We start from the raw sequence: 57,355 nt of genomic DNA, 5'->3' as shown, positions 1-57,355 counted from the left end.
CTGCATTCCACAGCAAAAGTGCCGCTTATACCTTATTTTGCACAGAGTTATCCACAACTCAGGCATTTTTTGAAATTTGGCGAGCATCACGCAAACGTTTTCGCTACAATTCCCCCCCTGATGAATGACGCGTATCCGTGAGCGCGTTAGCTGAATATCGGTGATTCAATCCGTATTTTTCTTTATGTGACCGCCACTATTCACGTAACGCTCTTTAAAGTAAGAACCTAAGTCAGGGGATCAAACCATCATGCAACAACGTCGTCCTATCCGTCGTGCTTTGCTCAGCGTGTCTGACAAAGCCGGTATCGTCGAATTCGCCCAGGCGCTGTCACAACGAGGCATTGAGCTGCTCTCCACTGGCGGCACTGCACGCCTGCTGGCCGACGCCGGCCTGCCGGTGACAGAAGTCTCGGATTACACCGGTTTTCCGGAAATGATGGATGGACGCGTCAAAACCCTGCATCCCAAAGTGCATGGCGGTATTCTGGGTCGCCGCGGTCAGGATGACGCCATCATGACTCAACACCATATCCAGCCGATCGACATGGTGGTCGTTAATCTCTATCCGTTCGCCCAGACCGTCGCCAAAGCCGACTGCACGCTGGAAGACGCGGTAGAAAATATCGATATCGGCGGCCCGACCATGGTGCGCTCCGCGGCCAAGAACCACAACGACGTGGCTATCGTGGTTAAAAGCAGCGACTACACAGCCATCATCACCGAGATGGACGCCAACGAAGGTTCTCTGACTTACGAAACCCGTTTTGATCTGGCAATCAAGGCATTCGAACACACCGCCGCTTACGACAGCATGATCGCCAACTACTTTGGCAGTAAGGTTCCGGCCTATCACGGCGATACCACTCAGCCTTCCGGCCGTTTCCCGCGCACGCTGAACCTGAACTTCATCAAAAAACAGGATATGCGTTATGGCGAGAACAGCCACCAGCAGGCCGCCTTCTATATAGAAGAGAAAGTCGCTGAAGCATCGGTGGCCACCGCTCAGCAGTTGCAGGGCAAAGCGCTTTCCTACAACAACATCGCCGATACTGACGCCGCGCTGGAGTGCGTGAAAGAATTTGCCGAGCCGGCCTGCGTAATCGTCAAACACGCCAACCCCTGCGGCGTGGCAATTGGCGGTTCGATTCTGGACGCCTATGAGCGCGCCTACAAAACCGACCCGACATCGGCGTTCGGCGGCATCATCGCCTTTAACCGCGAACTGGACGAAGCCACCGCGCAAGCCATTATCAGCCGCCAGTTTGTTGAAGTGATCATTGCTCCTTCCGCCAGCGAAGCCGCGCTGAAAGTCACCGCCGCCAAGCAGAACGTACGCGTGCTGACCTGCGGTCAGTGGCAACAGCGTACGCCGGGGCTGGATTTCAAACGCGTCAACGGCGGCCTGCTGGTGCAGGATCGCGATCTCGGCATGGTAGAAGCCGCCCAGTTGCGCGTGGTCACCGAGCGCCAGCCGACTGAAGCCGAACTGCGCGATGCGTTGTTCTGCTGGAAAGTGGCGAAATTCGTTAAATCCAACGCCATTGTTTACGCACGCGACAATATGACCATCGGCATCGGCGCCGGTCAGATGAGCCGTGTTTACTCGGCCAAAATCGCCGGTATCAAGGCTGGTGACGAAGGTCTGGAAGTCAAAGGTTCCGTCATGGCGTCCGACGCATTCTTCCCGTTCCGTGATGGTATCGATGCAGCGGCGGCCGTAGGCATCACCTGCGTGATTCAGCCGGGCGGCTCCATTCGCGATGATGAAGTCATCGCGGCAGCCAACGAACACGGCATCGCGATGCTGTTTACCGACATGCGCCACTTCCGTCACTAATCCGGAGTTATGACGATGAATATCTTGATTATTGGTAATGGCGGCCGCGAGCACGCGCTGGCCTGGAAAGCAGCCCAGTCTCCACTGGCTGACAAGGTTTACGTTGCGCCGGGTAATGCCGGCACTGCGCTGGAACCGACGCTGGAGAACGTGAATATCGCCGCGACCGACATTCCGGCGCTGCTGGATTTCGCTCGCCAGAACGCCATCGGCCTGACCATCGTCGGCCCGGAAGCGCCGCTGGTGATTGGCGTGGTTGACGCCTTCCGCGCCGCCGGTCTGAAGATTTTCGGCCCGACGCAGGCGGCCGCTCAGTTGGAAGGTTCCAAAGCCTTTACCAAGGACTTCCTGGCTCGCCAGCACATCCCAACGGCGGAATACCAGAATTTCACCGACATCGAACCGGCGCTGGCTTATATCCGCCGCAAGGGCGCGCCTATCGTCATCAAGGCGGACGGTCTGGCCGCCGGTAAGGGTGTGATTGTCGCCATGAAGCTGGAAGAAGCGGAAAATGCGGCCACCGACATGCTGGCAGGCAATGCGTTTGGCGATGCCGGTCACCGTATCGTGGTCGAAGATTTTCTGGACGGCGAAGAGGCCAGCTTTATCGTGATGGTGGATGGCGAGCACGTGCTGCCGATGGCAACCAGCCAGGATCACAAACGCGTTGGCGACAAAGATACCGGCCCGAACACCGGCGGCATGGGCGCTTACTCACCCGCGCCGGTAGTGACGGATGAGGTTCACCAGCGGGTAATGGACCAGATTATTTGGCCAACCGTGCGCGGCATGGCGGCCGAAGGTAATGTCTACACCGGCTTCCTGTACGCGGGCCTGATGATTTCCCCGGACGGTCAGCCGAAGGTGATCGAATTCAACTGCCGCTTCGGCGATCCGGAAACTCAGCCGATAATGCTGCGCCTGAAATCCGATCTGGTGGAGCTGTGTCTGGCGGCTTGCGACGGCAAACTGGATGAGAAGACCTCTGACTGGGATGCTCGCCCGTCATTGGGCGTGGTGCTGGCGGCAGGCGGCTATCCGGCCGATTACCGTAACGGCGACGTGATTTCGGGCCTGCCGACGCAAGATGCGGCCGATGGCAAGGTGTTCCATGCCGGCACCAAACTGAATGGCGACGACGTGGTGACCAACGGCGGGCGCGTATTGTGCGTGACGGCGCTGGGCCACAGCGTAGCCGAAGCGCAGCAACGCGCCTACGAGCTGGCTAAGCCGATCAGTTGGGAAGGCTGCTTCTGTCGCAGCGACATCGGCTATCGCGCCATCGCACGCGAGCAGCAAGCCTGACGATAGCGCGCAGATCTCAACAAGGGGTCATGCCTGACGGGCTGGCCCCTCCTTTCTTGTTTTACCGCTTCTCTTCCCTGACTACCACGCCTCGGCTGTGGGTTCCCAACGACAGAAATCCGTCTCTGCCGCCTGCAACAACTGCGTGCCTTCCGGTGACGTCAGCCAGGCAATGCTAAGCGGTGCGGCGGCGCGTTCGGCTTGCTGTGCGATCCAGGCCAGCGAAGAGCGGTCCAGCTCCGGGCGTACCGTTTTTCCGTCGCACGTGGTTACCTGCCCTGCATTCCAGCGCCCCTGCATCAGCGATACCTTGCCGGCGCGCAGAGAATCGCTCAGTTCCAGCAAGCGCCGGGCATCGAACTGGAACAGCGCAATCTCGTCTTCCGACAACGACTCACGCCGGTCCGGCAACTGGCGCTGCATGTAACTGACGGTTCCCGCCTGATCAAAACGCAGCCTGACCTCTTCCCGCGCCGACGCAGAATTGGTCTGCTGGACCTCACGCAAAGCGCCCTGCTGGAAGCGGTAACGGGTAATCCGGACTTCTTTTCCTGATAGCGGACTGAGCGCTGTCACCAGTGTGGTGAGATGCTGCTGCGCGTCGTCTTTACGCCACAACCGCACCACGCCGCTATCGGCCAGGTAGCCGCTGGCATACACGGCGGGCGGCGGCGTCGAGGAACTACAGGCGCTCAGCCAACACACCAGCGCCGGCGCGGCAAAACGGATGTGCCGTCTGCAAAAAAGCAAAAGGGGCGAAATCGCCCCTCTGCTTAAACCTTGTATCAGCATGCGCTTATTTGACAGCGTCTTTCAATGCCTTACCGGACACAAACGCAGGCACGTTAGCGGCAGCAATTTTGATTTCTTTACCAGTCTGCGGGTTGCGGCCAGTGCGCTCGTTACGATGATTGACTTTGAAAGTGCCAAAACCAACTAATTGTACTGCATCACCTTCTTTCAGAGACTCCGTGATCGCTGCCAGAGTAGCTTCCAGGGCAGCTTTAGCCTGGGTCTTGGAAAGGTCAGCTTTGTCAGCAATTACATCAATCAGTTGAGTCTTATTCATAAGTTATCCTTACAGTGTGTTTATCGCTTGCTAAGCATCGAGTGCGACGGATATGCCATCTCCCGTCATACTTCGAGCCACAGGTGCGTTGGCTTTCCTCGCTCACCCCATTCACTTACTCAAGTAAGCTCACGGGGATTCGCTGCGTCGCCGCCTTCCTGCAACTCGAATTATTTAGGGGGTAGTAGCACTCTCCTGCATACACGCACCGACAGCCACTTTTATTACGCCCCCCAAATGTAGACCAGACAGGGTGCGGATGTGAAGCCTAAAGACAGGCCATTTCAGGCCTTAAATCACGTTTTATCGCGTTATTGATACAAATTTATCCCAATGTTACTAATTCCTGCCTCGCGCAGGTCGGCGCGCAGGCCTTTTATCAGCTCGACGTCGCGTTCTTCGCAGTCGGCCAGCAGGCGGAAAATCTCCCACTGGATGTCCCATTCTTCTTCGACGGCAGGCACAACCTTCAGTTCTTCATCGGTCATTTCCCGCCCCGCCTGAGTCATCTCCAGCATCGCTACGGTACGGATCGAAGTTTCGCTGATAGCGACCGCGTGTTCCAGCGTTTCGCCGCTCAAACGCGAATGCAACAGCTCGCTCAGAGCAACGCAAGCGTCAATGGCCGGGTATACGCCATAAATGTCGTAATCGTCTGCGGCAGGAATCGCATCTTCCAGCTTTTCCAACTGACTGTCGAAATTGACCTTGGCATCTTTGACCACCAGCGTTTCCCACACCAGATCCAGCATGCGCCGGTAAAGCTGCGCATCCCCAAAACCCGTTTGCTGACAAAACTCATGATAGTTGGGGTACATACGTTCACAAAGACAGGCCATAAAGGTGACATGCTGCCAACTTGCCAGCTTTTCCAGACGCAAATGAATGGGGTTACGTAACATTGTTCATCTCAATAATAATGGGCGGCAGTGTAACGAAAATCGCCGCACCGCCATATACCTGAATTCCTAAAGTTTCCTGCCCGGCATTATCCTACAGGCCGGCCTGACGTTGCCAGCGTTGAAACGCCGGACGGTTGGACGCCACCGCATCCGCCCAGCGGGTAGGTTCCGGCAGGCGATAGCCGTTCATGCAACGCATCACCCACTGCAGCGCGCTGTCCATACCGACACGGTGACCGGTGGAGACAAACAGCGGATTGCAACGGGCCTTGCTGCGCCATACCCAGCCGAGCTGCTCATCCCGGTCCAGCAACGGCTGACGACTGCCCACCGCGTCCGCCAGCGGCGCAAACTGCCCGCACAGGCGCCGTTTGGCGACGCCGATGGTCGGCACGTTGACCAGCAAGCCGAAATGGCTGGCGACGCCCAGACGACGGGGATGAGACACGCCGTGCCCGTCGACAAACAGCAAATCCGGCCGGTGCTGCAACTGTTCCCACGCCGCCAGCAGAGCCGGGTACTCGCGGAACGACAGGAAACCGGGGATATAAGGCATGATAGTCGGAATACGCGCAATCTGGTATTCCACCAGTTGCAGCGACGGATAGGTCAGCACGGCCAGCGCAGCGCGGGTTACCGCGCCGTCCTGCTCGAAACCGACATCGGCGCCGGCGATCAGCGTCGGCTGCTCAAAAGGCACATCGTCATGACGAATCACCTGAACCGCTTTGTCACGTTGTTCTTCGCGCAGCGCCTGCATATCCATCAGGCGAGGTCCTGATGATACGGCGCGGATAAGCGATGTACCGCCTCGACGAAAGCGCCGGCATGCTCTGGCGGTACGTCCTGATGAATGCCGTGCCCCAGGTTAAACACATGGCCATTACCGGTGCCGAATCCGGCCAGAATGGTAGCGACTTCCTGCTCGATGCGGGCAGGCGGCGCATACAGCATCGACGGGTCCATATTGCCCTGCAACGCCACCCGATCGCCGACGCGACGGCGCGCGTCGGCAATATCGGTGGTCCAATCCAGCCCCAGCGCGTCGCAGCCGGTATCCGCCATCGCCTCCAGCCACTGACCGCCGCCTTTGGTGAACAGCGTCACCGGCACCCGGCGGCCGTCGTTTTCACGCAGCAGGCCGTCGACAATCTTGTGCATATAATGCAGCGAGAATTCACGGTAATCAGCCCCGCTCAGCGCCCCGCCCCAGGTGTCGAAAATCATCACCGCCTGCGCGCCGGCCCGAATCTGGGCATTAAGGTAGAGCGTCACGCTGTCCGCCAGCTTGTCCAGCAACAGATGCAGCGTGCGCGGCTCGGTAAACATCATCTTCTTGATTACGGTGAAGGCTTTGCTGCTGCCGCCTTCCACCATATAGGTCGCCAGCGTCCACGGGCTGCCGGAAAAACCGATCAACGGCACCGCGCCCGCCAGATTGCGGCGAATCGTCCGCACCGCGTTCATTACGTAGCCGAGTTCCAGCTCCGGGTCCGGCACCGGTAGTTTTTCCACGTCGGCATGACAGGTGACCGGCGAGGTAAAGCGCGGCCCTTCGCCGGCTTCAAAATACAGCCCCAGCCCCATAGCGTCGGGTATGGTGAGAATATCGGAAAACAGAATGGCCGCATCAAGGTTGTAGCGTCGCAGCGGCTGTAACGTCACTTCACAGGCCAGCTCGGCATTCTTGCACAGCGACATGAAATCACCAGCTTGCGAGCGAGTCGCGCGGTATTCCGGCAGGTAACGCCCCGCCTGACGCATCATCCATACCGGGGTCACATCCACAGGCTGACGCAACAGCGCACGCAAATAGCGATCGTTTTTCAGATCAGTCATGGTCTTTTCCTTGTAACGCCTGCTTGCAGGCATGATTGTCGCTGGCGATGACCGATCAACGATCGGCCTCGCGGCACAGCACTACCGTGTCTTCAATCAGACGCCGGGCTACCGTACCCGGCGGCGGCAATTCCGGCAAGCGATCATAACGGAACCAGTCGGCATCCCGCAGTTCGGACGGGTCAGCTTTCACCTCGCCCCCGTCGTAGTCGGCCATGAACGCCATCATCAGCGAATGCGGGAACGGCCAGGGCTGGGAACTGACGTAACGCAGGTTCCTGACGCGGATATTGCTCTCTTCCATCACTTCCCGCGCTACCGCCTGCTCCAGGGTTTCCCCCACTTCCACAAAGCCGGCCAGCGTTGTGTACATGTTGCCTTTGTGGCGCAGGTGCTGCGCCAGCAGAATCTTGTCGTCGCGGCGAATCGCCACAATCACGCAGGGGGCAATCTGCGGGTAGTAACGCTCTTTGCAGTGCGCGCACAGGCAGGCCAATTCGGTGGTGCTGACCGACATCTCATGGCCGCAGTAACCGCAAAACCGGTGCGAACGATAGAATTCCGCCAGCTGCACCGCGCGGCCCGCCAGTTGGAACAACCCGGCATCCTGATCCAGCAGTTGGCGCACCGAACCCATGTCGCTGGTCTTATCCTGCAGCACCAGCCATACCGGTTCCCCCTGCCACTCGCCAACCTGGCGGGCGGGCTGCTGCTGCAACTGCCACTGCGCCGCCGTTCCCTGCGGCAATTCGCCCTGAGGCAGCCAGATCTGATGGCGGTGATACACCACCCACCATCCGCGTTCGTCACCCTTCAGCGTCACTTCCATCTCTTTTATTGCCCCGCTTATTACCAGATTGGCGTTTTACGACTATGGTTATAAATAATGACACGACTAACTGTCATCATCCTATCGATACCCGGAGTCAACCATGCTGAAACAGTTACAACGTCTAACGGAGAACGTTGGTGGCAATTACGCCTTGATCGATCAGTGGTTGCAGGCCCGCAAACATCTTTTGTTGGCCTATTACCACCTGCTCAGCATTCAGACAGGGAAAATACCGGAAGCACGGACGCTGGATGAATTTTGCCATCATCTGGTCGACTATCTGTCTGTCGGTCATTTCCATGTCTACGAACGCATGTTGCAGGAAAACATCATGCGCAACGACCGAAAGCTGACGCAGGCGTCGCACTTTGATGTCGCGCTGCGCAGCAACACCCAGCAAATCATGGATATTTACGACAGCCATCTGGCGTTTTTCATCGAGCCCGTCGACAGTCAGGAATTTCGCCAGACATTATCCGGCGTGGGTGAAGCATTGGCAATGCGCTTCACCCTGGAAGACAGCCTGATCCGACTGATGTTCGATCATTGACGGCACACCGTCACAGCGCATAGAGTGTCAGAGTTTTAGTTCGCCCCGTGAAGGGGCGATATCTTGTCGGAGTGCCCAACACGCCGTATGGCGCGTGGGCTGAGACCGTTAATTCGGGATCCGCGGAACCTGATCAGGTTAATACCTGCGAAGGGAACAAGAGTAATCACACTGCCAGCCCCAGGCGCAACGTTCACGTTGCCGCCGCAGCCGCAAGACCCGGCATCACATGATTGCCGTTGCCAGCGGGCCAGCATCCGGCCATTACTCCCTCCGAGCTCCAGACAAGCAATTTTTCCTTTTAATGAACAGGAACTTGCTATGTCTACAGAACCAACCCAGTCTACAGAACAGAATGTTTCCGGAGAAAAGAAATCCTCCGGTCGTCGCGAACAACGCGCCGCCGCCCAGCAGTTTATCGACACGCTGCGCGGGTCGACCTTTCCCAACTCACAGCGCATTTATCTGACCGGCTCACAGCCGGACATCCGCGTGCCGATGCGGGAAATCCAGCTTAGCCCGACGCTGGTGGGCGGCAGCCGCGACAATCCGCGCTATGAAGCCAACGAAGCGGTGCCGGTGTATGACACCGCCGGTCCGTATGGCGACCCGGCCACTACCCCGGACGTACACCGCGGGCTTGGCAAACTGCGCGCCGACTGGATTGCCGGGCGCGACGACACCGAAGCCTTACCGAAAGCCAGCTCCGGCTTTACCCAACAACGGCTGGCGGACATCGGCCTCGACCATCTGCGTTTTGAACATCTGCCGCAGCCTAAGCGCGCCAAAGCCGGTCGCCGCGTTACCCAGTTGCACTACGCCCGTCAGGGCATCATCACGCCGGAGATGGAATTCATCGCCATCCGTGAAAACATGGGGCGCGAGCGCGTGCGCGGCGAGGTGCTGCGCCAGCAGCATCCGGGCCACAGTTTCGGCGCACTGCTGCCGGACAACATCACGCCGGAATTCGTGCGTCAGGAAGTGGCCGCCGGGCGCGCCATCATCCCCGCCAACATCAACCACCCCGAATCGGAACCGATGATCATCGGCCGCAATTTTCTGGTGAAGGTGAATGCCAATATCGGCAACTCCGCCGTGACCTCGTCTATCGAAGAAGAAGTGGAAAAACTGGTGTGGGCCACCCGCTGGGGCGCGGACACGGTGATGGACCTGTCCACCGGGCGCTACATCCATGAAACCCGCGAGTGGATCCTGCGCAACAGCCCGGTGCCGATCGGCACGGTGCCGATCTATCAGGCGCTGGAAAAGGTCAACGGCATCGCGGAAAACCTGACCTGGGAACTGTTCCGCGACACCTTGCTGGAACAGGCGGAACAAGGGGTGGATTACTTCACCATCCACGCCGGCGTGTTGCTGCGCTATGTACCGATGACCGCCAAACGCCTGACCGGCATTGTGTCGCGCGGCGGCTCGATTATGGCCAAGTGGTGCCTGTCGCACCATCAGGAGAACTTCCTGTACCAGCATTTCCGTGAAATCTGCGAAATCTGTGCCGCCTATGACGTCGCGCTGTCGCTCGGCGACGGCCTGCGCCCCGGTTCCATTCAGGATGCCAACGACGAAGCGCAGTTCGCCGAACTGCACACGCTGGGCGAACTGACCAAAATCGCCTGGGAATACGACGTGCAGGTGATGATCGAAGGCCCCGGCCATGTGCCGATGCAGATGATCCGCCGCAACATGACCGAAGAGCTGGAACACTGCCACGAGGCGCCGTTCTATACTTTAGGCCCGCTCACCACCGATATCGCGCCCGGTTACGACCACTTCACCTCCGGTATCGGCGCGGCGATGATCGGCTGGTTCGGCTGCGCCATGCTGTGCTACGTCACCCCGAAAGAGCATCTGGGGCTGCCGAACAAAAACGACGTCAAACAAGGGTTGATCGCCTATAAAATTGCCGCCCACGCCGCCGACCTGGCGAAAGGCCACCCCGGCGCGCAGATCCGCGACAACGCCATGTCCAAAGCGCGTTTTGAATTCCGCTGGGAGGACCAGTTCAATCTGGCTTTGGACCCGGAAACCGCCCGCGCCTACCACGACGAAACCCTGCCGCAGGAATCCGGCAAGGTGGCGCATTTCTGCTCGATGTGCGGACCGAAATTCTGTTCGATGAAGATAACCCAGGAAGTGCGCGACTACGCCGCCCGTCAGGAGGCGCAGGTGCAAGCGCAACCGCTGGATGTCGGCATGGCTCAGATGTCCGCCGAATTCCGCGCCCGCGGCAGCGAGCTGTACCACACCGCCACCAGCCTGCCGCAGGAAGAACGCTGATGAACGGCATTTTTCCCGCTACTGACGCCCGGCTGGGGCTGTATCCGGTGGTTGACAGCGTAGAATGGATCGAACGTCTGCTGGCAGCCGGCGTCCGCACCATCCAGCTACGCATCAAGGACCAGCCGGCGGATCGGGCCGAACCCGACATCATCCGGGCGATCGCGCTCGGCCGTCGCCATCAGGCCCGGCTGTTCATCAACGACTACTGGCAACTGGCGGTGAAGCATCAGGCCTACGGCGTACACCTTGGGCAGGAAGATCTCGACACCGCCGATCTAAACGCGATCCGCGCCGCCGGGCTGCGGCTGGGCGTTTCCACCCATGACGCCGCCGAACTGGCGCGCGCCGTCGCTATCTCGCCGTCTTATATCGCGCTGGGCCATATCTTCCCCACCCAAACCAAAGCGATGCCGTCTGCGCCGCAAGGGCTGGCCGAACTGGCCCGCCATATCCACGCGCTGGACGGGCGCTTTCCCACCGTCGCCATCGGCGGCATCAGCATTGACCGGGCGCCGGCGGTGCTGGAAACCGGGGTCGGCAGCATTGCCGTGGTCAGCGCCATCACGCAAGCGGCGGACTGGCGCGCCGCCACTGCGACGCTGCTGCGACTGATTGAAGGACGGGAGGCGTAACATGCTCGACGATCAGGCCTTTATGCGTTACAGCCGCCAGTTGCTGCTGGAAGACATCGGTCAGGAAGGGCAGCAGAAGCTGGCGGAAGCCCGGGTGCTGCTGGTGGGTCTGGGCGGGCTCGGCTCGCCGGCGGCGCTCTATCTGGCGGCGGCCGGCGTCGGCACGCTGCTGCTGGCGGACCACGACACCCTGCACATCTCCAATCTGCAACGTCAGATTCTCTACCGCAACGCCGACCTTTCACGCCCCAAAGCGGTGCTGGCCCGTCACGCGCTGGAAGCCGTCAATCCGCTGGTGAAAACCGTGGCCCTGACCACCCGGCTGGAAGGCGAACCACTTGAGAAAGCGGTGGCGCAAGCCGATCTGGTGCTGGACTGCTGCGACAACATGGCGACCCGCCACGCGGTCAACGCCGCCTGCGTCGCGGCGCAAAAACCGCTGATCAGCGCCAGCGCCGTCGGTTTTAGCGGCCAGTTGCTGGTGCTGACGCCGCCTTATCGGCACGGCTGTTATGCCTGCCTCTACCCGGACGCCAGCGAACCGCAGCGCAACTGCCGCACCGCCGGCGTGCTCGGTCCGGTGGTCGGCGTGATGGGTACGTTGCAGGCGCTGGAAGCGATCAAGCTGCTGTGCGGTTTGTCCTCGCCGCTGGACGGCAAACTGCGGCTGTTCGATGCGCGCCAACAGCAGTGGACCACGCTGCAACTGACGCGCTCGTCTACCTGCCCGGTATGCGGAGAGCAGGCATGAAGATCCGGCTTAACGACGATGTTATCGAACTGCAGGACGAGCTGACCGTGGCGCAGTTGCTCAGCCAGTTGAACCGGCTGCAGCCCGGCACGGCGCTGGCTATCAATCAAACCATCATCCCGCGTGATGCCTGGACGCAACACCCGCTGCGCGACGGTGATGACATTTTGCTGTTTCAGGCAATCGCAGGAGGTTGAAATGCTGAAGATTGCGGATACCACTTTTACTTCCCGGTTATTAACCGGGACCGGAAAATTCGCCAGCGCGCGACTGATGCAGGACGCCCTGCGCGCTTCGGGTTCACAACTGATCACGCTGGCGATGAAACGCGTGGATTTGAAAGGCGGCAGCGACGCCATTCTGGCGCCGTTGCGCGAGCTGGGCGTACACCTGCTGCCGAATACCTCCGGCGCCAAAACCGCCGAGGAGGCGGTGTTCGCCGCCCGGCTGGCGCGCGAAGCGCTGGGCACGCACTGGGTGAAGCTGGAAATCCACCCGGACATGAAATACCTGCTGCCCGACCCGGTGGAAACCCTGAAAGCCGCCGAACAGCTGGTGAAAGACGGCTTTGTGGTATTGCCTTACTGCGGTGCCGACCCGGTACTGTGCAAGCGTCTGGAAGACGTCGGCTGCGCCGCGGTGATGCCGCTGGGCGCGCCGATCGGTTCCAATCAGGGGCTGCAAACGCGCGATTTCCTGCGCATCATCATCGAACAGGCACGGGTGCCGGTGGTGGTGGACGCCGGCATCGGCGCGCCCAGCCACGCGGCGGAAGCGATTGAACTGGGTGCGGATGCGGTACTGGTCAACACCGCTATCGCCGTGGCGCGCGACCCGGTGCAGATGGCGCAAGCCTTCCGGCTGGCGGTAGACGCCGGCGCTATCGCTCATCAGGCCGGGCTGGGCAACCGCCAGCGCATCGCCAGCGCCACCAGCCCGCTCACCGGCTTTCTGCAGCATACGGAGGCCGCCAACTGATGGACACCCACGATCAATCGCCGTCGTTTGAACAGCGCTGTCAACAGTTGGAGTGGCATGACCTGACACTGCGCATCAACAGCAAGACCGACGCCGACGTAGAACGGGCGTTATGCGCCGATCGGCCGACGCGCGAGGACATGATGGCGCTGCTGTCTCCCGCCGCCGGCCGCTGGCTGGAACCGCTGGCGCAGCGGGCGCAACAGCTGACGCGCCAGCGCTTCGGCAACACCGTCAGCTTCTATGTACCGCTGTACCTCTCCAACCTGTGCGCTAACGACTGCACCTACTGCGGTTTTTCCATGAGCAATCACCTCAAGCGCAAGACGCTTGATGAGCAGGAAATCCTGCGCGAGTGCGAGGCAATTAAAGCGCTGGGGTTCGATCACCTGCTGCTGGTAACCGGCGAACACCAGCGTAAGGTGGGGATGGACTATTTTCGCCAGATGCTGCCGCTGATTCGCCCGCAGTTCAGTTCGCTGATGATGGAAGTGCAGCCGCTGGCGCAGGCGGAGTACGCCGAGTTGAAAACCCTCGGGCTGGATGGCGTGATGGTGTATCAGGAAACCTACCACCCGGCGACCTACGCCCGCCATCACCTGCGCGGTCACAAGCAGGATTTCGCCTGGCGGCTGGCGACGCCGGACAGGCTGGGGCGCGCCGGGATCGACAAGATCGGGCTGGGGGCGTTGATTGGGCTGTCCGACAGCTGGCGCGCTGATTGCTACATGGTGGCCGAGCATCTGCTGTATTTACAGCAGACTTACTGGCAGAGCCGCTATTCGGTATCGTTCCCACGTCTGCGCCCCTGCGCCGGCGGCATCGAACCCGCTTCGCTGATGGATGAAGCGCAACTGATGCAGGTGATCTGCGCCTTCCGGCTGCTGGCGCCCGATGTGGAACTGTCGCTGTCGACGCGCGAATCGCCCCACTTCCGCGACCACATGATCCCAATCGCCATCAACAACGTCAGCGCATTTTCCAAAACCCAGCCGGGCGGCTACGCCGACGACCACCCGGAACTGGAGCAGTTCACCCCGCACGACGACCGTCGTCCGGAAGCGGTGGCCGCTGCCCTGACCCGTGCCGGGCTGCAACCGGTGTGGAAAGACTGGGACGGCTATCTGGGGCGACCGGGCGCAGGTTGAGTTTTGCGCCAGCCTATCGCGATGCAGAGGATCCTGTCCTCACGGTACGATCGTCATCATCTGCCGTCATCACCTGCCGTCATGACTGACAGGAAAGATCAGGCTGAAAGTAATCCGCCCGATCGTTTCATCGCGCGGATCGCAACGGGCAATGACCTCGCCGCCGTGCAATGTCATGATCGCCCGTACGATCGACAACCCCAGCCCGCTGGAATCGCTGCTGGCGCTGCGGGTGGCGTCGGCGCGGTAAAACCGGTCGAACAAGCGTTCCAGTTGCGCGGGCGGCAGCACCGGACCGAGGTTAGTCACCTCGACCACCACTCGCTCAGAGGATGCGGCTACGCTCAGCCGCACCGGGCTGTCGGCTTTGGCGTAACGCACCGCGTTGGCGACCAGATTGCCCAGCGCACGCTGGAACAGTAACGCATCCACCGCCAGCCGGGCATTGCCTTCGCACAACAGTTCGATACCGCGTTCTTCCGCCAGCATCTCAAAGTAATCCGCTACCCGACGCAGTTCAGTCGCCACCTCGACCGGCACGCGATTGAGCACCGGCTGCTCGTGACTGGCGCGGGCCAGAAACAGAATGTTTTCCACCATGCGCGACATTCGCTCCAGCTCAGCGATGTTGTCGGACAGCAGCGTCTCATACTCTTCCACACTACGCGGCTGATACAGCGCCACCTGACAATGCCCCATCAGCGCGCCAATCGGCGTGCGGATTTCGTGCGCCAGATCGGCGGAAAACTGGGTCAGCCGCAGATAACCGTCGTTCAGTCGGTCCAGCATGGCGTTGAACGCGCGAATCAACTGTCGCATTTCCTGCGGCGCATCCGCATCGCTGATCCGGGTGGACAGCGTATTCGGCGCAATCGCCGACGCCTGCGCCGTCATCCGCCACAACGGCAATAAACCGCGGCGCAGCGCCAGATAGCCCAGCCCGCCAATCAGCACAAAGGCGATCGCCACCGCCCCCACCACGCGCCACAGATAGTGCTCCAGCATCTTTTGTTCGCTGAACATCACGTGAGCCGCCGTGACCTGCAACATCTGACCGTCATGCAGCCGCACCTGTGCGGCAATCACCCGCAGCGGTACGCCCTGCTCCGTCAGGCTGCCGCGTACCGCATCGGTTTGCAGCGGCGCGTCCACCGCGATCGGGGGAATGTCCGGCAGAGCAATATGCGCCGGGTTGACGTTAATCAGCGGCTTTTGCCCCGGCAGGGAAAACAGCAGCACGTCCTGCTCGTTCCCCAGCATATTTTCGAACATGCCGGTGTTGGCGGTCAGCATCGGCAAGGTGAAATTCCTGCCCAACAGATGGCGGTAGTACTCCACCCGCCCGGTAACCTGCACGTCGCTGCGCCGATACATTTCCTGACGCAGAACGCCGTACAGATAGCCGCCGACGCTGCTGACCACCAGCGCGGTCGTCAGCGCGAACAACAGGCTGCAACGCAACGTCAGCGAGCTGGCGCGCCAGCGCTGAAAAAACACGTTCATGAGCGCGGCTCGCACACATAGCCGATACCGCGCACGGTATGGATCAACTTGACGTCAAACGGCTTGTCGATTTTGGCGCGCAGGCGTTTCACCGCCACATCCACCACGTTGGTGTCGCTGTCGAAGTTCATATCCCACACCTGCGAAGCGATCAGGGTACGGGACAGCACCTCGCCTTCGCGCCGCACCAGCAAATGCAGCAACATGAACTCCTTGTTGGTCAGTGGAATCACCGTATCCTGACGCGTAGCTTTACGCCGCAGCACATCCAGTTGCAGATCCGCCACCAAGTAGTGATCCGCCTCGCGCACCACGCCGCGACGCAACAGGGTGCGAACGCGCAGCACCAGTTCAGTAAAGGAAAACGGTTTGATGAGGTAATCGTCCGCGCCCAGCTCCAGCCCGTGAATGCGGTCGTGCAACTGGTCGCGCGCCGTCAGAAACAGTACCGGCACATCGCTCTTCTTGCGCAGCATCTCAATAATCTGCCAGCCATTGAGCCCCGGCAGCATCACATCCAGAATGACAGCGTCGTAGCCGTGTTCCAGCGCATTGAACAATCCGTCGGTGCCGTTGCGCGCCAGGTCGACCGCATATCCCGCCTCGGTCAGCCCTTTTTTCAGGTAATCCCCGGTGCCGGCGTCATCTTCAATCACCAGAATACGCATCGTTATCACTCCCGCTGTACTGGCGGCATCGCTGCCGAAACATCGCCTCATCATAGCAACTCCGCCCGGCCGACTTGATGACATTAATGTCATCATACGGTCATCCTGACGACCTGATGGCCTCACCATGATGGGGGAAAACGCCAACCCAGGAGCCTGTCATCATGATACGTCATCGTTTTACCGGACTGCTGTTTTCCTCATTGCTGCTATGCAGCCAATGGTCTTTCGCCGCCGATGCTCCCGCCAAACCGCAACCGCCGGTGCGCGGCACCATCAGCGCAATATCGGACAACCAGTTACAACTGACCGACCGTAAAGGGCAAAAAATTGATGTCAAACTGACCGACCGGACCCGGGTGACGAGCGTGACCAAAGCCAGCCCGGACACCATCAAACCGGACAGTTACATCGGCACCGCCGCCATTCCCCAGCCTGACGGCACGCTGAAAGCGCTGGAAGTGCATGTGTTCGACGCCAGCCTGCGCGGCGCCGGCGAAGGTCACCGGCCGTGGGAATCCGCCGACGGTAAAAGCGGCACCATGACCAACGGCACCGTCGGCAAGCTGGTAAACAGCAACGGCCGCACCCTGACCATCACTTACAACGGCGAACAGAAAACCGTGGTGGTGCCGGATGACGTGCCTATCGTCAGCATCGCACCCGGCGATCGCAGCCTGCTGCAACCGGGCACGCATATCGTACTGTTCTCCAACGTCGACGAGCAGGGCAACCGGGTCGCCATCGCCATTTCGGCCGGGAAAGACGGCACCGTGCCGCCGATGTAATCAAGGCACAGCTATGCAAACATCACCTCCCGTACACGCCTGGCCGGTCAGGCTCACCCACTGGGTCAACCTGCTGGCGATGACCGCTATGTTCATGAGCGGCTGGGAAATCTACAACGCCTCGCCGCTGTTTGATTTCCACTTTCCCCAAGCCATCACGTTAGGCGGCTGGCTGGGCGGCGCTATCGGCTGGCATCTGGCGGTGATGTGGTTGCTGGTGAGCAACGGCTTGCTGTATGTGTTGTGGAGCCTGTGCAGCGGGCACTGGCGGCGACGCTGGTTGCCGCTCACGCCGACGTCGCTCCGGCGCGATATCCGGCTGGCGCTGACCTTCCGCCTGCGGCACGAATCCTTCCAGTACAACGCCATTCAGAAGCTGATGTATTTCGGCGTTATCGCGCTGGGCATATTGCTGGTGCTGTCCGGGCTGGCTCTCTGGAAACCGGTGCAGTTGCAGGGGCTGACCAATCTGTTGGGCGGTTTCGCCGCCGCTCGCTACGTGCATTTCTTTGCTATGAGCGGTATCGGCCTGTTTGTGGTGATCCACGTGGTGATGGTGCTGGTAGTCCCGCGTACGCTGTGGGCGATGCTGACCGGAGGCAAACATGAGTGATAAATCGCCGCGCCGCACGCCGCTGATACTGGAGCCGGACCAGAAAAAACAGCTGGTGAATCTGGAACGCCGCCTGATGTTGCGCTCCGGGCTGACGCTCGGCGCCGTGGCGATGCTTACCGGCTGCAATATGCAGGACGGCGACAGCGTCGACAAGGTGCTGTGGGCGATGTCGCGCTGGAACGACCGGGTACAGGCGTGGCTATTCAGCGGACAGCGGCTGGCTCCCAGCTATCGCCCGGATCAGATAACCCAGCCATTTCCGTTTAACGCCTTTTATCCAGAATACAATGTGCCGGAGATCGATCTGGACAGTTATCGTCTGGAGGTTTCAGGCAAGGTGGAGAAAAAGGGAATCTGGACACTGGAGCAACTGCGCCAGCTACCGCAGGAAACACAGATTACCCGGTTGATCTGCATCGAAGGCTGGAGCGCTATCGGCCAGTGGCGCGGCATTCCGCTGCGCCTCTTCCTGCAGCATATCGGCGCTGACCTCACCGCCCGTTATGTCGGCTTCAAATGCGCCGACCGCTATTACTCCAGCATCGATATGGCGACCGCCCTGCACCCGCAAACCATTCTGGCGCTGGAATTCGGCGATCAGGCATTACCCGCCGACTACGGCTACCCGCTACGGCTGCGCGTCCCTACCAAACTCGGCTTCAAAAACGCCAAACATATCGCAGCACTGTTCGTCAGCGACACCAACCCCGGCGGCTACTGGGAAGATCAGGGGTATAACTGGTTTAGTGGTATTTGAACGTCTACCCCGCCACCGGATTGCTGGCAAGCTCCCCGACAATCACATTCCCTAATGTGATAATGGCCGCCTCCCTCTCCGGTGTTAATGGCAAGGCATAACTCAATCGCAGGCAATGACGGTATTTCCCGCCTACAGAAAACAGCTCCCCTTCATAAATCCTGATTTTTTTGTTAGCCAGACTGTGGTTCAACCGTACGCCATCAAACTCTTCAGGCAACTCAACCCACAGTACAAACCCGCCTTGCGGGCGGCTGAGACAAATCGTATCCGGAAACACACGACGCACCAGGTTGACTAACGCTTCCAGATTGCGCTGATAGAACGAACGCATTCGGCGTACATGCGGCATGTAATATCCCTGCTGGATAAATTCGGCCACCGCCTGTTGGAAATATATGGATATCGCTCCGGTGCTGGTGTACTTCATATACAGCGCCCGATCCAGATAACGCCCCGGCGCCACCCAGCCGATTCGCAGGCCGGGGGCCAGCGTTTTGGAAAAAGAGCTGCATGTCAGAACCCGCCCATCATAATCGAGGGATTTCAGGGTAATCGGCCGCGGATAGTCATACGTTAGATCCCCATACACATCATCTTCAATAATGGCGATGTCATAACGTTGCGCCAGCGTCATCAATGCGCGTTTGCGATGTTCCGGCATAACGAACCCCAGCGGATTGTTGCAACTCGGCACCGTCAGCACCGCCTTCACCGGCCATTGCTCCAGCGCCAGCTCCAGCGCTTCAAGGCTTATCCCGCTGGCAAAGTCAGTAGGAATTTCAATCACCTTGATGCCATGACCGCACAGTATCTGCATGATGCAATGAAACACCGGCGACTCAATGGCAACGATATCGCCGGGATCACACACCGCCCGTATCGCAATCGACAGCGCTTGCGTGCAACCATGAGTAACGATGATATCCTGCGCCGATAGCTGGCAGCCGCTATCAATCATTAGTCGGGCAATTTGTTCACGCAACAGCGGCAGACCATCCGGACAGTCATAACCCATAGTGGCGATATCCTGTTTTTGCCCGATACGATTAATGTTCTTCCACAATGGTTTCAGCGTGCTTTGCGCCAGATCGGGAAGACTCCCCCCCAACTGCAGAATTTCCGGATCGGCGCGGGAACGGAGCAGATTCAGTACCGAGTCCCACCGGTTAATCTCCACCGGGCGCTGTACCGGGCGAGTCATTGCCGGAATCGGCGCGGCCGCCATACGGGGTTTAACGAAATATCCCGAACGAGGCAACGGTACGATCAGCCTCTTCTCTTCCAGCAAATGATATGCCTGCTGAACCGTGCTGATACTGACGCCATGCTCCTGACTTAACGCACGTACCGATGGCAAACGCTCGCCGCTCTGATACAGCCCTTGTTCAATTCGCTGCGCCAATAAAGTGGCCAGAAGCTGATATCGCGTCATTGATGTATTTTCCTTCTGGTTTCCATACAGAATGTGGCGTAAACGACCATTCAGATCGTCATATCGCTCATCTGTATCAAAAATAAAATCCAAGACTGCCTCTAAAACCAGACAGATGGGTTTGCCATGATAATAAGGGTCATCACCTGCGGAGAATCGCCATGACGATACTATTCCCTCCCCATCGCCTTGAGTCATCCCCCCACATGCCCATTCAACTGCGCCTGCTACGGCGATTATGGATCTGGTACCAGCACCACCAGACCCGCAAAATCCTGAATGAACTGAACGATGAACGTCTCAAAGATATCGGCCTGAAACGGGAAGACATACAGCGCCTTTACCGGAACTGGCCGGACAGGATTTAGCAAGCAGCACCACGATTATAGGCGGCCACGGCCGCCTGTCTGGAAAGCCGCGGCGTTTGGCAACGCCTTATCGCGATAATTGCTTGTTTTCTTTAAACCATGAATTGAGCGCCAAAAACAGGTACAGATCACACAAAAAATCGCAATTCAGATCGCCTAACCGTTCCTCTGTATGATCAGAATAGCCATTTTCTGCATCTGTATCCTAAAACTCACCGGTTGCACACTATTTCCAGCACAGTTCACCGGGGATACCACCATGACACAGCCACACCGCCCTTCAAATACCGCCGTCGGCCCGCGTTTCTTCCTTCATCATTTCCGCCAACGCTGGCACGCCTGGCGACAGCGAGTACAGGCACGAAAGGCGCTACGTCGACTGGACAACAACCGGTTGGAGGACATGGGGCTGACGCGCCGGGATGTGGACAATTTATGGTAGCAACGAACAAACGATAACGAGTCGAATAACACGGAGGCAGGGCAGAATATGCGAGACACTGCGCAGAAAAAAGCAATCAATACCGAGAGAAGGCGATGGTCTGCGTACCGCTGCGCACATCGCCGAATTGCCCGTCGCTGTGCCGCCGGGCGGTTGTTACAGTGCGTGGGCTGATACAGCCGGAGCAGAAACCTACCGCCTGCTCCGCCTCATCCTCGGCCAGCGCGGGCGGAGAGACACAACCCGCGCCGGTCCTGTCAACATCGTGTCGGGCTACTCGGTCGGGTAGCCCGGCATCGCCCATACTGACGGCCAGTCGCCCGGCTGCCCGCCGTTGCATTCCGGCTGATAGTTGTAGGCCACAAGCTGAAAAGTCTTGCCGTCAAACACCCACTGCGCGCTTTCGCCGCAGTCGGCGATGCCGCGCCCTTTCGCCGAGTGATACAACATGCCGCTTTCCGGGTCATAGTCCGCTTCGGTAAACCAACGGATTTTTTCCTCACGGCTGTCCGCCGGGCGAATCGGCCTTGGCAATTCCAGCAACTGCGCGGCCTGCGGGTTATTGCGTGGAGTGACAAACAGCATGCTGGAGGACTGATAGGCTCCCATGCCGCAGTTGAGCATCACCAGCGCCAGCTCGTTGGTCAGCGGTTCGGCCTCACTCAACTGGCGGGCTTCTTTGCTCAACCCGCAGTCTTCCTCTTCCAGCAAGGTTTTTTTAGCGCCGATCACGCCGTTAATCAGCGTTTTCGCATTGGTCAGCGGCGGCGGCTGGGTATAAGCCGGGTTGATTTCCTGTCCCACCGGTACCGGCGGCACCTGCGCCACCTCACCATTGCCGACCTGCAATAATGCGCTGAGGTTATTCAGGCGCCCCTGCCGTTCATCCGCCAGCAATAACGCTGCATTCAGGCCGTTAAGCGAGATGGATTCTTCCTGATTATTACTCTGACTACCACTGTGCTCCGACAGCGACAGCCGTTTGGCGTTTTTGGCCGCCAGCACAAACTGCTGGATCACATCCAGTTGATCGGTATGGACGTAAAACGCGCCTTCTTCCTCATCCGTCTGCCAGGCTGGCTGGGTCAGTTGAAAGCGGACGCCATCCAGATACAGCGCCTGACGCTTATCGGCCAGATCGAAGTCCAATGAGATTTTGCCCTGAGCGCCCGCTTCACGCTTTAGCGTCACACGCAGGTACGGGTCATTGTTCCTGATGTCGCAGTCATTCAGGTTGTTGCAGGTAATCTGCCAGTGCCTGAATACCTTCTGCACCGGAGTCGGATAACCGGAAGGCATCTCGCCGGCGCTGAACGCGCTGCCGGACAGCAAAACCAGAATGATGCCTGAAAGCGTTGTCGTGAATCGCATCGGACATTCCTTATGAAACTTCCATGCTGATGTTATAGCGCAATTATGTCTTTTCCCCGCCACTAAAAAAACGCTGAAAGCGTTTTTTAACGTCGCTTGCGACGGCCCATCGGGTGAGTTCCGCCATTAGGGTGGAACGAATCATAAAACGCTGAAAGCGTTTTTTAACGTCGCCTGCGACGGCCCATTGGGTGAGTTCCGCCATTAGGGCGGAACGAATCATAAAACGCTGAAAGCGTTTTTTAACGTCGCTTGCGACGGCCCATCGGGTGAGTTCCGCCATTAGGGCGGAACGAATCATAAAACGCTGAAAGCGTTTTTTAACGTCGCTTGCGACGGCCATCGGGTGAGTTCCACAATCGACCATTTTTAAACAGTCACGGTCGTCAATAAAAGATCTTCATGTGAAATAAGAATATAAAAAAAACCGCACCTTATCGCTAAGGTACGGTTTTTTATTATCGGTGAAACTGACGGTTATTCGTCGTCGCTGCTGCCAAAGCCCGCGTTCAACAGTTCAGCCAGGTTGGCAGATGCTTCATCCGCGCTCACCTGAGCCACTGCCGGGACTTCGCCAGCCTGACGGCGGCGCATGCGATCCTGATGGTACGCATAGCCGGTACCGGCCGGGATCAGACGACCCACGATGACGTTCTCTTTCAGGCCACGCAGCTCATCGCGTTTGCCGGCAACCGCCGCTTCCGTCAGCACGCGGGTCGTTTCCTGGAACGACGCAGCGGAGATGAAGGACTCGGTAGCCAGAGACGCTTTGGTGATACCCAGCAGGTCGCGGCTGTAAGTTGCCGAAATCTTGCCGTCCGTTTCCAACTGACGATTGGCGATCTTGATGCGCGACATTTCCACCTGCTCGCCTTCCAGGAACTCAGAGCTGCCCGGATTGACGATGGTGCCTTTACGCAGCATCTGACGAACGATAACTTCGATGTGTTTATCGTTAATCTTCACGCCCTGCAGTCGGTAAACTTCCTGCACTTCGTTCACGATGTAACGGGTTACCGCGTGTACGCCGCGCAAGCGCAGGATGTCATGCGGAGATTCCGGACCGTCGGAAATCACGTCGCCGCGTTCCACACGTTCGCCTTCGAACACGTTGAGCTGACGCCACTTCGGAATCATCTCTTCGTACGGTTCGCTGCCGTCAACCGGCGTGATCACCAGACGACGTTTGCCTTTGGTTTCTTTACCGAAGGACACCACGCCGCTGATTTCCGCCAGAATCGCCGGCTCTTTCGGACGACGGGCTTCGAACAGGTCGGCAACGCGCGGCAGACCACCGGTAATATCCTTGGTACCGCCGGATTCCTGCGGAATACGCGCCAGGGTGTCACCCGCGCCGATCTGAGAACCGTCTTCCAGCTGGACAATCGCTTTACCCGGCAGGAAGTACTGCGCCGGCATGTCGGTGCCCGGAATCAGTACGTCGTCGCCGTTAGCGTCAACGATTTTCAGCGCCGGACGCAGGTCTTTACCGCCACCGGTACGTTCCGCACTGTCCAGTACCACGATGGAGGACAGGCCGGTCAGTTCGTCGGTCTGACGAGTAATCGTCTGGCCATCGATCATATCGGTAAAGCGAATGCTACCGCCCACTTCGGTGATAACCGGCATGGTATGCGGATCCCAGTTCGCTACGGTATCGCCACCGTTAACTTCTGAGCCATCGCCTTTGCCCATAACCGCGCCGTAAGGCACTTTATAGCTTTCTTTGGTACGACCGAATTCGTCGATCAGTTTCAGCTCGGTGTTACGCGAGGTGATAACCAGCTTGCCGGCGCTGTTCTTAACGAACTTGGCGTTGGTCAGTTTCAGGCTACCTTTGTTTTTCACCTGAATGCTGGATTCGGCTGCCGCACGGGATGCCGCACCACCGATGTGGAACGTACGCATCGTCAGCTGAGTACCCGGTTCACCGATGGACTGTGCCGCGATAACCCCGATGGCCTCACCTTTGTTGATGATGTGACCACGCGCCAGGTCGCGACCGTAGCACTTGGCGCACACGCCGAAGTCGGTTTCACAACCTACTACGGAGCGTACTTTCACCGCGTCGACCGAGTTTTCTTCCAACAGGTCACACCATTTCTCGTTCAGCAGCGTGTTGCGCGGAACCAGAATGTCTGCGGTGCCCGGTTTCAGCACGTCTTCCGCCGTTACACGGCCCAGTACGCGCTCACGCAGCGGCTCTTTCACGTCGCCGCCTTCGATAACCGGCGTCATCATGATGCCTTCGTGGGTACCGCAATCGTCCTCGGTCACCACCAGGTCCTGCGCCACGTCAACCAGACGACGAGTCAGGTAACCGGAGTTCGCTGTCTTCAACGCGGTATCCGCCAGACCTTTACGCGCACCGTGGGTGGAGATGAAGTACTGGAGTACGTTCAGACCTTCACGGAAGTTCGCAGTGATCGGCGTTTCGATGATGGAGCCGTCCGGCTTCGCCATCAGACCACGCATCCCCGCCAGCTGACGAATCTGTGCCGCAGAACCACGCGCACCGGAGTCGGCCATCATAAAGATGCTGTTAAAGGAAACCTGTTTCTCTTCTTCGCCGTTACGGTTGATCACCGTTTCGGTAGAGAGGTTTTCCATCATCGCCTTGGCCACACGCTCGTTCGCCGCGGCCCAGATGTCGATGACTTTGTTGTAACGTTCGCCCGCGGTTACCAGACCAGACTGGAACTGCTCCTGAATCTCGGCAACTTCGGCTTCCGCTTCGCTGATGATTTCCACTTTCTTCGCCGGAATGACCATATCGTCGATACCAACGGAAGAACCGGAACGCGCCGCGTAAGCAAAACCGGTGTACATGATCTGGTCGGCAAAAATAACCGTCGGCTTCAGACCCAGCACGCGATAGCAGGTGTTCAGCATCTTGGAGATCGCTTTCTTACCCAGCGCCTGGTTGACGATGGAGTAAGGCAGACCTTTCGGCACGATCATCCACAGGATAGAACGACCCACGGTAGTGTCGATCAGGCTGGTTTTCTGCGTCCACTCGCCCTGCGCGTTCTTCTGGTGCTCGGTAATACGCACCTTCACGCGAGCGTGCAGCGAAGCCAGGCCAGCGCGATAGATACGCTCAGCTTCTTTCGGACCGGTCAGCACCATGCCTTCGCCTTTGGCGTTAACACAGTCACGGGTCATGTAGTACAGACCCAACACCACGTCCTGAGACGGAACGATGATCGGCTCACCGTTCGCCGGCGACAGAATGTTGTTGGTGGACATCATCAGCGCACGCGCTTCCAACTGGGCTTCCAGCGTCAGCGGTACGTGAACAGCCATCTGGTCGCCGTCGAAGTCGGCGTTATACGCCGCACACACCAGCGGGTGCAGCTGAATGGCTTTACCTTCGATCAGTACCGGTTCGAACGCCTGAATACCCAGACGGTGCAGGGTCGGCGCACGGTTCAGCAGTACCGGGTGCTCGCGGATGACTTCATCCAGGATATCCCATACCACGGCTTCTTCGCGTTCCACCATCTTCTTGGCGGCTTTGATGGTGGTAGCGAGACCACGCAGTTCCAGCTTGCCGTAGATGAACGGTTTGAACAGTTCCAGCGCCATTTTCTTCGGCAGACCGCACTGGTGCAGACGCAGGTACGGACCAACGGTAATTACGGAACGACCGGAGTAGTCCACGCGCTTACCCAGCAGGTTCTGACGGAAACGACCCTGCTTACCTTTGATCATGTCAGCCAGCGATTTCAGCGGACGCTTGTTGGAACCGGTGATCGCACGACCGCGACGGCCGTTATCCAGCAGCGCATCCACCGCTTCCTGCAGCATACGTTTTTCGTTACGTACGATGATGTCCGGCGCAGCCAGATCCAGCAGGCGTTTCAAACGGTTGTTACGGTTGATCACGCGACGATACAGATCGTTCAGATCGGAGGTCGCGAAACGACCGCCGTCCAGCGGAACCAGCGGACGCAAATCCGGCGGCAGCACCGGCAGCACGGTCAGGATCATCCACTCCGGCTTGTTGCCGGACTGCACGAACGCTTCCAGCAGCTTGATGCGCTTGGTCAGCTTCTTACGCTTGGTCTCGGAGTTGGTTTCGTTCAGCTCTTCGCGCAGCTGTTCGCATTCCTGCTCCAGATCCATGTTCTTCAGCAGAGCCTGGATCGCCTCGGCGCCCATCTTGGCGTCGAATTCGTCACCGAACTCTTCCAGCGCGTCCAGATACTGCTCTTCAGTCAGGATCTGACGGCGCTCCAGATTGGTCATGCCGCCTTCGACCACCACATAGGATTCGAAGTACAGTACGCGTTCGATATCGCGCAGCGGCATATCCAGCAGCAGGCCGATACGGGACGGCAGGGATTTCAGGAACCAGATGTGAGCGGTCGGAGACGCCAGCTCGATGTGGCCCATGCGCTCACGGCGCACTTTGGTCTGGGTCACTTCAACGCCGCACTTCTCACAAATCACGCCACGGTGTTTCAGGCGCTTGTACTTACCGCACAAGCACTCGTAGTCTTTTACCGGCCCAAAAATACGGGCGCAGAACAAGCCGTCACGTTCCGGTTTGAACGTACGGTAGTTGATGGTTTCTGGCTTTTTCACTTCACCAAAAGACCAGGAACGGATCATGTCTGGCGAGGCCAGAGCAATTTTGATCGCATCAAACTCTTCGGTTTTAGTTTGCGCTTTCAGAAACTTTAATAAGTCTTTCACGGATTGGCTCCTGTCGGAGTTAGACCTGTCAGACACCTGAACCATGCCGTTAAAAACACGGTTCAGGTGCCCCTGTAACGAATGCTCGCAGCGCTATCAGGCTGGGATTACTCTTCTTCCAGCTCGATGTTGATACCCAGGGAGCGGATTTCTTTCAACAGTACGTTGAAGGATTCCGGCATGCCCGGTTCCATCCGGTGATCGCCATCCACGATGTTTTTGTACATCTTGGTACGGCCGTTCACGTCATCGGATTTCACCGTCAGCATTTCCTGCAGGGTATAGGCTGCGCCGTAAGCTTCCAGCGCCCACACTTCCATCTCACCGAAGCGCTGACCACCGAACTGCGCCTTACCACCCAGCGGCTGCTGGGTAACCAGGCTGTAAGAGCCGGTAGAACGGGCATGCATCTTGTCATCCACCAGGTGGTTCAGTTTCAGCATGTACATGTAGCCCACGGTAACCGGACGCTCGAACTGCTCGCCGGTACGGCCGTCGAACAGACGGATCTGACCAGAAGTCGGCAGATCGCCGAGTTTCAGCAACTCTTTGATCTCGTTTTCCTTGGCACCGTCGAACACCGGCGTGGCGATCGGCATACCTTTCTTCAGATTTTCCGCCAGACGCAGCACTTCTTCATCGCTGAAGGTGTTCAGGTCGACTTTCTGGCGCACGTCGTTACCCAAGTCATAAGCTCTCTGGATAAACTCGCGCAGCTTGGCCACTTCCTGCTGCTGCTTGAGCATGGCGTTGATCTTGTCGCCGATGCCTTTGGCAGCCATACCCAGGTGGGTTTCCAGAATCTGACCGATGTTCATACGTGACGGTACGCCCAGCGGGTTCAGTACGATATCGACCGGCGTACCGTTCTCGTCGTAAGGCATATCCTCGATCGGGTTGATCTTGGAGATAACACCCTTGTTACCGTGGCGGCCTGCCATCTTGTCACCCGGCTGGATCTGACGCTTAACAGCCAGATACACTTTGACGATCTTCAGCACGCCCGGCGCCAGGTCATCACCCTGGGTGATTTTGCGGCGTTTGGCTTCGAGTTTCTTCTCGAATTCGTGTTTCAGTTCATCATACTGCTCGGCCAACTGCTCCAGCTGGTTCTGCTTCTCTTCGTCGGTCAGACCCAGTTCCAGCCAACGCTCGCGCGGCAGCTTGTCCAGTTTGTCCGCTTCGATGCCGCCGGCAACCAGCACGTCATGGATACGGGCAAACAGGCCGGCTTCCAGAATCTGCAGTTCTTCAGTCAGGTCTTTCTTCGCCTGCTTGAGCTGCATTTCTTCGATTTCCAGCGCACGTTTGTCTTTTTCCACGCCATCGCGGGTAAAGACCTGCACGTCGATAACCGTACCGGAAACGCCGTTCGGCACACGCAGAGAAGAGTCTTTCACGTCAGACGCTTTCTCACCGAAGATGGCGCGCAGCAGTTTCTCTTCCGGCGTCAGCTGGGTTTCGCCTTTCGGCGTCACTTTACCGACCAGAATATCGCCGCCGGTCACTTCCGCACCGATGTAAACGATGCCGGATTCATCCAGCTTGGAGAGCGCTGCTTCACCCACGTTCGGGATATCGGCAGTAATCTCTTCAGGCCCCAGCTTGGTGTCACGGGACACGCACGCCAGTTCCTGAATGTGGATGGTGGTAAAACGGTCTTCCTGCACCACACGCTCGGAAACGAGGATGGAGTCTTCGAAGTTGTAACCGTTCCAGGGCATGAACGCGACGCGCATGTTCTGACCCAGCGCCAGTTCACCCAGATCGGTGGACGGGCCGTCGGCCAGCACATCGCCGCGCTCAACCGGTTCGCCCAGCGACACGCACGGCATCTGGTTGATGCAGGTGTTCTGGTTGGAACGGGTGTATTTGGTCAGGTTGTAGATGTCGATGCCGGCTTCGCCCGGGTACATTTCATCTTCGTTAACCTTGATCACGATACGGGACGCATCCACGTACTGGACCAGACCGCCGCGTTTGGCAACGGCGGTTACACCGGAGTCCATCGCGACCGCACGTTCCATACCGGTGCCCACCAGCGGCTTGTCAGCGCGCAGAGTCGGTACCGCCTGACGTTGCATGTTCGCACCCATCAGGGCGCGGTTGGCGTCATCGTGTTCCAGGAACGGAATCAGGGACGCACCGACGGAAACCACCTGCTGGGTGGAAACGTCCATGTAGTCAACCTGATCGCGGCTGAACAAGCTGGATTCGCCTTTGCTACGGCAAGTAACCAGTTCCTCGATGAAGTGACCTTCGTCATCCAGGTTGGTGTTCGCCTGAGCAATAACGTAGTTGCCTTCTTCAATCGCCGACAGGTAATGGATTTCGTCGGTCACCACGCCATCGCGTACACGGCGATACGGGGTTTCCAGGAAGCCGTATTCGTTAGTCTGCGCGTACACAGACAGCGAGTTGATCAGACCGATGTTCGGACCTTCCGGCGTTTCGATAGGACATACGCGGCCGTAATGGGTCGGGTGTACGTCTCGAACTTCAAAGCCGGCGCGCTCACGGGTCAGACCGCCTGGGCCCAATGCGGAAATACGGCGTTTATGCGTAATTTCGGACAGCGGGTTGTTCTGGTCCATAAACTGGGACAGCTGGCTGGAACCGAAGAACTCTTTCACCGCTGCGGAAATCGGCTTGGCGTTGATCATGTCCTGCGGCATCAGCGTATCCAGATCGCCCAGAGACAGACGCTCTTTCACCGCACGTTCAACACGCACCAGACCGACGCGGAACTGGTTTTCCGCCATTTCGCCCACGGAACGGATACGACGGTTGCCCAGATGGTCGATATCGTCGACTTCGCCCTTACCGTTACGGATATCGATGAGTTTTTTCATCACATCGATAATGTCCGCTTTGCTCAGAATCCCGGAACCTTCGATTTCTTCGCGCAGCAGGGAACGGTTGAACTTCATACGACCAACCGCGGACAGATCGTAACGATCTTCGGAGAAGAACAGATTTTCGAACAGCGTCTCGGCCGCTTCACGTGTCGGCGGCTCGCCCGGACGCATCATGCGGTAGATTTCGACCAGCGCGCTCAGGCGATCGTTGGTCGGGTCGACACGCAGGGTCTCGGACATGTACGGACCGTGGTCCAGATCATTGGTGAACAGCGTGTCGAGACGCTTATGACCCGCCTGGCTCAGTTTAGCCAGCAGATCCAGCGACAGTTCCATGTTCGCCATCGCGATCACTTCACCGGTGCTTTCATCCACGTAATCTTTAGCCAGCACTTTACCGGCGATGTATTCGACCGGTACTTCAATGCGCTCGATGCCGTCTTTTTCCAGCTGACGAATATGGCGCGCGGTGATGCGGCGGCCTTTCTCAACGTAGACTTTACCGTCAGCTTCGATGTCGAACGACGCGGTTTCGCCACGCAGACGTTCCGGCACCAGCTCCATCTGCAGCTTGTTGTTGTGGATTTCGTACACCACTTTATCGAAGAACAGATCCAGAATTTCTTCGGTGGAGTAACTCAGCGCACGCAGAATGATGGTAGCAGGCAGTTTACGGCGACGGTCGATACGGACAAACAGGTTGTCTTTCGGGTCGAATTCAAAATCCAGCCAGGAACCACGGTAAGGAATAATACGTGCGTTATACAGCACCTTACCGGAAGAGTGGGTTTTACCCTTGTCGCTGTCAAAGAAGACGCCCGGGCTACGATGCAACTGAGAAACGATAACACGCTCAGTACCATTGATGACAAAGGTACCGTTGTCGGTCATGAGCGGAATCTCGCCCATGTACACTTCTTGTTCTTTGATGTCTTTAACGGTGCCTTCCGGCGCTTCGCGCTCGTAGATCACCAGACGCAGTTTCACGCGCAGCGGCGCGGAGAAGGTAACACCGCGGATTTGACACTCTTGAACGTCAAATACCGGCTCACCCAGACGATAACTCACGTACTGCAGCTCGGAATTACCGCTGTAACTTGCGATAGGAAATACGGAACGGAATGCCGCTTCCAGACCGTACTGGCCTTCCGGATCTTGCTCGATAAACTTCTGGAACGAGTCAAGCTGGATAGAAAGGAGATATGGGATATCCAGAACTTGTGGACGTTTCCCAAAATCCTTACGAATGCGTTTTTTCTCGGTATAGGAGTAAACCATAGGGTTCCTCAGCTCGCTGACAAGTCGACCCACTTTGTCCACCCTGAAAAGGGCGGTTCATGCGACACCATTTATGTCGATCGGAAAGTGGAACACTTTCCGCAATACCTGTTTCTATCACTCTTAAATCATTTCATTACGCTTTACACAGAACGAACGCCCTGACGCAATATATTAAGTCGTCGATAGAAACAAGCATTGACGGGAAATCGGTAGTCAAACAGTGTGAAACGCTACCGACACCCTACAGCGCAAAAAGGCTGGTGACCAAAAAGTCACCAGCCATCAGCCTGATAACTCAGGCTGCAACCGGAAGGGTTGGCTTATTTAACTTCAACTTCAGCGCCAGCTTCTTCCAGAGATTTTTTCAGAGCTTCAGCGTCATCTTTGCTCACGGCTTCTTTCAGAGCGGCCGGAGCAGACTCAACCAGGTCTTTCGCTTCTTTCAGACCCAGGCCAGTTGCGCCACGAACTGCTTTGATAACGGCAACTTTGTTAGCGCCAACAGCTTTCAGGATAACGTCGAACTCGGTTTTCTCTTCAGCAGCTTCAGCCGGGCCAGCAGCAGCTACAGCAACAGCGGCAGCAGCAGAAACGCCGAATTTTTCTTCCATTGCAGAGATCAGCTCAACAACGTCCATTACAGACATAGCCGCTACTGCTTCAATGATTTGATCTTTAGTGATAGACATGACAATTGTTCCTAACAATCAGAAAAAGTTTATACGTTAGCAAATGCGATAACAGGAAAAGTGCGATTAAGCAGCTTCTTTCTGATCGCGAACAGCAGCCAGAGTGCGGACCAGTTTGCCAGCAGAGGCTTCTTTCATGGTCGCCATCAGGCGTGCAATTGCTTCTTCGTAAGTCGGCAGCGTTGCCAGACGGTCAATTTGAGCCGCCGGAATCAACTCACCTTCAAAGGCCGCAGCTTTAACCTCAAATTTTGCATTCGCTTTCGCGAACTCTTTGAACAGACGAGCGGCAGCGCCCGGGTGCTCCATAGAGTATGCAATCAGGGTCGGACCAACAAACGTGTCTTTCAGGCATTCGAACTGAGTGCCTTCAACGACGCGGCGCAGCAGGGTGTTACGAACAACACGCATGTATACGCCAGCTTCACGACCTGCTTTACGCAGTTCAGTCATTTTATCTACGGTAACGCCGCGGGAATCCGCAACTACCGCAGACAGCGCGCCTTTGGCCACTTCGCTGACTTCAGCAACAATCGCTTGTTTGTCTTGAAGATTTAATGCCATTAGCTTTTGCTCCTGGATTTAGCCGGAGAAAATCTCCGGAACTCACTTCACCTGCCGCCAAAACGGAGACAGGCGCTGAAACACGGTGAGCAGAATCCAGCAGGACTATTCTTTAAAAAAGAATAAAAATGTTCTTTAGGCTCTGTCACCGTCTACGCAGGAAAATTAAGTTTCTGACGAAACACCTGCGGTCTTGGACGGAGGCCTGGATTAGGCCAGGCTCCAACCGAAAAATCGTCTCTTGTTCATTTACAGAACAACGGGCGTAAGATTATAAAGAAATCTCTCGCCCGGGTAAAGAGGAACAAAAGCTATCAGTTTGCGACTGCGTTCAGGCCGCTCTGATCGATGGCAACGCCAGCACCCATGGTGGTGGACAGGCTGATTTTCTTGATATAAACGCCTTTCGCCTGAGCCGGTTTGGCTTTTTTCAGCGCAACCAGCAGAGCTTCCAGGTTTTCTTTCAGTTTATCAGCGTCGAAATCAACCTTACCGATAGTGGTATGGATGATACCGTTCTTGTCGTTACGGTAACGCACCTGACCAGCTTTAGCGTTTTTCACAGCTTCAGCAACGTTCGGGGTTACAGTGCCCACTTTCGGGTTCGGCATCAGGCCGCGCGGGCCCAGGATCTGGCCCAGTTGACCAACAACGCGCATTGCATCCGGAGAAGCAATAACTACGTCGAAGTTCATCTCGCCTTTCTTGATCTGCTCAGCCAGGTCATCCATACCTACCAGGTCAGCGCCGGCGGCTTTAGCAGCTTCAGCGTTGGCACCCTGAGTAAATACAGCGACGCGAACAGTACGGCCAGTACCGTGCGGCAGTACAGTCGCGCCACGAACGTTCTGGTCGGATTTACGTGCGTCGATGCCCAGGTTTACGGCAACGTCAACACTTTCAACAAATTTAGCAGTGGCCAGCTCTTTCAGCAGGGCAACGGCTTCGTTGATGTCATATTGTTTGGTTACATCAACTTTGTCACGGATCACGCGCATGCGCTTGGTCAGCTTAGCCATTTCTTAGTCCTCCACTACCAGGCCCATGGAACGAGCAGTACCTTCAATGGAACGCGCCATGGCTTCCACGTCAGCACCAGTCATGTCCGCCGCTTTGGTCTGGGCAATTTCCAGAACCTGAGCACGGGTCACTTTACCCACTTTGTCTTTGTTCGGCTTACCGGAACCAGACTTGATACCAGCCGCTTTTTTCAGCAGTACGGATGCCGGCGGAGTTTTGGTAACGAAGGTGAAGGAACGGTCGGAGTAAACAGTGATAACAACCGGAATCGGCAGACCTTTTTCCAGGCTTTCTGTTTTGGCGTTGAATGCCTTACAGAATTCCATGATGTTAACACCCTGCTGACCCAGAGCCGGACCAACTGGCGGACTCGGGTTAGCCATACCAGCTGCAACCTGCAGCTTGACATAGGCTTGTACTTTCTTGGCCATTTAGCTTTCCTCTAATGGGTAATAACGCTTCACGAAGAAGCTCCCCCGCGATTTATAAACATGTTATGCGTCTTAGTGGCACATAAAACAAAGGCGCGAAATTGTAGGTCAATTTCGCGCCGGATACAAGTATCGAATTTAGGCAGTGATTAGCCTTTTTCAACCTGGCTGAAATCCAGCTCGACAGGGGTCGCTCGACCAAAGATGGAGACGGAAACCTTCAGGCGGCTTTTCTCGTAATCGACTTCTTCCACCACACCGTTGAAATCGGCAAACGGGCCGTCGTTGACGCGCACCATTTCGCCCGGTTCGAACAGCGTTTTCGGCCGCGGCTTGTCGCCCACCTGCTGCAGACGGTTCATGATAGCGTCCACTTCTTTATCGCTGATCGGCGCAGGGCGATCGGACGTCCCGCCGATGAACCCCATGACGCGCGGTACGCTACGGACCAAATGCCAGCTGGCATCATCCATCACCATCTGTACCAGCACGTAGCCCGGGAAGAATTTGCGCTCGCTCTTGCGACGCTGGCCGCCACGAATTTCAACCACTTCTTCGGTCGGTACCATCACCTCACCAAAGTGGTCTTCCATGTTATGGAGCTTGATATGTTCACGCAGAGACTGTGCTACGCGACCTTCAAAGCCAGAAAACGCCTGAACGACGTACCAACGTTTCTTTGGAGCTTCAGACATCTTAGAACCTCAGGCCAGTAATAAACGATACCAGACGCACCAGAATGCCATCCAGTCCCCACAGAATCAGCGACATAACGGCAGTTACAGCAGCAACGATCAGAGTGGTGTGCAATGTTTCCTGCCGGGTCGGCCAGATCACCTTGCGAACTTCGGTCCGGGCTTCACGCGCAAACAAAACAGTTGCTTTGCCTTTCGTCGTCAGCAATGCCACGCCGCCCGCAGCAGCAATTAAAATAACCACAGCCAATGCACGCAGCGGCAAGCTGAATTCACGGTAGTAGTAATTACCTACAATTGCCGCGATCAGCAATACTGCAACGACCAGCCATTTCAGCGCCTCAAGACCACGCCCGCTCTCCTGAGCTTCGGTATTCGCACTCATAAACCAACCTGTCACTAGATTCAGACAAATAATTTTGCCCTGCCGTAAGGGCAAACCAGACCGGAAAGTATTCTAAAATCAAGCAATCCGGGACTCACACCGCTTACACAGAGCCTATCTCACCAATGATTATACTGCACAATCGCTGATGAGATAGGTTCTACGACAACAGCGTAGAAAAAGGGCATCAAATGATGCCCTTTTACCGCATGTTGCGTCAAATTTTATCAGCAATTAAGCGATAACTTTGGCAACCACGCCGGCGCCTACAGTACGGCCGCCTTCACGGATAGCGAAACGCAGACCGTCGTCCATCGCGATCGGCGCGATCAGGTTTACGACCATCTTGATGTTGTCGCCTGGCATTACCATTTCTACGCCTTCCGGCAGTTCGATGGTGCCTGTCACGTCAGTTGTACGGAAGTAGAACTGCGGACGGTAGCCTTTGAAGAACGGCGTGTGACGGCCACCTTCGTCTTTGCTCAGGATATACACTTCAGATTCGAACTGAGTGTGCGGCTTGATTGAGCCCGGCTTGGCCAGAACCTGACCACGCTCAACTTCATCACGCTTGGTACCACGCAGCAGAACACCCACGTTCTCGCCCGCACGGCCTTCGTCCAGCAGTTTGCGGAACATTTCAACACCAGTACAGGTGGTTTTCGTGGTGTCTTTGATACCCACGATTTCAACTTCTTCACCCACTTTGATGATGCCGCGCTCTACACGACCGGTTACTACGGTACCACGGCCGGAGATGGAGAATACGTCTTCGATCGGCAGCAGGAACGGCTTGTCAATCGCACGCTCCGGTTCCGGAATGTAGCTGTCCAGCGCTTCGGCCAGTTCGATGATTTTCGCTTCCCACTCGGCATCGCCTTCCAGCGCTTTCAGCGCGGAACCGCGGATAACCGGCGTGTCGTCGCCCGGGAAGTCGTACTGAGACAGCAGCTCGCGCACTTCCATCTCAACCAGTTCCAGCAGCTCTTCGTCATCAACCATGTCGCATTTGTTCAGGAACACGATGATGTACGGAACGCCTACCTGACGACCCAGCAGGATGTGCTCACGAGTCTGCGGCATCGGGCCGTCAGTCGCAGCAACTACCAGGATCGCGCCGTCCATCTGGGCAGCACCGGTGATCATGTTTTTCACGTAGTCGGCGTGTCCCGGGCAGTCAACGTGCGCGTAGTGACGAGTCGGGGTATCGTATTCAACGTGAGAGGTGTTGATGGTGATACCACGCGCTTTTTCTTCCGGCGCGTTGTCGATCTGGTCGAATGCACGAGCCTGGCCACCGTAGGTTTTCGCCAGAACGGTAGTGATGGCTGCGGTCAGCGTTGTTTTACCATGGTCAACGTGGCCGATAGTACCGACGTTAACGTGCGGTTTTGTACGTTCAAATTTTTCTTTAGACATCGATTGTCCCTCTAAGACACGGATAAATCGGTGGTATCACCACATCAACCAAGCAATTACTTGCTGAGCTTTTAACAGAAAGAAAATCAGGAGGAAAATAAAGAAGTGGTGCTGATAGGCAGATTCGAACTGCCGACCTCACCCTTACCAAGGGTGCGCTCTACCAACTGAGCTATATCAGCACATCTAATTGGAGCGGGCAGTGGGAATCGAACCCACATCATCAGCTTGGAAGGCTGAGGTAATAGCCATTATACGATGCCCGCATCCTGGAACTCGGCTACCTGATTTCTCTGTAGAACATTAAAGCAAGGCACAATTTACATTGATACCTTGCTTTTTTTTCGATTCGGCTTTGATATTTCGTACCGCATCGATTGCATCCTGTCGCCAGGATTGAATTTGGTGGTGGGGGAAGGATTCGAACCTTCGAAGTCTGTGACGGCAGATTTACAGTCTGCTCCCTTTGGCCGCTCGGGAACCCCACCTTATTGTATGTACTTGATGGTGCCGGCTGCCGGAATCGAACTGGCGACCTACTGATTACAAGTCAGTTGCTCTACCTACTGAGCTAAGCCGGCATCAAGTGCTGCGCATTCTAGGCAGAGGGGCCGGTCTATGCAACAAAAAAATTGCTCAAAATGCGCTATCGCTTAGATTTTGCACAAATTCGGATGCTGTTTCACATTACTGTCAATCATTCGTGCAAATAAGCATCAGGAAACATGTTAAAAGCGCTCTGCGCGTACGGTTCTCAGGCATTCAGGCATCAATGATATGTCACCGCCATCACCGAATATCTGCACCAAAAAAGTGATAATGCCCCCCTTTGTGGCAGTCCTGAGCATGAGATGCGGCATTTAGCCACTTTTAGCCGCCATCGATGAATGGAACATTCCTTGCATGAAAAATCAGACGAGACACGTTTTAGCCCAACCCAGCAGGAGAGACAGCATGAAGATCGTATTACTGAATGTCGCCACTCTTCCCGTCTATCGTTACGAGTTAGCCGGCTTACTGGTAAATGCTGTGGCAAAGGGAGCGTCTGTCGGTTACCAGTCACCGCTAACGCACGAGGAAGCCGAGAGCTATTTCCACAGCCTGCGTCCTTCTGTCGCCGAAGGAGAGCGCCTGTTATGGATTGCGCGCGATGATAATGGCGTGATAGGCAGTATCCAGCTTGAACTGTGCCAAAAATCAAACGGACAAAACCGGGCTGAAATACAAAAACTGCTGGTTCATAGCAGCATGCGACGCCAGGGGATTGGAAAACGTTTACTCTCCACGCTGGAGCAGGCGGCATTACAGCATCGACGCGGCTTGATCTATCTCGATACGCAAGCCGGTTCGCCTGCCGAGCACTTTTATCGTGCTCAGGGTTACCGCTATCTGGGAGAACTTCCCGACTATGCCAGTTCTCCCGATGGTTATTACTATCCGACAGCAATTTACTACAAGCGCCTGTTCGCCGTGAATCGCGTAGAGCGCGCCCTCGCCAGCTAATCCCTACCTGATGCCTGTATCACAGGTATCAGGGTTGATACAGATTTTTGCTTCTTTTCCTGACCCTCATGGTGGTAACCTGCCCGCTGGACGATAATTTTATCAGGAAAGGATGCTGCGGCTGTTGCCTGTCCAGCCTCCCGGTGTCTCAGTTTCATGCACTGAAACCTGGCTGTTTCCCTTCCTTACCGGTAGCGTCAAGCAGAAATACATTTATGACTAATAACGCGCAATCTTTCGCAACGCCTTATCTTCAGTTCAATCGCCAGCAATGGGCCAACTTGCGTGACTCTGTGCCATTGACTCTGACTGAAGATGAAATCATTAAACTCAAAGGCATTAACGAAGATCTATCTTTGGATGAGGTCGCGGAAATTTATCTGCCATTATCTCGACTGCTCAATTTTTATATCAGTTCCAATTTACGGCGTCAGGCCGTGCTTGAGCAGTTTCTGGGAACCGATGGACAGAAAATCCCTTATATTATCGGTATTGCTGGTAGTGTTGCCGTAGGGAAAAGCACGACAGCGCGTGTACTGCAGGCATTGCTCAGCCGCTGGCCGGAACATCGGAAAGTTGAACTGATTACCACCGACGGTTTTCTTCATCCCAATAAGGTATTACAGCAAAAAAATCTGATGAAGAAGAAAGGATTCCCCCAGTCCTATGATATGCATAGCCTGGTAAAATTCGTTTCTGAGATAAAATCCGGTGTCCCTTGGGTAACGGCCCCCACCTATTCTCACCTGACCTATGATATTGTGCCCGATTGCAATAAAGTCATAGAACAGCCGGATATTCTGATTCTTGAAGGACTGAATGTTCTGCAAAGCGGGATGGATTATCCCCACGACCCTCATCGTGTTTTTGTATCTGATTTCGTGGATTTTTCCATCTATGTCGATGCGCCCGAGGAACTACTGAAGAGCTGGTATATCAATCGATTTCTGAAATTCAGGCAGGGTGCATTTACCAATCCCGACTCCTATTTCCACAATTATGCAAAATTGGCGGAAACAGAAGCCGTTAATATCGCATCACAATTATGGAATGAGATTAATGGTTTGAATCTCAAGCAGAACATACTGCCGACGCGTGGACGAGCCAGCCTTATCATGACCAAAAGCGCAAATCACGCAGTCGAGTGTGTACGCTTAAGAAAATAAAAATAGAGGGGATGACAATCCCCTATTACCATCCACGCAGAGAAATCTCACCGCCAATATAAGACTGAATTACCCCATCCTGCTCCAGCAATAACGCCCCCTGGCTATCAATGCCTTTATCAATACCTTTTATTTCCCGATTACCGACAATCAGCTTCACTGCGCGATTATAAAAATTATCCAGATTGTTCCATCGGGAAATAAAGGGAGCTAAACCTTGTTGTTCATAAATAGCCAATGCGGCACGCAGTTCAGTAACGAGCTTCACAGCCAGCATATTACGATCAATATCAATCCCTGCTTCCTGCAGGTTGATCCATCCCTGATCGATCACAGTCGAGCCTGATGAATTCATGCGCAAATTAATACCTGCGCCGATAACCAGATGCGCAGCATCCCCCGTCCGTCCATTTAATTCAACGAGAATACCAGCCAGTTTTTTATCGTTCAGGTACAAGTCATTCGGCCATTTTACCCGCACCCCTTCAGCTCCCAGATGATGCAAGACTTCCGCCATAATGATGCCAATCACCAGACTCACGCCAACCGCTGCGGCAGGTCCTTGTTCCAGACGCCAATACAGTGACAAGTAGAGGTTACTGCCAAAGGGGGAAAACCATTTTCGACCACGACGCCCCCGCCCAGCCTGTTGGTATTCGGCAATGCAAGCATCACCCGACGATACCGAATCAAGGCGATCCAACAGATATTGATTGGTAGAATCAATCACGGGTAAAACCGCTATATTGCCGCTTTGTATTTGCGAGCGAATCTTCTCTGCATCAAGCAATTGAATTGGGGCTGAAAGTGCATAACCTTTTCCAGTTACAGTAAAGACATCCAACCCCCACTCTCTGATGGTCTGAATATGTTTGTTGATGGCTGCCCGGCTCATCCCCATTAGCTCACCGAGATATTCCCCCGAATAAAACTCACCATCGGACAGAATAGAGATTAGCTTCAACGGGACGGTATAATCTTTCATGCCAAAACCTCCACTGCATTAACCTCTCCCTGAGCGGAAATAAACCGTACCTCAGGCTCCAGCCACACATCGAATTGCTCTGCAACTTTGTTTCTTACATAACGAGCCAGATTAACCAGATCACGACTGGTTGCTTCGCCTTTATTCACCAGAACCAGAGCCTGCTTATCATGAACTGCAGCCTGACCAATTTGATGCCCTTTTAAACCGCATTGTTCGATCAACCAGCCGGCAGCCAGCTTTACCTCACCATTCGGTTGAGGATAATGAGGGGCATTGGGATAATTCGCCAGAATGTGTTCAGCTATAGCGGCAGGAATTACCGGGTTTTTGAAAAAACTACCTGCATTACCCATTACCGCAGGATCGGGTAATTTGCTCCGCCTCATCTGACAAACGGCGTCAAAGACTTGTTTTGCTGTCACTGCCGAAGGGTCAAGGCGAGTAAGATCGCCATATTCCAGGACCGGCTTCCACTCTTTCGATAAACGAAATCCTACTGCGATAATGGCAAATCCATCCTGGTATTCATGCTTGAAAACGCTATCCCGATAACCGAACTGGCACTCTTCAGCGCTCAGGCGCGCTGTCTCGCCCGTTCTCAGATTTAGCATATCGACATAAGCACAGACCTTTTTCAGCTCTACACCATAAGCGCCGATATTCTGAATAGGCGCGGATCCAACACATCCTGGGATCAAGGCCAGATTCTCGAGACCGGAAATCTGGCGTTCCAGCGTATATTCCACAAGGTGATGCCAGTTTTCTCCAGCCCCAACATGGAGCATCCATTCAGATGCAGTCTCTTTGATCTCAATCCCTTTGAGCCGATTAATGAGTACTATGCCGTGAAAATCGTCCAGAAAGAGTACATTACTCCCTTCCCCCAATATCAGGATTGGTAACCCGCTCTGATTAGCACGCTGCCATGCAGATAACAACTCACTTGAATTTTCGATAATCGCGACCTCTGTCGCAAATACCGGTAAGGAGAAGGAATTAAACGATTTTAGAGATGTGACAGAATTCGTCATGGTAGCCAATACTCAGTAAACATTTAGGCATAGTCTAACTGATTCTGAGGGATTATTGAGGGATGTTTTATCTGCCGGCAGGCACAAAAAGGGACAGGGTGCGCAGAGGGAGAATCACACAACACCGGAAGACCGAACAGGACCGCAACCCCCACCGCCGGGCCGCCGGTCATCTCCGCCCTGGCACTCGGTTCTGCCACCGCACCCCCAAAGCAAAAAACCCCCGGCATAACCGGGGGTTCCTTATGTGATGCCTGGCAGTTCCCTACTCTCGCATGGGGAGACCCCACACTACCATCGGCGCTACGGCGTTTCACTTCTGAGTTCGGCATGGGGTCAGGTGGGACCACCGCGCTCTCGCCGCCAGGCAAATTCTTTTCATTCCAACCGTCATGCCCACGCTACCGCGCCGCACAACCATCAGAATCCATCCGTCGAACAAGCCAAATTCTTTCTCGTCTCTCTCACCAAAACACCTTCGGTGTTGTAAGGTTAAGCCTCCCGGGTCATTAGTACTGGTTAGCTCAACGTATCGCTACGCTTACACACCCAGCCTATCAACGTCCTCGTCTCGAACGTCCCTTCAGGGGAATCAAGTTCCCAGGGAAGACTCATCTCGGGGCAAGTTTCCCGCTTAGATGCTTTCAGCGGTTATCTCTTCCGCACTTAGCTACCGGGCAATGCAATTGGCATCACAACCCGAACACCAGTGGTGCGTTCACTCCGGTCCTCTCGTACTAGGAGCAACCCCCCTCAATCTTCCAGCGCCCACGGCAGATAGGGACCGAACTGTCTCACGACGTTCTAAACCCAGCTCGCGTACCACTTTAAATGGCGAACAGCCATACCCTTGGGACCTACTTCAGCCCCAGGATGTGATGAGCCGACATCGAGGTGCCAAACACCGCCGTCGATATGAACTCTTGGGCGGTATCAGCCTGTTATCCCCGGAGTACCTTTTATCCGTTGAGCGATGGCCCTTCCATTCAGAACCACCGGATCACTAAGACCTGCTTTCGCACCTGCTCGAGCCGTCACTCTCGCAGTCAAGCTAGCTTATGCCTTTGCACTAACCTCCTGATGTCCGACCAGGATTAGCTAACCTTCGTGCTCCTCCGTTACTCTTTGGGAGGAGACCGCCCCAGTCAAACTACCCACCAGACACTGTCCGCAACCCGGTTCACGGGTCCACGTTAGAACATCAAACATTAAAGGGTGGTATTTCAAGGTTGGCTCCATGCAGACTGGCGTCCACACTTCAAAGCCTCCCACCTATCCTACACATCAAGGCTCAAGGTTCAGTGTCAAGCTATAGTAAAGGTTCACGGGGTCTTTCCGTCTTGCCGCGGGTACACTGCATCTTCACAGCGAGTTCAATTTCACTGAGTCTCGGGTGGAGACAGCCTGGCCATCATTACGCCATTCGTGCAGGTCGGAACTTACCCGACAAGGAATTTCGCTACCTTAGGACCGTTATAGTTACGGCCGCCGTTTACCGGGGCTTCGATCAAGAGCTTCTCCTTACGGATAACCCCATCAATTAACCTTCCGGCACCGGGCAGGCGTCACACCGTATACGTCCACTTTCGTGTTTGCACAGTGCTGTGTTTTTATTAAACAGTTGCAGCCAGCTGGTATCTGCGACTGGGCTCAGCTCCATCCGCAAGGGACTTCACCATGCCCAGCGTGCCTTCTCCCGAAGTTACGGCACCATTTTGCCTAGTTCCTTCACCCGAGTTCTCTCAAGCGCCTGAGTATTCTCTACCTGACCACCTGTGTCGGTTTGGGGTACGATTCAATGTTACCTGATGCTTAGAGGCTTTTCCTGGAAGCAGGGCATCTGTCACTTCAGTACCGTAGTACCTCGTCATCACGCCTCAGTGTTACGGCAGACCGGATTTGCCTGGTCCACCCACCTGCACGCTTAAACCGGGACAACCGTCGCCCGGATGACATAGCCTTCTCCGTCCCCCCTTCGCAGTAACACCAAGTACAGGAATATTAACCTGTTTCCCATCGACTACGCTTTTCAGCCTCGCCTTAGGGGTCGACTCACCCTGCCCCGATTAACGTTGGACAGGAACCCTTGGTCTTCCGGCGTGCGGGTTTTTCACCCGCATTATCGTTACTTATGTCAGCATTCGCACTTCTGATACCTCCAGCAGACCTCACAGTCCACCTTCAACGGCTTACAGAACGCTCCCCTACCCAACAACGCCTAAGCGTCGCTGCCGCAGCTTCGGTGCATGGTTTTAGCCCCGTTACATCTTCCGCGCAGGCCGACTCGACCAGTGAGCTATTACGCTTTCTTTAAATGATGGCTGCTTCTAAGCCAACATCCTGGCTGTCTGGGCCTTCCCACATCGTTTCCCACTTAACCATGACTTTGGGACCTTAGCTGGCGGTCTGGGTTGTTTCCCTCTTCACGACGGACGTTAGCACCCGCCGTGTGTCTCCCGTGATAACATTCTCCGGTATTCGCAGTTTGCATCGGGTTGGTAAGCCGGGATGGCCCCCTAGCCGAAACAGTGCTCTACCCCCGGAGATGAATTCACGAGGCGCTACCTAAATAGCTTTCGGGGAGAACCAGCTATCTCCCGGTTTGATTGGCCTTTCACCCCCAGCCACAAGTCATCCGCTAATTTTTCAACATTAGTCGGTTCGGTCCTCCAGTTAGTGTTACCCAACCTTCAACCTGCCCATGGCTAGATCACCGGGTTTCGGGTCTATACCCTGCAACTTAACGCCCAGTTAAGACTCGGTTTCCCTGCGGCTCCCCTATACGGTTAACCTTGCTACAGAATATAAGTCGCTGACCCATTATACAAAAGGTACGCAGTCACACCCAAAAGGTGCTCCCACTGCTTGTACGTACACGGTTTCAGGTTCTATTTCACTCCCCTCGCCGGGGTTCTTTTCGCCTTTCCCTCACGGTACTGGTTCACTATCGGTCAGTCAGGAGTATTTAGCCTTGGAGGATGGTCCCCCCATGTTCAGACAGGATACCACGTGTCCCGCCCTACTCATCGAACTCACGGCCTGTGCATCTTCGTGTACGGGACTTTCACCCTGTATCGTGCGACTTTCCAGACGCTTCCACTGACACACAAGCCGATTCAGGTTCTGGGCTGCTCCCCGTTCGCTCGCCGCTACTGGGGGAATCTCGGTTGATTTCTTTTCCTCGGGGTACTGAGATGTTTCAGTTCCCCCGGTTCGCCTCATTAACCTATGGATTCAGTTAATGATAGTGTGACGAGTCACACTGGGTTTCCCCATTCGGGTATCGTCGGGTATAACGGTTCATATCACCTTGCCGACGCTTTTCGCAGATTAGCACGCCCTTCATCGCCTCTGACTGCCTAGGCATCCACCGTGTACGCTTAGTCGCTTAACCTCACAACCCGAAAGTGTCTCGGGATGCGGGTATATTGAGAGACTCGAACAACACATGAATTCACACTCATATGCCGTCGTTTCAAATTTTCAGCTTGTTCCGGATTGTTAAAGAGCAGATAACATAAACCTGACTATCACTAATCAGTTTTAGGTTAGCGTTGACCGTGCCTTTCACCCACTGTCAGTCATATTGGCGTCCCCTAGGGGATTCGAACCCCTGTTACCGCCGTGAAAGGGCGGTGTCCTGGGCCTCTAGACGAAGGGGACATCACTTGTCAGCTTCGCAAGACGCTTTTGACTCTTTCTTATCATCAGACAATCTGTGTGGACACCACGCAGGCACTTCAACTCGGTAAGGAGGTGATCCAACCGCAGGTTCCCCTACGGTTACCTTGTTACGACTTCACCCCAGTCATGAATCACAAAGTGGTAAGCGCCCTCCCGAAGGTTAAGCTACCTACTTCTTTTGCAACCCACTCCCATGGTGTGACGGGCGGTGTGTACAAGGCCCGGGAACGTATTCACCGTAGCATTCTGATCTACGATTACTAGCGATTCCGACTTCATGGAGTCGAGTTGCAGACTCCAATCCGGACTACGACGTACTTTATGAGGTCCGCTTGCTCTCGCGAGGTCGCTTCTCTTTGTATACGCCATTGTAGCACGTGTGTAGCCCTACTCGTAAGGGCCATGATGACTTGACGTCATCCCCACCTTCCTCCGGTTTATCACCGGCAGTCTCCCCTGAGTTCCCACCCGTAGTGCTGGCAACAGAGGATAAGGGTTGCGCTCGTTGCGGGACTTAACCCAACATTTCACAACACGAGCTGACGACAGCCATGCAGCACCTGTCTCAGCGTTCCCGAAGGCACGACCGCATCTCTGCAGTCTTCGCTGGATGTCAAGAGTAGGTAAGGTTCTTCGCGTTGCATCGAATTAAACCACATGCTCCACCGCTTGTGCGGGCCCCCGTCAATTCATTTGAGTTTTAACCTTGCGGCCGTACTCCCCAGGCGGTCGATTTAACGCGTTAGCTCCGGAAGCCACGCCTCAAGGGCACAACCTCCAAATCGACATCGTTTACAGCGTGGACTACCAGGGTATCTAATCCTGTTTGCTCCCCACGCTTTCGCACCTGAGCGTCAGTCTTCGTCCAGGGGGCCGCCTTCGCCACCGGTATTCCTCCAGATCTCTACGCATTTCACCGCTACACCTGGAATTCTACCCCCCTCTACGAGACTCTAGCCTGTCAGTTTTGAATGCAGTTCCCAGGTTAAGCCCGGGGATTTCACATCCAACTTAACAGACCGCCTGCGTGCGCTTTACGCCCAGTCATTCCGATTAACGCTTGCACCCTCCGTATTACCGCGGCTGCTGGCACGGAGTTAGCCGGTGCTTCTTCTGCGGGTAACGTCAATCGACAAGGTTATTAACCTTGCCGCCTTCCTCCCCGCTGAAAGTGCTTTACAACCCGAAGGCCTTCTTCACACACGCGGCATGGCTGCATCAGGGTTTCCCCCATTGTGCAATATTCCCCACTGCTGCCTCCCGTAGGAGTCTGGACCGTGTCTCAGTTCCAGTGTGGCTGGTCATCCTCTCAGACCAGCTAGGGATCGTCGCCTAGGTGAGCCGTTACCCCACCTACTAGCTAATCCCATCTGGGTTCATCCGATGGCGTGAGGCCCGAAGGTCCCCCACTTTGGTCTTGCGACGTTATGCGGTATTAGCTACCGTTTCCAGTAGTTATCCCCCTCCATCAGGCAGATCCCCAGACATTACTCACCCGTCCGCCGCTCGCCGGCGGGGAAGCAAGCTTCCCCCCGCTGCCGCTCGACTTGCATGTGTTAGGCCTGCCGCCAGCGTTCAATCTGAGCCATGATCAAACTCTTCAATTTAAAGTTTGATGTGTTTTCCGAAGAAAACGTGCTCAAAGAATTTACCGTTAGTTCGTATGAATTAACTGTTGTCACTCTTCAAGACTTTTCACAAATATTTTAGTGAAGCGTCCTGCGAGTGCCCACACAGATTGTCTGATTGATTGTTAAAGAGCAGGACCACTTACCGTGGTCGCGGGTCGCATATATTATGCTTTCCCGAAAAGAAGTCAAGCGATATGCGCCTGATTTCTTACTGAAACCGCTTCGGTTTGTTGCCGTTGCCGTGTCAGTGGAGGCGCATTATAGGGACTTCTCCGTCGCTGACAAGCACTAATTTCAAAAAAGTTTCCGAATGTCTCTTTTTTCGCCACAACACGGCGGCAAGCCGCATTACACCGCCTTTTTCTGGGCGAGCTGACCAAAGGACTGGGCAAAACGCGCCACCTGTTCCCAGTCGGTATACTCAATTTCTTTGGTGCTGTCGGTCTCGCCGCCGGTCATACGCATAATGAACTGAATCATGACACGGTCGAACCAGCGATAGCGCGGGTAACGCAGCGCGCCGGCAAAGACCGCGCCTAAGTCCGGCTGCCAGGGAGAACGCAGCAGAAACTTACGGGTATAGGCGTTGGTTTGCAGCGAACGCTTTTCCGGCTTGCGGGCGGTCAGGTTGACAGAAAAGAAGGCGCTGGGCTTTTGTTGCAACAAGGCAAGATGCTGGCGGATGAATTTTTCCACCGCCGGATGAAAATGCCCGTAGCGCACTGACGCACCGATCATTATTTTGTCGTACTTGTCGAGGTCAACCTCATGGGCATTCAGAATGTTGACGACATCACACTCCAGCGTTCCCTTGAGGTTATTGGCGATGTAAGACGCTATCGCACGCGTTTGGCCATCCCGACTGGAAAACAATATCAATGCTTTCATAGCACGTTCCCTTATCCGTTATTCCCGCCAAAAAGTGGGAGTAAATAGCACCAGCATGGTGAACACTTCCAGACGTCCAAACAGCATGGTAACAATCAGAATCCATTTGGCGGCGTCATTCATGGAGGTGAAATTGTCAGCTACTGTCCCAAGCCCCGGCCCGAGATTGTTCAGCGTGGCAGCCACCGCCGCAAAGGCAGAGAAGTTGTCCACCCCTGTCGCAATCACGGCCAGCATACTGACGATAAACACCAGCGCATACGCCGAGAAAAATCCCCACACCGCTTCCAATATCCGTTCAGGCAAAGCGCGCTGACCGAGCTTAATGGTATAGACCGCATTCGGATGAACCAATCGCTTCAGTTCGCGAGAGCCCTGCAAGAACAGTAACAGGATGCGAATCACTTTCAGGCCGCCGCCGGTCGAACCGGCGCAACCGCCGATAAACGCGGAGCAGAGCAGCAATACCGGCAAAAACAGCGGCCAGGAGGCAATACTGTCGGTGGTGAACCCTGCGGTAGTCGCCATGGATACCACCTGAAAGAACGCCTGATTCAGGGTTTCCATACCATTCTTGTACACACCGTGCCCCCACAACACGAGAGTACAAATCACAACCAGCGACATCTGAACGACAATGAACATCCGGAACTCGGGGTCGCGCCAGTACACTCGCAGGCTGCGTCCGCTCAATACCGCAAAGTGCAAACCAAAATTACAGCCGGAAATCAGCAGAAATACCGCGATAATGGTGTTGATGGTGGGACTATTGAAATAACCGATGCTGGCGTCGTGAGTCGAGAACCCGCCGATGGCGATAGTGGAGAAACTGTGGCTGATGGCATCAAACACCGACATGCCCGCCAGCCATAGCGAGAGCGCGCAGAGCACGGTCAGCAACACATAGATTAACCACAGGGTTTTGGCGGTTTCCGCGATGCGGGGCCGCATTTTATGGTCTTTCAGCGGCCCCGGCATTTCGGCGCGATAAAGCTGCATCCCCCCGACGCCCAGAATCGGCAGAATAGCTACCGCCAGCACGATGATTCCCATACCGCCCATCCATTGCAGCATCTGCCGGTAGAACAGGATGGCTTTCGGCAGCGAATCCAGCCCGACTAACGTGGTCGCGCCGGTTGTGGTCAGGCCGGAAAAGGACTCGAAAAACGCATCCGTCACCGACAGGTTGGGACGCTCGACAAACAGAAACGGCAGGGCCCCGACGCTACCCAGCACCGTCCAGAACAGCACCACGATCAGAAATCCTTCGCGGGCCTTCAGTTCATGACGGTGTTTGCGGTTGGGCAGCCACAGCAATAGCCCCATAACCAGCGCCACGATGAACGTCTGGATAAATGCCCGACCGGCGCCATCACGGTAGATCAACGCCACCATGCCGGGAATAAACATGGTGCCGGAAAACAGGATGACCAGCAGTCCGACAATGCGGGTTATGGCACGCAAGTGCATCAGGGAGCCTTCCTTAAATGGTTCAAGATTACGCGCTGGGATTATTGTGAAATTGGCTGCAAATGCAACGCGCCGCGGCTAATATCGCGCAGCCGCCGCGTCGCGTCTTCTACCGCCGTTACCGGAAACGCCAGTTGGAGCGAGACTTCGCTGGCGTACTCCGTCGAGACGACTTGCCCCTGCAGCGCCAGCACCACGGTTTCAACCTGGGGCAACAGGGCATAGTCGCACTGCAATCGATACATCCGTTGCATGACTTTCTGTTGCAGCGGCAGTTGTTTCAGCGCCTGCTGCACGCCGCCGCCGTAAGCTTTGACCAGCCCGCCGGTACCGAGCCTGACGCCGCCATAATAGCGCACCACCACTGCCACCACTGCGCCGATGCCGCTGCCCATCAGTTGCGCCAGCATCGGTTTGCCTGCGGTTCCCGACGGTTCGCCGTCATCGGAAAACCCAAGCTGTTGCGAATCGTCCGGCGCGCCCGCGACATAGGCCCAGCAATGGTGAGCCGCCGAGGGATGTTGTTCGCGGATCTGCTGAATCACGCCTCGGGCCGCGTCCACGCCGCTGGCCGGGCCAAGCAGCGTGATAAAACGGCTCTTTTTAATCTCTTCGTGAACGCTGACAGACGCAGCAGGAACCGGATATGACTGCATCAGGCCAGATCAAGCGCACGGGTCAGGTTTTCAATGCGTTTGTCATGCACCACGATATTGTCTTCAATACGAATACCGCCGAACGGGCGCAGCGCATCCAGCTTCTGCCAGTTGAAGTGCTGGCGCAGTTCGCCCTGGCGCCAGGGTTCGAGCAGAGAATCGATAAAGTAGATACCCGGTTCGATAGTCAGCACCATGCGCGGCTCCAGAATCCGGGTACAACGCAGGTAAGGATGAGCGGATGGCGCAGCTAACGTCGTACCGGTGTCGTCCTGCATGAACCCGCCGACGTCATGCACCTGCAAGCCGAGCGGATGACCCAGACCGTGCGGCAGGAAAGGCGAGGTAACGCCCTGTTCCACCATCGCTTCCTCGCTCAGTCCGGTCACCAGTTGATGACGTTTGAGCAGCACCGCCACCCGGTGGTGCATCTGCAAATGGTAGTCGGTATAACGCACGCCGGCCTTTAGGGTATCGATCAACGCCAGTTGCTCGCGGTTCAGATCGTTTACCAGCGCGGCATACTCGTTGTCGTCCTGCGCGGCATAGGTGCGGGTAATATCCGCCGCATAGCCGTTATATTCCGCGCCGGCATCCAGCAGGAAGCTACGCATTTCCGCCGGCACCCGGTGTTCAAGCTGGGTGTAGTGCAGTACCGCCGCATGCTCGTTGAGGGCGACGATATTACCGTAAGGCACATCGGTATCGCGGTGGCCGGTGGCGGTCAGGTACGCCAGATTGATATCGAATTCGCTCATGCCGGACTGGAACGCTTCATAAGCGGCACGGTGACCAACCACCGCCGTTTTCTGCGCTTCGCGCATACAGGCCAGTTCGTAGTCCGTTTTGTAGGCGCGGTGGTAATGCAGATAATCCAGCACGCCTTTCGGGTTGATGTGTTCCGGCGCGATACCCAGATTTATCGCGCGCTGCGGCGCGGAACCGATATAGGCGACCCGCTGGCGCTGAACCGGCAGTTGCTGGCCGATATCGTCGGCCTTGCGCAGCACCTGGATATCCAGCGATTTAGTCCAGAAACTGTCCGGCACCGGCGCCACGTTATGCCAGTAATCAACGGGGGAGTAGAACCACAGCTTCGGCGTATTGACCCCATCCACCCACAGCCAGCAGTTCGGCACCTGCGTCACCGGCAGCCAGGCCTTGAACTGCGGATTGACCTTGAACGGATAGGCATGATCGTCCAGAAACGCCATCATCAACTCACCGGAGTGGATCAATAAGGCATCCAGATTATGCCGCGCCAGAACCGCCTGCGTGCGTTGCTGCAGGGTCGCCACATGTTGATGATACAAAGAAGTCAGCGTTTCCATCACAATCCCCATTGATAACAGCCTGTTTCCCAGTGTAACACAGCGCCCCGGTGACGGCAGCGTTGCTCGCCCTGTGATCCTCCCGGCAAATACCTCACGTGTTGTTTGCATTTCATTAACATCAAACCCACAATTTCCATCATCTGGTCGTACCAGATCACGGATAACAGTGGAGAACACCATGATCTATCAAGGCGACACGCTGTACCTCAACTGGCTGGAAGACGGCATTGCCGAACTGGTTTTTGCCGCGCCCGGCAGCGTCAACAAACTGGATACCCGCACCGTTGCCAGCCTTGGCGACGCGCTAAATCACCTGAAACGCCAACCGTCGCTACGCGCCCTGCTGCTGCGCTCGGATAAAAACGCGTTCATTGCCGGAGCGGACATCACCGAATTCCTGTCGCTGTTTGCCGCCCCGCCGGAAACGCTGCATCAGTGGCTGACCGAAGCCAACGCCATTTTCAGCCAGTTGGAGGATTTGCCGGTCCCGACGCTATCCGCCATCAATGGCTATGCGCTGGGCGGGGGATGCGAATGCGCGCTGGCGACCGATTTCCGCATCGCGACGCCTGACGTTCGCATCGGGTTGCCTGAAGTCAAACTGGGGATCATGCCCGGATTTGGCGGTACAGTCCGCTTGCCGCGGTTGCTGGGCGCGGACGGCGCGCTGGAGATCATCACCGCCGGTAAAGATTTGCCTGCCGGCGAGGCCCTGAAAGTCGGGCTGGTTGATGCGGTTGCGGACAGCGACAAACTGCTGCCCGCCGCCGTGCATATGCTGCGTCTGGCGATGACGGACCGGCTCGACTGGCGTGACCGCCGCCGTCAGAAACAATCGCCGCTACGGCTTAACCGTATCGAAGCCGCCATGAGTTTCGCTACCGCCAACGCGTTGGTGCAACAGGCGGCGGGCCGCCACTACCCCGCGCCGATGATGGCGCTCAAAACCATCGAAGCCGCCGCCGGGCTGCACCGCGACGCCGCGCTGAAGATAGAAACCGATAATTTCGTCGAGCTAACCCAAACGACGGCGGCGCACGCTCTGGTCGGCGTCTTCCTTAACGAGCAGGCCGTAAAAAGCGCCGCCAAAAAATGGGCCGCCGACGCCACGCCGCCGGCTCGTGTTGCCGTGCTCGGCGCCGGGATCATGGGCGGCGGCATCGCCTGCCAGTCGGCACGCAAAGGGGTGCCGGTGTGGATGAAAGACATCAGTGAAAAAGCGCTGACGCTGGGGATGGAAGAAGCCGCCAAATTGCTCAACGCACAGTTGGAACGCGGCAAACTGGACGCCATGACCATGGCGGGAGTGCTGGCCCGCATCCACCCTACGTTGAACAACAACGGGCTTGAACAGGCTGACCTGATCATCGAAGCGGTGGTGGAAAACCCGCAGGTAAAAGCCAGGGTGCTGGCTGATGTGGAAGCCTGCGTCAGCGAGCAAACGCTGATCGTCTCCAATACCTCGACGATTCCCATCGGACAGTTAGCAGCCTCGTTACAGCGGCCGCAACACTTCTGCGGTATGCACTTTTTCAATCCGGTGCATCGTATGCCGCTGGTTGAAGTGATTCGCGGTCCCCAAACCGATGAGAAAACGCTGGCCCGCGTGGTGGCCTACGCCAGCAAGATCGGCAAAACCCCGATCGTGGTGAACGACTGCCCGGGATTTTTCGTCAATCGCGTGCTGTTTCCCTACATCGCCGCCTTCAACCTGTTGATGCGCGACGGCGCGGATTTCCGCGACGTGGACGCCGTGATGGAAAAACAGTTCGGCTGGCCGATGGGGCCGGCTTATCTGCTGGATGTGGTCGGATTAGATACCGCTCACCATGCTCAGGCGGTCATGTCGGCGGGCTTTCCGCAGCGCATGGCGAAAACCTATCGCGACGCAGTCGATGTACTGGTGGAACATCAGCGTTTCGGCCAGAAGAGCGGCGCGGGCTTCTACCGTTACTACCCGGACGCCAAAGGCAAACCGCGCCGGGAACAGGACGATCAGACCGATATCTTGCTGGATGCGGTCTGCGAGCCGAAGCGCACCTTCAGCGCGCAGGAGATTATCCATCGCCTGATGGTGCCGATGGTCAACGAAGTCGCGCGTTGTCTGGAAGAAGACATCGTCGCCACCCCGGCGGAAGCCGACATGGCGCTGCTTTACGGTCTGGGCTTCCCACCGTTCCACGGCGGCGCTTGCCGTTATCTGGATACGCTGGGCAGCCAACGCTATGTGGAAATCGCCCAGTCGCTGGCGTCGCTGGGGCCGCTTTACGCCATACCGGACAGCCTGTTGCAGATGGCGCAGCGCCAGCAGCGTTATTACCCGGCGGTTGAACCTCACGCCGATCTTTCTCTTCACCAACCGGCATAAGGACGCACGACGATGGAAAACGCAGTAATTGTTGATGCGGTGCGCACCCCGATGGGACGCTCCAAAGGCGGCGCGTTTCGCCAGGTGCGAGCAGAAACCCTGTCCGCTCATCTGATGCGCAGTCTGTTGAGCCGTAACCCGGCGCTGGAAGCAGACCAGATTGACGATATCTACTGGGGTTGCGTGCAACAGACGCTGGAGCAAGGCTTCAACGTGGCGCGCAACGCGGCGCTGCTGGCCGAAATCCCCCATTCGGTGCCCGCCGTGACCGTCAACCGCCTGTGCGGTTCGTCCATGCAGGCGCTGCACGACGCGGCGCGCGCCATCATGGTGGGTGACGCCGCGGTTTGTCTGGTCGGCGGCGTTGAACACATGGGACATGTGCCGATGACCCACGGCGTCGATTTTCACCCCGGACTCGGCAAAAGCATCGCCAAAGCGGCGGCGATGATGGGGCTGACGGCGGAACTGCTGGCGCGCCAGCACCACATCAGCCGCGAGATGCAGGACGCTTTCGCCGCCCGTTCGCACCAGCGCGCCTGGGCCGCCACCCAGTCCGGCGCCTTTCGCCGCGAAATTATCCCCACAACCGGCCATAACGCCGATGGCGCGCTGCAACCGTTTGACTACGACGAGGTGGTCAGGGCGGAAACCAGCGTCGATGCGCTGGCGGCGCTGCGCCCGGCGTTTGATCCGGTCAATGGCACCGTCACCGCCGGCAGTTCATCGGCGCTGTCGGACGGCGCGGCGGCGCTGCTGGTTATGAGCGAGTCCCGCGCTCTGGCGCTGGGGCTGACGCCTCGGGTACGCATCCGCGCCATGGCGGTAGTCGGGTGCGATCCGTCAGTGATGGGATACGGCCCGGTGCCCGCCACCCAAAAAGCGTTGCAACGGGCGGGGCTTGCGCTGAGCGATATCGGTCTGTTTGAACTGAATGAGGCGTTCGCCGCCCAAACGCTGCCTTGCATCAAGGCGCTAGGGCTGATGGACAGCCTGGACGATAAGGTCAACCTGAACGGCGGCGCCATCGCACTCGGTCATCCGCTGGGATGTTCCGGCGCGCGTATCACCGCTACGCTTACCAATCTGATGGAACAGCGAAATGTGGAATTCGGCGTGGCAACCATGTGCATCGGTTTGGGTCAGGGCATCGCCACCGTGCTTGAGCGGGTATAACGCCGCTTCCGCCGATACCTGTTAGTGGTATCGGCGGGCGCCAGTATCAGGGAACCGTCGCCCGTTTGCGGGCGACAAACCACTCATACAGCCCCATGCCTGCGAGCATGGAGGCAAAGAACACCCAGCCTTTCACGGTGCCATACGACAGCAACACCAGGGCCGGGCCGGGACAAATACCGGCCATTCCCCAGCCGATGCCGAACAGCAGGCTGCCCACCACCAGCGGTTTATCGACCGCTTTTTTTAGCGGCAGGGAGAACGACGCCACGCACAGCGGCTTTGACATCCGGCCGACAACGCGAAACCCCATCACCCCGACCACCAGCGCGCCGCCCATCACCAGCGCCAGCGAAGGGTCCCACTGCCGGGTAATATCCAGAAAACCCAGCACTTTCTGCGGATTCGCCATCCCGCTGATCAGCAACCCGAGGCCAAAAACCAGCCCGGCCAGAAAAGAAAACAGATTATTCATTTCCGCTCCTTAACGTGCATCATCGCGCTATGCTCAACGGAACGCGCCCAGCGCCCAGACGGTGACGAACGCCGCGCCCATAAAGGTCAACGTCGCTACCAGCGAACGTAACGAAAAACGGGACAAGCCGCACACGCTATGCCCGCTGGTACAGCCCGCCCCGTAACGGGTACCGAACCCTACCAGCAGGCCCGACGCCACCAGCCAGGGCATCGGCGTGGCTATCGCGCTTTCCGGCAGCGGCGCCGCCAGTTGGTAAAGCCAGGGCGCAGCGAGCATCCCCAGCACAAACGCCAGCCGCCATCCTTTATCCTGCCATGTTCGGCCCAACAGGCTGCCGAGAATGCCGCTAATGCCGGCGATACGCCCGCAGAACAGCGCCAGCATCACCACCGCCACGCCAATCACCATACCGCCCGTCAGACTCATCAACGGGGTGAATGCCTGCATATCAATCGTCATGATCGGCTCCTTAAGCGGCCGGTTGCAGAAATACGATTATTTTGGGCAATACAACGTATACAGCGTACTGAGCAGCGTCAGGATGCGCGGGTCCTCAATACGGTAGAAAATCTGTTTGCCCTCGCGGCGCGTCGCCACCAGTTTTAAGCGCCGCATTACGGCAAGCTGCTGCGACAGCGTCGGCTGGTGAATGCCCAGCGCCTGTTCCAACTGCCCGACCGACGCCTCGCCCTGGCTCAAAAAACACATCAGCATCAGCCGGTCGTCATTCGCCAGCGCCCGCAGCACATCCGCCGCGCCATGTGCGGCCTCGCGCATCATCTGTTGTGTGATTTCCGGGTCTGTCGCCGCCATAAGGGCACCTTTGTTTGTCTTGCTTGCAAAATATAATATATATTTTTATATAATATATTATTGTATATCGTAGTCAAGCCAACCACGGGAACCCCGCTATCACAGCTGGGACTCACCCGCCCTTACGTTTTGCCTGTCGGCAGTGTGACAGACGGCTTTATAAGCGATCGGGTATCCGTAGCGCAGTAGGCAGGCTGGAGAGTTCAATCGGTTGAAAAGCGGCGGGCAGTTGAAAAATCGCAGACAGTGAAAACAGCGCGGCCGGGCATCAATCCCGGCCGCGACAGAACAACGCAGAAATGATCAGATGAAAGAAAAAGCGTCGCTGTACATGTGCGCAAGCTGCGCGCCGCGCTCATTGCAGAAACGCTCGCGGGCGATTTTCGCCATCTCGAAGCGGCCCGCGATATAAATATCGTGCGACGCCAGCGAACCGAAATCCTGCAACACCGCGCTCAGCACCGTGCCGGAGCGGCCATGCCACTGTTCATCCGGCTGCTCGACCACCGGGATCACGTTCAGGTTGGGATGCGCCTGCGCCAGCCCTTGCAGTTCCCCCAGATCGTACAAGTGGCTCAGTTCGCGCCCGCCCCAATACACGGAGACCGGACGCGTAGGCTGGTTTGCCAGCACCGTCAACAGGATGGAACGCACGTAGGAGAATCCGGTACCGCCGGCAACCAGGATCAGCGGCCGTTCACTGTCTTCACGCAGCCAGGCCTCGCCGTGGGGAATGTCCACCACCAACGACTTTTCTTTCAGAATGCGATCCATTACCGCCATCGCATACAGATTCATCTCGGAAGCCCCGATATGCAGTTCGATAGACCCTTGTTCAATCGGCGTGGAGGCCACGGAGAACGGGCGCTTGTCGCGCTCGTCCATCACCACCATCAGATATTGCCCGGCACGGAAGGAAAAAGGCGCCGATGGCAATAAGCGCACCCGGTAAACCGTATCGGTGATGGCTTCCACCGACGTTACTGTACAGCTCAACGTTGTCATGCGATCCCTCTGTAGGGTCTAAAGCAAAACGGGAACAGAATAAGCGCCGTCAGTGCGGCTTATCGCTGTCATTCAATATGGCTAACTCGTCCCATATGGCATCCACACGGGCGACAACCGATGGGTCCTTGGTAATCGGGTGACCCCATTCTCGCTGCGTCTCGCCCGGCCATTTGTTAGTGGCATCCAGCCCCATTTTGGAGCCGAGCCCAGAAACCGGCGAGGCAAAATCCAGATAATCGATCGGCGTATTTTCCACCAGCACCGTATCGCGCGCCGGATCCATACGCGTGGTGATCGCCCAAATCACATCTTTCCAGTCGCGGGCATTAATATCATCATCGCAAACGATAACGAATTTGGTATACATGAACTGGCGTAAAAAGGACCAGACGCCCATCATCACCCGTTTGGCATGCCCGGCATACTGTTTTTTCATAGTAACCACCGCCAGGCGGTAAGAACAGCCTTCCGGCGGCAGATAAAAGTCGACGATTTCCGGAAACTGCTTTTGCAGCAGCGGCACGAATACCTCGTTCAGCGCCACGCCAAGCACCGCCGGCTCATCAGGCGGCCGTCCGGTATAAGTGGAATGGTAAATCGCATCGCGCCGCTGGGTGACATGGGTGACGGTAAAGACCGGGAAATGATCGACTTCATTGTAATAACCGGTGTGATCGCCATAAGGGCCTTCCGGCGCCATTTCATCCGGGTCTATATACCCTTCCAGCACGATTTCGGCGCTGGCCGGCACTTCCAGATCGCTGGACAGGCATTTCACTACTTCGGTCTTGTGACCACGCAGCAATCCGGCGAAGGCATATTCGGACAAGGTATCCGGCACCGGCGTCACCGCGCCCAGAATCGTGGCGGGGTCGGCGCCCAGCGCCACCGCCACCGGGAAACGCTCGCCGGGATGCTGCTGGCGCCATTCCTGAAAATCCAGCGCGCCGCCCCGATGCGACAACCAGCGCATAATCAGCTTGTTGCGGCCGATTAACTGCTGGCGGTAAATACCCAGATTCTGGC

Annotated in this window: 49 protein-coding genes, 5 tRNA genes, 3 rRNA genes and 1 riboswitch (1 of these 58 cut by a window edge); of the genes, 18 read left to right on the top strand and 39 right to left on the bottom strand. The window is 56.5% G+C overall.

What is annotated here, in order from left to right:
- The first annotated feature begins 250 nt into the window (after nucleotides 1-250).
- Both purH and purD read left to right on the top strand, forming a co-directional pair.
- Nucleotides 251-1,840 carry a bifunctional phosphoribosylaminoimidazolecarboxamide formyltransferase/IMP cyclohydrolase gene (gene purH / locus CPA59_RS01290; protein WP_038663278.1) on the top strand — a complete coding sequence of 530 codons (1,590 nt, stop codon included), beginning with the start codon at nucleotides 251-253 and terminating at the stop codon, nucleotides 1,838-1,840.
- 15 nt (nucleotides 1,841-1,855) lie between these two features.
- A complete protein-coding gene (gene purD / locus CPA59_RS01285) occupies nucleotides 1,856-3,145 on the top strand; it encodes a phosphoribosylamine--glycine ligase (protein WP_107758550.1) in 1,290 nt (429 codons plus the stop codon).
- Nucleotides 3,146-3,226: 81 nt separating this feature from the next.
- On the opposite strand, the gene CPA59_RS01280 is transcribed toward purD, so the two are convergent.
- From CPA59_RS01280 to nudC, 6 genes are all read right to left on the bottom strand, one after another.
- Nucleotides 3,227-3,937, bottom strand: a complete 711-nt coding sequence (locus tag CPA59_RS01280) for a DUF1481 domain-containing protein (protein WP_107758549.1) — start codon at nucleotides 3,935-3,937, stop codon at nucleotides 3,227-3,229.
- 4 nt (nucleotides 3,938-3,941) lie between these two features.
- Entirely contained in the window at nucleotides 3,942-4,214 is a 273-nt protein-coding gene (hupA, locus tag CPA59_RS01275) for a nucleoid-associated protein HU-alpha (RefSeq protein WP_012882985.1), read from the bottom strand.
- Nucleotides 4,215-4,525: 311 nt separating this feature from the next.
- Complete coding sequence (locus tag CPA59_RS01270; RefSeq protein WP_038663285.1) at nucleotides 4,526-5,116, bottom strand: YjaG family protein; 591 nt, start codon at nucleotides 5,114-5,116, stop codon at nucleotides 4,526-4,528.
- Between the two features lie 91 nt (nucleotides 5,117-5,207).
- Nucleotides 5,208-5,882 carry a deoxyribonuclease V gene (gene nfi, locus CPA59_RS01265; RefSeq protein WP_082202678.1) on the bottom strand — a complete coding sequence of 225 codons (675 nt, stop codon included), beginning with the start codon at nucleotides 5,880-5,882 and terminating at the stop codon, nucleotides 5,208-5,210.
- A complete protein-coding gene (hemE, locus tag CPA59_RS01260) occupies nucleotides 5,882-6,955 on the bottom strand; it encodes a uroporphyrinogen decarboxylase (protein ID WP_038917520.1) in 1,074 nt (357 codons plus the stop codon). The genes nfi and hemE overlap by 1 nt, the downstream gene beginning before the upstream one ends.
- Nucleotides 6,956-7,010: 55 nt before the next feature.
- Nucleotides 7,011-7,784, bottom strand: coding sequence for an NAD(+) diphosphatase (gene nudC / locus CPA59_RS01255; RefSeq protein ID WP_107758548.1), 774 nt, complete (start codon nucleotides 7,782-7,784; stop codon nucleotides 7,011-7,013).
- A gap of 103 nt (nucleotides 7,785-7,887) precedes the next feature.
- Between nudC and CPA59_RS01250 the strand changes: the two genes are divergently transcribed.
- From CPA59_RS01250 to thiH, 7 genes are all read left to right on the top strand, one after another.
- Nucleotides 7,888-8,337: an Rsd/AlgQ family anti-sigma factor gene (locus CPA59_RS01250; protein ID WP_038663305.1), complete on the top strand. Its 450-nt coding sequence runs from the start codon at nucleotides 7,888-7,890 to the stop codon at nucleotides 8,335-8,337.
- Nucleotides 8,338-8,394: 57 nt separating this feature from the next.
- Nucleotides 8,395-8,510, top strand: a riboswitch (TPP riboswitch).
- Nucleotides 8,511-8,658: 148 nt separating this feature from the next.
- The gene (gene thiC / locus CPA59_RS01245) at nucleotides 8,659-10,632 is read left to right on the top strand and encodes a phosphomethylpyrimidine synthase ThiC (RefSeq protein ID WP_038917516.1); all 1,974 of its coding nucleotides are present in this window, start codon (nucleotides 8,659-8,661) and stop codon (nucleotides 10,630-10,632) included.
- Entirely contained in the window at nucleotides 10,632-11,267 is a 636-nt protein-coding gene (gene thiE, locus CPA59_RS01240; RefSeq protein ID WP_038917515.1) for a thiamine phosphate synthase, read from the top strand. The genes thiC and thiE overlap by 1 nt, the downstream gene beginning before the upstream one ends.
- Before the next feature lies 1 nt (nucleotide 11,268).
- Nucleotides 11,269-12,018 (top strand): HesA/MoeB/ThiF family protein, encoded by a 750-nt coding sequence (locus CPA59_RS01235; protein ID WP_038917512.1) that lies wholly within the window; start codon nucleotides 11,269-11,271, stop codon nucleotides 12,016-12,018.
- On the top strand, nucleotides 12,015-12,215 hold the full coding sequence (gene thiS, locus CPA59_RS01230) for a sulfur carrier protein ThiS (RefSeq protein ID WP_038917511.1): 201 nt from the start codon (nucleotides 12,015-12,017) through the stop codon (nucleotides 12,213-12,215). Before CPA59_RS01235 ends, thiS begins: the two co-directional genes overlap by 4 nt.
- A gap of 1 nt (nucleotide 12,216) precedes the next feature.
- Nucleotides 12,217-12,996: a thiazole synthase gene (locus tag CPA59_RS01225; protein ID WP_107758547.1), complete on the top strand. Its 780-nt coding sequence runs from the start codon at nucleotides 12,217-12,219 to the stop codon at nucleotides 12,994-12,996.
- Nucleotides 12,996-14,144 carry a 2-iminoacetate synthase ThiH gene (gene thiH, locus CPA59_RS01220; protein WP_107758546.1) on the top strand — a complete coding sequence of 383 codons (1,149 nt, stop codon included), beginning with the start codon at nucleotides 12,996-12,998 and terminating at the stop codon, nucleotides 14,142-14,144. The genes CPA59_RS01225 and thiH overlap by 1 nt, the downstream gene beginning before the upstream one ends.
- A gap of 69 nt (nucleotides 14,145-14,213) precedes the next feature.
- On the opposite strand, the gene CPA59_RS01215 is transcribed toward thiH, so the two are convergent.
- On the bottom strand, nucleotides 14,214-15,647 hold the full coding sequence (locus CPA59_RS01215) for a heavy metal sensor histidine kinase (protein ID WP_107758545.1): 1,434 nt from the start codon (nucleotides 15,645-15,647) through the stop codon (nucleotides 14,214-14,216).
- A complete protein-coding gene (locus CPA59_RS01210) occupies nucleotides 15,644-16,315 on the bottom strand; it encodes a heavy metal response regulator transcription factor (protein ID WP_107758544.1) in 672 nt (223 codons plus the stop codon). The genes CPA59_RS01215 and CPA59_RS01210 overlap by 4 nt, the downstream gene beginning before the upstream one ends.
- A 164-nt stretch (nucleotides 16,316-16,479) precedes the next feature.
- On the opposite strand from CPA59_RS01210, the gene CPA59_RS01205 reads away from it, so the two are divergent.
- The 3 genes from CPA59_RS01205 to CPA59_RS01195 are packed head-to-tail and all read left to right on the top strand — an operon-like array spanning nucleotide 16,480 to nucleotide 18,476.
- A complete protein-coding gene (locus CPA59_RS01205) occupies nucleotides 16,480-17,103 on the top strand; it encodes a hypothetical protein (RefSeq protein WP_107758543.1) in 624 nt (207 codons plus the stop codon).
- Between the two features lie 13 nt (nucleotides 17,104-17,116).
- Nucleotides 17,117-17,716 (top strand): cytochrome b/b6 domain-containing protein, encoded by a 600-nt coding sequence (locus CPA59_RS01200; RefSeq protein ID WP_107758542.1) that lies wholly within the window; start codon nucleotides 17,117-17,119, stop codon nucleotides 17,714-17,716.
- Nucleotides 17,709-18,476: a molybdopterin-dependent oxidoreductase gene (locus CPA59_RS01195; protein ID WP_107758541.1), complete on the top strand. Its 768-nt coding sequence runs from the start codon at nucleotides 17,709-17,711 to the stop codon at nucleotides 18,474-18,476. Before CPA59_RS01200 ends, CPA59_RS01195 begins: the two co-directional genes overlap by 8 nt.
- A gap of 4 nt (nucleotides 18,477-18,480) precedes the next feature.
- On the opposite strand, the gene CPA59_RS01190 is transcribed toward CPA59_RS01195, so the two are convergent.
- Nucleotides 18,481-19,911 (bottom strand): PLP-dependent aminotransferase family protein, encoded by a 1,431-nt coding sequence (locus CPA59_RS01190; protein ID WP_038917503.1) that lies wholly within the window; start codon nucleotides 19,909-19,911, stop codon nucleotides 18,481-18,483.
- Between the two features lie 161 nt (nucleotides 19,912-20,072).
- Between CPA59_RS01190 and CPA59_RS01185 the strand changes: the two genes are divergently transcribed.
- Together CPA59_RS01185 and CPA59_RS01180 are read left to right on the top strand one after the other, a co-directional pair.
- The gene (locus CPA59_RS01185) at nucleotides 20,073-20,279 is read left to right on the top strand and encodes a DUF1127 domain-containing protein (protein ID WP_082202679.1); all 207 of its coding nucleotides are present in this window, start codon (nucleotides 20,073-20,075) and stop codon (nucleotides 20,277-20,279) included.
- A gap of 259 nt (nucleotides 20,280-20,538) precedes the next feature.
- A complete protein-coding gene (locus tag CPA59_RS01180) occupies nucleotides 20,539-20,721 on the top strand; it encodes a DUF1127 domain-containing protein (protein ID WP_071605139.1) in 183 nt (60 codons plus the stop codon).
- Between the two features lie 273 nt (nucleotides 20,722-20,994).
- Here CPA59_RS01180 and CPA59_RS01175 read toward each other — a convergent pair whose 3' ends face one another.
- The 15 genes from CPA59_RS01175 to CPA59_RS01105 form a co-directional block, all read right to left on the bottom strand.
- A complete protein-coding gene (locus CPA59_RS01175) occupies nucleotides 20,995-22,092 on the bottom strand; it encodes a DUF1176 domain-containing protein (RefSeq protein WP_100848701.1) in 1,098 nt (365 codons plus the stop codon).
- Between the two features lie 43 nt (nucleotides 22,093-22,135).
- A complete protein-coding gene (locus CPA59_RS01170) occupies nucleotides 22,136-22,435 on the bottom strand; it encodes a hypothetical protein (RefSeq protein ID WP_255412260.1) in 300 nt (99 codons plus the stop codon).
- Between the two features lie 134 nt (nucleotides 22,436-22,569).
- On the bottom strand, nucleotides 22,570-26,793 hold the full coding sequence (gene rpoC, locus CPA59_RS01165) for a DNA-directed RNA polymerase subunit beta' (RefSeq protein WP_038917499.1): 4,224 nt from the start codon (nucleotides 26,791-26,793) through the stop codon (nucleotides 22,570-22,572).
- Between the two features lie 107 nt (nucleotides 26,794-26,900).
- Complete coding sequence (rpoB, locus tag CPA59_RS01160) at nucleotides 26,901-30,929, bottom strand: DNA-directed RNA polymerase subunit beta (protein WP_107758540.1); 4,029 nt, start codon at nucleotides 30,927-30,929, stop codon at nucleotides 26,901-26,903.
- Nucleotides 30,930-31,252: 323 nt separating this feature from the next.
- On the bottom strand, nucleotides 31,253-31,621 hold the full coding sequence (gene rplL / locus CPA59_RS01155; RefSeq protein ID WP_015855383.1) for a 50S ribosomal protein L7/L12: 369 nt from the start codon (nucleotides 31,619-31,621) through the stop codon (nucleotides 31,253-31,255).
- A 66-nt stretch (nucleotides 31,622-31,687) separates the two neighbouring features.
- Nucleotides 31,688-32,185 carry a 50S ribosomal protein L10 gene (gene rplJ, locus CPA59_RS01150; RefSeq protein WP_012882962.1) on the bottom strand — a complete coding sequence of 166 codons (498 nt, stop codon included), beginning with the start codon at nucleotides 32,183-32,185 and terminating at the stop codon, nucleotides 31,688-31,690.
- A 314-nt stretch (nucleotides 32,186-32,499) separates the two neighbouring features.
- Entirely contained in the window at nucleotides 32,500-33,204 is a 705-nt protein-coding gene (rplA, locus tag CPA59_RS01145) for a 50S ribosomal protein L1 (RefSeq protein ID WP_038917498.1), read from the bottom strand.
- Nucleotides 33,205-33,207: 3 nt separating this feature from the next.
- Complete coding sequence (gene rplK / locus CPA59_RS01140; RefSeq protein ID WP_015855385.1) at nucleotides 33,208-33,636, bottom strand: 50S ribosomal protein L11; 429 nt, start codon at nucleotides 33,634-33,636, stop codon at nucleotides 33,208-33,210.
- A 149-nt stretch (nucleotides 33,637-33,785) separates the two neighbouring features.
- Nucleotides 33,786-34,331 (bottom strand): transcription termination/antitermination protein NusG, encoded by a 546-nt coding sequence (gene nusG / locus CPA59_RS01135; RefSeq protein WP_015848189.1) that lies wholly within the window; start codon nucleotides 34,329-34,331, stop codon nucleotides 33,786-33,788.
- A gap of 1 nt (nucleotide 34,332) precedes the next feature.
- Nucleotides 34,333-34,716 (bottom strand): preprotein translocase subunit SecE, encoded by a 384-nt coding sequence (gene secE, locus CPA59_RS01130; protein WP_033568032.1) that lies wholly within the window; start codon nucleotides 34,714-34,716, stop codon nucleotides 34,333-34,335.
- 234 nt (nucleotides 34,717-34,950) lie between these two features.
- Nucleotides 34,951-36,135 carry an elongation factor Tu gene (tuf, locus tag CPA59_RS01125; RefSeq protein WP_012882957.1) on the bottom strand — a complete coding sequence of 395 codons (1,185 nt, stop codon included), beginning with the start codon at nucleotides 36,133-36,135 and terminating at the stop codon, nucleotides 34,951-34,953.
- A 106-nt stretch (nucleotides 36,136-36,241) separates the two neighbouring features.
- Nucleotides 36,242-36,317 (bottom strand) — tRNA-Thr (locus tag CPA59_RS01120).
- A gap of 9 nt (nucleotides 36,318-36,326) precedes the next feature.
- A tRNA-Gly gene (locus tag CPA59_RS01115) sits at nucleotides 36,327-36,401 on the bottom strand.
- A 137-nt stretch (nucleotides 36,402-36,538) separates the two neighbouring features.
- Nucleotides 36,539-36,623, bottom strand: a tRNA-Tyr gene (locus tag CPA59_RS01110).
- Nucleotides 36,624-36,640: 17 nt separating this feature from the next.
- Nucleotides 36,641-36,716 (bottom strand) — tRNA-Thr (locus CPA59_RS01105).
- 373 nt (nucleotides 36,717-37,089) lie between these two features.
- Here CPA59_RS01105 and CPA59_RS01100 point away from each other — a divergent pair.
- Nucleotides 37,090-37,638, top strand: a complete 549-nt coding sequence (locus tag CPA59_RS01100; RefSeq protein WP_038663360.1) for a GNAT family N-acetyltransferase — start codon at nucleotides 37,090-37,092, stop codon at nucleotides 37,636-37,638.
- Nucleotides 37,639-37,853: 215 nt separating this feature from the next.
- Nucleotides 37,854-38,804: a type I pantothenate kinase gene (gene coaA, locus CPA59_RS01095; protein WP_038917496.1), complete on the top strand. Its 951-nt coding sequence runs from the start codon at nucleotides 37,854-37,856 to the stop codon at nucleotides 38,802-38,804.
- Between the two features lie 25 nt (nucleotides 38,805-38,829).
- On the opposite strand, the gene birA is transcribed toward coaA, so the two are convergent.
- The 10 genes from birA to pepQ form a co-directional block, all read right to left on the bottom strand.
- On the bottom strand, nucleotides 38,830-39,789 hold the full coding sequence (birA, locus tag CPA59_RS01090; protein WP_107758539.1) for a bifunctional biotin--[acetyl-CoA-carboxylase] ligase/biotin operon repressor BirA: 960 nt from the start codon (nucleotides 39,787-39,789) through the stop codon (nucleotides 38,830-38,832).
- Nucleotides 39,786-40,823, bottom strand: a complete 1,038-nt coding sequence (murB, locus tag CPA59_RS01085) for a UDP-N-acetylmuramate dehydrogenase (RefSeq protein ID WP_107758538.1) — start codon at nucleotides 40,821-40,823, stop codon at nucleotides 39,786-39,788. The genes birA and murB overlap by 4 nt, the downstream gene beginning before the upstream one ends.
- 252 nt (nucleotides 40,824-41,075) lie before the next feature.
- A 5S ribosomal RNA gene (gene rrf / locus CPA59_RS01080) occupies nucleotides 41,076-41,191 on the bottom strand.
- Between the two features lie 120 nt (nucleotides 41,192-41,311).
- Nucleotides 41,312-44,217, bottom strand: a 23S ribosomal RNA gene (locus CPA59_RS01075).
- A gap of 193 nt (nucleotides 44,218-44,410) precedes the next feature.
- A tRNA-Glu gene (locus CPA59_RS01070) sits at nucleotides 44,411-44,486 on the bottom strand.
- 86 nt (nucleotides 44,487-44,572) lie between these two features.
- Nucleotides 44,573-46,114: ribosomal RNA gene (locus CPA59_RS01065) — 16S ribosomal RNA — on the bottom strand.
- Together the 16S, 23S and 5S rRNA genes with 1 tRNA gene alongside form the textbook arrangement of a ribosomal RNA operon.
- Before the next feature lie 372 nt (nucleotides 46,115-46,486).
- Entirely contained in the window at nucleotides 46,487-47,026 is a 540-nt protein-coding gene (gene hemG, locus CPA59_RS01060; RefSeq protein WP_038920530.1) for a menaquinone-dependent protoporphyrinogen IX dehydrogenase, read from the bottom strand.
- A gap of 18 nt (nucleotides 47,027-47,044) precedes the next feature.
- Nucleotides 47,045-48,496 (bottom strand): Trk system potassium transporter TrkH, encoded by a 1,452-nt coding sequence (trkH, locus tag CPA59_RS01055; RefSeq protein WP_013319883.1) that lies wholly within the window; start codon nucleotides 48,494-48,496, stop codon nucleotides 47,045-47,047.
- A gap of 41 nt (nucleotides 48,497-48,537) precedes the next feature.
- Nucleotides 48,538-49,152 (bottom strand): IMPACT family protein, encoded by a 615-nt coding sequence (locus CPA59_RS01050; protein ID WP_107758537.1) that lies wholly within the window; start codon nucleotides 49,150-49,152, stop codon nucleotides 48,538-48,540.
- Complete coding sequence (gene pepQ, locus CPA59_RS01045; protein WP_107760751.1) at nucleotides 49,152-50,483, bottom strand: Xaa-Pro dipeptidase; 1,332 nt, start codon at nucleotides 50,481-50,483, stop codon at nucleotides 49,152-49,154. Before pepQ ends, CPA59_RS01050 begins: the two co-directional genes overlap by 1 nt.
- 181 nt (nucleotides 50,484-50,664) lie before the next feature.
- On the opposite strand from pepQ, the gene fadB reads away from it, so the two are divergent.
- Together fadB and fadA are read left to right on the top strand one after the other, a co-directional pair.
- A complete protein-coding gene (fadB, locus tag CPA59_RS01040) occupies nucleotides 50,665-52,854 on the top strand; it encodes a fatty acid oxidation complex subunit alpha FadB (protein ID WP_107758536.1) in 2,190 nt (729 codons plus the stop codon).
- 12 nt (nucleotides 52,855-52,866) lie between these two features.
- Nucleotides 52,867-54,030, top strand: coding sequence for an acetyl-CoA C-acyltransferase FadA (gene fadA, locus CPA59_RS01035; protein ID WP_049855343.1), 1,164 nt, complete (start codon nucleotides 52,867-52,869; stop codon nucleotides 54,028-54,030).
- Nucleotides 54,031-54,076: 46 nt separating this feature from the next.
- Here fadA and CPA59_RS01030 read toward each other — a convergent pair whose 3' ends face one another.
- From CPA59_RS01030 to ubiD, 5 genes are all read right to left on the bottom strand, one after another.
- Nucleotides 54,077-54,505: a DUF6691 family protein gene (locus CPA59_RS01030; RefSeq protein WP_100848696.1), complete on the bottom strand. Its 429-nt coding sequence runs from the start codon at nucleotides 54,503-54,505 to the stop codon at nucleotides 54,077-54,079.
- Between the two features lie 33 nt (nucleotides 54,506-54,538).
- Nucleotides 54,539-54,967 carry a YeeE/YedE family protein gene (locus tag CPA59_RS01025; RefSeq protein ID WP_107758535.1) on the bottom strand — a complete coding sequence of 143 codons (429 nt, stop codon included), beginning with the start codon at nucleotides 54,965-54,967 and terminating at the stop codon, nucleotides 54,539-54,541.
- A gap of 36 nt (nucleotides 54,968-55,003) precedes the next feature.
- On the bottom strand, nucleotides 55,004-55,321 hold the full coding sequence (locus CPA59_RS01020; protein WP_072093578.1) for a metalloregulator ArsR/SmtB family transcription factor: 318 nt from the start codon (nucleotides 55,319-55,321) through the stop codon (nucleotides 55,004-55,006).
- A gap of 303 nt (nucleotides 55,322-55,624) precedes the next feature.
- Nucleotides 55,625-56,326, bottom strand: coding sequence for an NAD(P)H-flavin reductase (gene fre, locus CPA59_RS01015; RefSeq protein WP_038663391.1), 702 nt, complete (start codon nucleotides 56,324-56,326; stop codon nucleotides 55,625-55,627).
- Between the two features lie 49 nt (nucleotides 56,327-56,375).
- Nucleotides 56,376-57,355, bottom strand: the 3' portion of a protein-coding gene (ubiD, locus tag CPA59_RS01010) for a 4-hydroxy-3-polyprenylbenzoate decarboxylase (RefSeq protein ID WP_100848695.1). Its footprint extends 508 nt past the window's final position; only the last 980 of its 1,488 coding nucleotides appear in the window; the start codon falls outside the window, past its right edge; it ends in the stop codon at nucleotides 56,376-56,378.

The organism is Dickeya sp. Secpp 1600 (assembly GCF_003049805.1).
Taxonomy (GTDB): Bacteria; Pseudomonadota; Gammaproteobacteria; order Enterobacterales; family Enterobacteriaceae; genus Dickeya; species Dickeya fangzhongdai.
This window is presented reverse-complemented; position numbering and strand designations above follow the sequence as displayed.

What these genes read in the sequence shown, in the direction of transcription:
- purH (WP_038663278.1), top strand. Translation starts at nt 251, where the DNA reads ATGCAACAACGTCGTCCTATCCGTCGTGCTTTGCTCAGCGTGTCTGAC.
- purD (WP_107758550.1), top strand. Translation starts at nt 1,856, where the DNA reads ATGAATATCTTGATTATTGGTAATGGCGGCCGCGAGCACGCGCTGGCC.
- CPA59_RS01280 (WP_107758549.1), bottom strand. Translation starts at nt 3,937, where the DNA reads ATGCTGATACAAGGTTTAAGCAGAGGGGCGATTTCGCCCCTTTTGCTT.
- hupA (WP_012882985.1), bottom strand. Translation starts at nt 4,214, where the DNA reads ATGAATAAGACTCAACTGATTGATGTAATTGCTGACAAAGCTGACCTT.
- CPA59_RS01270 (WP_038663285.1), bottom strand. Translation starts at nt 5,116, where the DNA reads ATGTTACGTAACCCCATTCATTTGCGTCTGGAAAAGCTGGCAAGTTGG.
- nfi (WP_082202678.1), bottom strand. Translation starts at nt 5,882, where the DNA reads ATGGATATGCAGGCGCTGCGCGAAGAACAACGTGACAAAGCGGTTCAG.
- hemE (WP_038917520.1), bottom strand. Translation starts at nt 6,955, where the DNA reads ATGACTGATCTGAAAAACGATCGCTATTTGCGTGCGCTGTTGCGTCAG.
- nudC (WP_107758548.1), bottom strand. Translation starts at nt 7,784, where the DNA reads ATGGAAGTGACGCTGAAGGGTGACGAACGCGGATGGTGGGTGGTGTAT.
- CPA59_RS01250 (WP_038663305.1), top strand. Translation starts at nt 7,888, where the DNA reads ATGCTGAAACAGTTACAACGTCTAACGGAGAACGTTGGTGGCAATTAC.
- thiC (WP_038917516.1), top strand. Translation starts at nt 8,659, where the DNA reads ATGTCTACAGAACCAACCCAGTCTACAGAACAGAATGTTTCCGGAGAA.
- thiE (WP_038917515.1), top strand. Translation starts at nt 10,632, where the DNA reads ATGAACGGCATTTTTCCCGCTACTGACGCCCGGCTGGGGCTGTATCCG.
- CPA59_RS01235 (WP_038917512.1), top strand. Translation starts at nt 11,269, where the DNA reads ATGCTCGACGATCAGGCCTTTATGCGTTACAGCCGCCAGTTGCTGCTG.
- thiS (WP_038917511.1), top strand. Translation starts at nt 12,015, where the DNA reads ATGAAGATCCGGCTTAACGACGATGTTATCGAACTGCAGGACGAGCTG.
- CPA59_RS01225 (WP_107758547.1), top strand. Translation starts at nt 12,217, where the DNA reads ATGCTGAAGATTGCGGATACCACTTTTACTTCCCGGTTATTAACCGGG.
- thiH (WP_107758546.1), top strand. Translation starts at nt 12,996, where the DNA reads ATGGACACCCACGATCAATCGCCGTCGTTTGAACAGCGCTGTCAACAG.
- CPA59_RS01215 (WP_107758545.1), bottom strand. Translation starts at nt 15,647, where the DNA reads ATGAACGTGTTTTTTCAGCGCTGGCGCGCCAGCTCGCTGACGTTGCGT.
- CPA59_RS01210 (WP_107758544.1), bottom strand. Translation starts at nt 16,315, where the DNA reads ATGCGTATTCTGGTGATTGAAGATGACGCCGGCACCGGGGATTACCTG.
- CPA59_RS01205 (WP_107758543.1), top strand. Translation starts at nt 16,480, where the DNA reads ATGATACGTCATCGTTTTACCGGACTGCTGTTTTCCTCATTGCTGCTA.
- CPA59_RS01200 (WP_107758542.1), top strand. Translation starts at nt 17,117, where the DNA reads ATGCAAACATCACCTCCCGTACACGCCTGGCCGGTCAGGCTCACCCAC.
- CPA59_RS01195 (WP_107758541.1), top strand. Translation starts at nt 17,709, where the DNA reads ATGAGTGATAAATCGCCGCGCCGCACGCCGCTGATACTGGAGCCGGAC.
- CPA59_RS01190 (WP_038917503.1), bottom strand. Translation starts at nt 19,911, where the DNA reads ATGACGCGATATCAGCTTCTGGCCACTTTATTGGCGCAGCGAATTGAA.
- CPA59_RS01185 (WP_082202679.1), top strand. Translation starts at nt 20,073, where the DNA reads ATGACGATACTATTCCCTCCCCATCGCCTTGAGTCATCCCCCCACATG.
- CPA59_RS01180 (WP_071605139.1), top strand. Translation starts at nt 20,539, where the DNA reads ATGACACAGCCACACCGCCCTTCAAATACCGCCGTCGGCCCGCGTTTC.
- CPA59_RS01175 (WP_100848701.1), bottom strand. Translation starts at nt 22,092, where the DNA reads ATGCGATTCACGACAACGCTTTCAGGCATCATTCTGGTTTTGCTGTCC.
- CPA59_RS01170 (WP_255412260.1), bottom strand. Translation starts at nt 22,435, where the DNA reads ATGGCCGTCGCAAGCGACGTTAAAAAACGCTTTCAGCGTTTTATGATT.
- rpoB (WP_107758540.1), bottom strand. Translation starts at nt 30,929, where the DNA reads ATGGTTTACTCCTATACCGAGAAAAAACGCATTCGTAAGGATTTTGGG.
- rplL (WP_015855383.1), bottom strand. Translation starts at nt 31,621, where the DNA reads ATGTCTATCACTAAAGATCAAATCATTGAAGCAGTAGCGGCTATGTCT.
- rplJ (WP_012882962.1), bottom strand. Translation starts at nt 32,185, where the DNA reads ATGGCATTAAATCTTCAAGACAAACAAGCGATTGTTGCTGAAGTCAGC.
- rplA (WP_038917498.1), bottom strand. Translation starts at nt 33,204, where the DNA reads ATGGCTAAGCTGACCAAGCGCATGCGCGTGATCCGTGACAAAGTTGAT.
- rplK (WP_015855385.1), bottom strand. Translation starts at nt 33,636, where the DNA reads ATGGCCAAGAAAGTACAAGCCTATGTCAAGCTGCAGGTTGCAGCTGGT.
- nusG (WP_015848189.1), bottom strand. Translation starts at nt 34,331, where the DNA reads ATGTCTGAAGCTCCAAAGAAACGTTGGTACGTCGTTCAGGCGTTTTCT.
- secE (WP_033568032.1), bottom strand. Translation starts at nt 34,716, where the DNA reads ATGAGTGCGAATACCGAAGCTCAGGAGAGCGGGCGTGGTCTTGAGGCG.
- tuf (WP_012882957.1), bottom strand. Translation starts at nt 36,135, where the DNA reads ATGTCTAAAGAAAAATTTGAACGTACAAAACCGCACGTTAACGTCGGT.
- CPA59_RS01100 (WP_038663360.1), top strand. Translation starts at nt 37,090, where the DNA reads ATGAAGATCGTATTACTGAATGTCGCCACTCTTCCCGTCTATCGTTAC.
- coaA (WP_038917496.1), top strand. Translation starts at nt 37,854, where the DNA reads ATGACTAATAACGCGCAATCTTTCGCAACGCCTTATCTTCAGTTCAAT.
- birA (WP_107758539.1), bottom strand. Translation starts at nt 39,789, where the DNA reads ATGAAAGATTATACCGTCCCGTTGAAGCTAATCTCTATTCTGTCCGAT.
- murB (WP_107758538.1), bottom strand. Translation starts at nt 40,823, where the DNA reads ATGACGAATTCTGTCACATCTCTAAAATCGTTTAATTCCTTCTCCTTA.
- hemG (WP_038920530.1), bottom strand. Translation starts at nt 47,026, where the DNA reads ATGAAAGCATTGATATTGTTTTCCAGTCGGGATGGCCAAACGCGTGCG.
- trkH (WP_013319883.1), bottom strand. Translation starts at nt 48,496, where the DNA reads ATGCACTTGCGTGCCATAACCCGCATTGTCGGACTGCTGGTCATCCTG.
- CPA59_RS01050 (WP_107758537.1), bottom strand. Translation starts at nt 49,152, where the DNA reads ATGCAGTCATATCCGGTTCCTGCTGCGTCTGTCAGCGTTCACGAAGAG.
- pepQ (WP_107760751.1), bottom strand. Translation starts at nt 50,483, where the DNA reads ATGGAAACGCTGACTTCTTTGTATCATCAACATGTGGCGACCCTGCAG.
- fadB (WP_107758536.1), top strand. Translation starts at nt 50,665, where the DNA reads ATGATCTATCAAGGCGACACGCTGTACCTCAACTGGCTGGAAGACGGC.
- fadA (WP_049855343.1), top strand. Translation starts at nt 52,867, where the DNA reads ATGGAAAACGCAGTAATTGTTGATGCGGTGCGCACCCCGATGGGACGC.
- CPA59_RS01030 (WP_100848696.1), bottom strand. Translation starts at nt 54,505, where the DNA reads ATGAATAATCTGTTTTCTTTTCTGGCCGGGCTGGTTTTTGGCCTCGGG.
- CPA59_RS01025 (WP_107758535.1), bottom strand. Translation starts at nt 54,967, where the DNA reads ATGACGATTGATATGCAGGCATTCACCCCGTTGATGAGTCTGACGGGC.
- CPA59_RS01020 (WP_072093578.1), bottom strand. Translation starts at nt 55,321, where the DNA reads ATGGCGGCGACAGACCCGGAAATCACACAACAGATGATGCGCGAGGCC.
- fre (WP_038663391.1), bottom strand. Translation starts at nt 56,326, where the DNA reads ATGACAACGTTGAGCTGTACAGTAACGTCGGTGGAAGCCATCACCGAT.